At 37.5% G+C, this 57,671-nt stretch carries 60 protein-coding genes, 1 tRNA gene, 1 other RNA gene and 2 pseudogenes (2 of these 64 only partly in view); 50 read left to right on the top strand and 14 right to left on the bottom strand.

Features of this window, described 5'->3' with window-relative positions:
• The 3 genes in view from ACUN28_RS03235 to ACUN28_RS03245 are tightly spaced (at most 51 nt apart) and all read right to left on the bottom strand, a layout consistent with a single transcriptional unit that may run on beyond the window.
• Positions 1-491: the 5' portion of a flavodoxin family protein gene (locus tag ACUN28_RS03235; protein ID WP_088084574.1), read on the bottom strand. Its footprint begins 55 nt before the window's first position; the window shows 491 of its 546 coding nt (coding positions 1-491); it begins with the start codon at positions 489-491; its stop codon lies off the left edge, out of view.
• A 4-nt stretch (positions 492-495) separates the two neighbouring features.
• A complete protein-coding gene (locus tag ACUN28_RS03240) occupies positions 496-864 on the bottom strand; it encodes a MerR family transcriptional regulator (RefSeq protein ID WP_016136017.1) in 369 nt (122 codons plus the stop codon).
• Positions 865-915: 51 nt separating this feature from the next.
• Positions 916-1,809 (bottom strand): LysR family transcriptional regulator, encoded by an 894-nt coding sequence (locus ACUN28_RS03245; RefSeq protein ID WP_098405035.1) that lies wholly within the window; start codon positions 1,807-1,809, stop codon positions 916-918.
• A 152-nt stretch (positions 1,810-1,961) separates the two neighbouring features.
• Between ACUN28_RS03245 and ACUN28_RS03250 the strand changes: the two genes are divergently transcribed.
• The 24 genes from ACUN28_RS03250 (at position 1,962) to ACUN28_RS03365 (ending at position 23,051) form a co-directional block, all read left to right on the top strand.
• A complete protein-coding gene (locus ACUN28_RS03250; RefSeq protein ID WP_016085583.1) occupies positions 1,962-2,984 on the top strand; it encodes a YeiH family protein in 1,023 nt (340 codons plus the stop codon).
• A 234-nt stretch (positions 2,985-3,218) separates the two neighbouring features.
• Positions 3,219-3,416 carry a helix-turn-helix transcriptional regulator gene (locus tag ACUN28_RS03255; RefSeq protein WP_000538359.1) on the top strand — a complete coding sequence of 66 codons (198 nt, stop codon included), beginning with the start codon at positions 3,219-3,221 and terminating at the stop codon, positions 3,414-3,416.
• A gap of 11 nt (positions 3,417-3,427) precedes the next feature.
• A complete protein-coding gene (locus ACUN28_RS03260; RefSeq protein ID WP_098405036.1) occupies positions 3,428-3,817 on the top strand; it encodes a hypothetical protein in 390 nt (129 codons plus the stop codon).
• Between the two features lie 19 nt (positions 3,818-3,836).
• The gene (locus ACUN28_RS03265) at positions 3,837-4,058 is read left to right on the top strand and encodes a hypothetical protein (protein WP_016136014.1); all 222 of its coding nucleotides are present in this window, start codon (positions 3,837-3,839) and stop codon (positions 4,056-4,058) included.
• 46 nt (positions 4,059-4,104) lie between these two features.
• Complete coding sequence (locus ACUN28_RS03270; RefSeq protein ID WP_000524131.1) at positions 4,105-4,332, top strand: hypothetical protein; 228 nt, start codon at positions 4,105-4,107, stop codon at positions 4,330-4,332.
• Between the two features lie 100 nt (positions 4,333-4,432).
• On the top strand, positions 4,433-5,194 hold the full coding sequence (locus tag ACUN28_RS03275; RefSeq protein ID WP_116329443.1) for a MerR family transcriptional regulator: 762 nt from the start codon (positions 4,433-4,435) through the stop codon (positions 5,192-5,194).
• Entirely contained in the window at positions 5,191-5,811 is a 621-nt protein-coding gene (locus tag ACUN28_RS03280; protein WP_098405038.1) for a hypothetical protein, read from the top strand. The genes ACUN28_RS03275 and ACUN28_RS03280 overlap by 4 nt, the downstream gene beginning before the upstream one ends.
• 44 nt (positions 5,812-5,855) lie before the next feature.
• Positions 5,856-6,287, top strand: a complete 432-nt coding sequence (locus ACUN28_RS03285; RefSeq protein ID WP_016136011.1) for a DUF4362 domain-containing protein — start codon at positions 5,856-5,858, stop codon at positions 6,285-6,287.
• Between the two features lie 152 nt (positions 6,288-6,439).
• Positions 6,440-8,416 carry an excinuclease ABC subunit B gene (gene uvrB / locus ACUN28_RS03290; protein ID WP_016085590.1) on the top strand — a complete coding sequence of 659 codons (1,977 nt, stop codon included), beginning with the start codon at positions 6,440-6,442 and terminating at the stop codon, positions 8,414-8,416.
• An 11-nt stretch (positions 8,417-8,427) separates the two neighbouring features.
• On the top strand, positions 8,428-11,298 hold the full coding sequence (gene uvrA / locus ACUN28_RS03295) for an excinuclease ABC subunit UvrA (RefSeq protein WP_016085591.1): 2,871 nt from the start codon (positions 8,428-8,430) through the stop codon (positions 11,296-11,298).
• Between the two features lie 60 nt (positions 11,299-11,358).
• Positions 11,359-11,805 (top strand): DUF4275 family protein, encoded by a 447-nt coding sequence (locus tag ACUN28_RS03300; RefSeq protein ID WP_088084570.1) that lies wholly within the window; start codon positions 11,359-11,361, stop codon positions 11,803-11,805.
• 114 nt (positions 11,806-11,919) lie between these two features.
• Entirely contained in the window at positions 11,920-12,300 is a 381-nt protein-coding gene (locus tag ACUN28_RS03305) for a phage holin family protein (RefSeq protein WP_001267308.1), read from the top strand.
• 156 nt (positions 12,301-12,456) lie between these two features.
• Entirely contained in the window at positions 12,457-13,386 is a 930-nt protein-coding gene (hprK, locus tag ACUN28_RS03310; protein WP_001127251.1) for an HPr(Ser) kinase/phosphatase, read from the top strand.
• A gap of 24 nt (positions 13,387-13,410) precedes the next feature.
• Positions 13,411-14,223, top strand: coding sequence for a prolipoprotein diacylglyceryl transferase (lgt, locus tag ACUN28_RS03315; RefSeq protein ID WP_088084569.1), 813 nt, complete (start codon positions 13,411-13,413; stop codon positions 14,221-14,223).
• 67 nt (positions 14,224-14,290) lie between these two features.
• Positions 14,291-14,941 (top strand): pyrophosphatase PpaX, encoded by a 651-nt coding sequence (gene ppaX, locus ACUN28_RS03320; protein ID WP_016136007.1) that lies wholly within the window; start codon positions 14,291-14,293, stop codon positions 14,939-14,941.
• A 75-nt stretch (positions 14,942-15,016) separates the two neighbouring features.
• Positions 15,017-15,523, top strand: coding sequence for an acyltransferase (locus ACUN28_RS03325; RefSeq protein ID WP_016085595.1), 507 nt, complete (start codon positions 15,017-15,019; stop codon positions 15,521-15,523).
• A 145-nt stretch (positions 15,524-15,668) separates the two neighbouring features.
• Positions 15,669-17,180, top strand: a complete 1,512-nt coding sequence (locus tag ACUN28_RS03330) for a tetratricopeptide repeat protein (RefSeq protein WP_016085596.1) — start codon at positions 15,669-15,671, stop codon at positions 17,178-17,180.
• An 85-nt stretch (positions 17,181-17,265) separates the two neighbouring features.
• Entirely contained in the window at positions 17,266-18,222 is a 957-nt protein-coding gene (gene trxB / locus ACUN28_RS03335; RefSeq protein WP_001288065.1) for a thioredoxin-disulfide reductase, read from the top strand.
• Between the two features lie 166 nt (positions 18,223-18,388).
• The gene (locus tag ACUN28_RS03340; protein ID WP_016085597.1) at positions 18,389-19,195 is read left to right on the top strand and encodes a DUF368 domain-containing protein; all 807 of its coding nucleotides are present in this window, start codon (positions 18,389-18,391) and stop codon (positions 19,193-19,195) included.
• 226 nt (positions 19,196-19,421) lie between these two features.
• Positions 19,422-19,880: an NUDIX hydrolase gene (locus ACUN28_RS03345; RefSeq protein ID WP_001190080.1), complete on the top strand. Its 459-nt coding sequence runs from the start codon at positions 19,422-19,424 to the stop codon at positions 19,878-19,880.
• A gap of 20 nt (positions 19,881-19,900) precedes the next feature.
• A complete protein-coding gene (gene rapZ, locus ACUN28_RS03350) occupies positions 19,901-20,782 on the top strand; it encodes an RNase adapter RapZ (protein ID WP_016085598.1) in 882 nt (293 codons plus the stop codon).
• 3 nt (positions 20,783-20,785) lie between these two features.
• Positions 20,786-21,739, top strand: coding sequence for a gluconeogenesis factor YvcK family protein (locus tag ACUN28_RS03355; RefSeq protein ID WP_016085599.1), 954 nt, complete (start codon positions 20,786-20,788; stop codon positions 21,737-21,739).
• Between the two features lie 89 nt (positions 21,740-21,828).
• Positions 21,829-22,779, top strand: coding sequence for a DNA-binding protein WhiA (gene whiA / locus ACUN28_RS03360; RefSeq protein WP_000006561.1), 951 nt, complete (start codon positions 21,829-21,831; stop codon positions 22,777-22,779).
• Positions 22,780-22,802: 23 nt separating this feature from the next.
• Positions 22,803-23,051: an HPr family phosphocarrier protein gene (locus ACUN28_RS03365; protein ID WP_000250307.1), complete on the top strand. Its 249-nt coding sequence runs from the start codon at positions 22,803-22,805 to the stop codon at positions 23,049-23,051.
• A gap of 334 nt (positions 23,052-23,385) precedes the next feature.
• Here the strand turns inward: ACUN28_RS03365 and clpP are convergent, their stop codons facing one another.
• The 8 genes from clpP to ACUN28_RS03405 all read right to left on the bottom strand — a co-directional run bounded on the left by clpP (position 23,386) and on the right by ACUN28_RS03405 (position 27,973).
• Entirely contained in the window at positions 23,386-23,967 is a 582-nt protein-coding gene (gene clpP / locus ACUN28_RS03370; RefSeq protein ID WP_001049161.1) for an ATP-dependent Clp endopeptidase proteolytic subunit ClpP, read from the bottom strand.
• A gap of 240 nt (positions 23,968-24,207) precedes the next feature.
• A complete protein-coding gene (locus ACUN28_RS03375) occupies positions 24,208-25,077 on the bottom strand; it encodes a DUF421 domain-containing protein (protein WP_016085601.1) in 870 nt (289 codons plus the stop codon).
• 20 nt (positions 25,078-25,097) lie between these two features.
• A complete protein-coding gene (locus tag ACUN28_RS03380) occupies positions 25,098-25,304 on the bottom strand; it encodes a DUF1657 domain-containing protein (RefSeq protein ID WP_016085602.1) in 207 nt (68 codons plus the stop codon).
• A gap of 11 nt (positions 25,305-25,315) precedes the next feature.
• A complete protein-coding gene (gene spoVAE / locus ACUN28_RS03385; protein ID WP_000575919.1) occupies positions 25,316-25,666 on the bottom strand; it encodes a stage V sporulation protein AE in 351 nt (116 codons plus the stop codon).
• A complete protein-coding gene (gene spoVAD, locus ACUN28_RS03390) occupies positions 25,663-26,679 on the bottom strand; it encodes a stage V sporulation protein AD (protein ID WP_000938954.1) in 1,017 nt (338 codons plus the stop codon). Before spoVAD ends, spoVAE begins: the two co-directional genes overlap by 4 nt.
• Positions 26,680-27,156 carry a stage V sporulation protein AC gene (spoVAC, locus tag ACUN28_RS03395; protein WP_000095409.1) on the bottom strand — a complete coding sequence of 159 codons (477 nt, stop codon included), beginning with the start codon at positions 27,154-27,156 and terminating at the stop codon, positions 26,680-26,682.
• 28 nt (positions 27,157-27,184) lie between these two features.
• Positions 27,185-27,673 carry a YhcN/YlaJ family sporulation lipoprotein gene (locus tag ACUN28_RS03400; protein ID WP_001228530.1) on the bottom strand — a complete coding sequence of 163 codons (489 nt, stop codon included), beginning with the start codon at positions 27,671-27,673 and terminating at the stop codon, positions 27,185-27,187.
• Positions 27,674-27,766: 93 nt separating this feature from the next.
• Positions 27,767-27,973 (bottom strand): DUF1657 domain-containing protein, encoded by a 207-nt coding sequence (locus ACUN28_RS03405; protein WP_000216160.1) that lies wholly within the window; start codon positions 27,971-27,973, stop codon positions 27,767-27,769.
• A gap of 205 nt (positions 27,974-28,178) precedes the next feature.
• On the opposite strand from ACUN28_RS03405, the gene ACUN28_RS03410 reads away from it, so the two are divergent.
• The 9 genes from ACUN28_RS03410 (at position 28,179) to eno (ending at position 37,238) form a co-directional block, all read left to right on the top strand.
• Positions 28,179-28,254, top strand: a tRNA-Arg gene (locus tag ACUN28_RS03410).
• 261 nt (positions 28,255-28,515) lie between these two features.
• A complete protein-coding gene (gene rpoN, locus ACUN28_RS03415; protein WP_016135998.1) occupies positions 28,516-29,823 on the top strand; it encodes an RNA polymerase factor sigma-54 in 1,308 nt (435 codons plus the stop codon).
• A gap of 9 nt (positions 29,824-29,832) precedes the next feature.
• Complete coding sequence (locus ACUN28_RS03420) at positions 29,833-30,078, top strand: glutaredoxin family protein (RefSeq protein ID WP_016085604.1); 246 nt, start codon at positions 29,833-29,835, stop codon at positions 30,076-30,078.
• Between the two features lie 136 nt (positions 30,079-30,214).
• Positions 30,215-31,243, top strand: a complete 1,029-nt coding sequence (cggR, locus tag ACUN28_RS03425) for a gapA transcriptional regulator CggR (protein WP_001258183.1) — start codon at positions 30,215-30,217, stop codon at positions 31,241-31,243.
• A 26-nt stretch (positions 31,244-31,269) separates the two neighbouring features.
• Complete coding sequence (gene gap, locus ACUN28_RS03430) at positions 31,270-32,274, top strand: type I glyceraldehyde-3-phosphate dehydrogenase (protein WP_000161237.1); 1,005 nt, start codon at positions 31,270-31,272, stop codon at positions 32,272-32,274.
• Between the two features lie 139 nt (positions 32,275-32,413).
• Positions 32,414-33,598 carry a phosphoglycerate kinase gene (locus ACUN28_RS03435; protein ID WP_001036333.1) on the top strand — a complete coding sequence of 395 codons (1,185 nt, stop codon included), beginning with the start codon at positions 32,414-32,416 and terminating at the stop codon, positions 33,596-33,598.
• 32 nt (positions 33,599-33,630) lie between these two features.
• The gene (gene tpiA / locus ACUN28_RS03440) at positions 33,631-34,386 is read left to right on the top strand and encodes a triose-phosphate isomerase (protein WP_016085605.1); all 756 of its coding nucleotides are present in this window, start codon (positions 33,631-33,633) and stop codon (positions 34,384-34,386) included.
• Positions 34,383-35,912 carry a 2,3-bisphosphoglycerate-independent phosphoglycerate mutase gene (gpmI, locus tag ACUN28_RS03445; RefSeq protein WP_001231145.1) on the top strand — a complete coding sequence of 510 codons (1,530 nt, stop codon included), beginning with the start codon at positions 34,383-34,385 and terminating at the stop codon, positions 35,910-35,912. The genes tpiA and gpmI overlap by 4 nt, the downstream gene beginning before the upstream one ends.
• A 30-nt stretch (positions 35,913-35,942) precedes the next feature.
• On the top strand, positions 35,943-37,238 hold the full coding sequence (eno, locus tag ACUN28_RS03450) for a phosphopyruvate hydratase (RefSeq protein WP_016085606.1): 1,296 nt from the start codon (positions 35,943-35,945) through the stop codon (positions 37,236-37,238).
• Positions 37,239-37,407: 169 nt separating this feature from the next.
• Here eno and ACUN28_RS03455 read toward each other — a convergent pair.
• Positions 37,408-37,722 (bottom strand): annotated as a pseudogene (locus ACUN28_RS03455) (nucleoside hydrolase); the annotation flags it as partial.
• A 276-nt stretch (positions 37,723-37,998) separates the two neighbouring features.
• Here ACUN28_RS03455 and ACUN28_RS03460 point away from each other — a divergent pair.
• The 7 genes from ACUN28_RS03460 to ssrA all read left to right on the top strand — a co-directional run bounded on the left by ACUN28_RS03460 (position 37,999) and on the right by ssrA (position 44,457).
• The gene (locus ACUN28_RS03460) at positions 37,999-38,367 is read left to right on the top strand and encodes a CidA/LrgA family holin-like protein (protein ID WP_000673220.1); all 369 of its coding nucleotides are present in this window, start codon (positions 37,999-38,001) and stop codon (positions 38,365-38,367) included.
• The gene (locus tag ACUN28_RS03465) at positions 38,364-39,056 is read left to right on the top strand and encodes an LrgB family protein (protein WP_016085608.1); all 693 of its coding nucleotides are present in this window, start codon (positions 38,364-38,366) and stop codon (positions 39,054-39,056) included. Before ACUN28_RS03460 ends, ACUN28_RS03465 begins: the two co-directional genes overlap by 4 nt.
• Positions 39,057-39,150: 94 nt before the next feature.
• On the top strand, positions 39,151-39,384 hold the full coding sequence (gene secG / locus ACUN28_RS03470) for a preprotein translocase subunit SecG (protein WP_000557263.1): 234 nt from the start codon (positions 39,151-39,153) through the stop codon (positions 39,382-39,384).
• Positions 39,385-39,546: 162 nt separating this feature from the next.
• Positions 39,547-40,287 (top strand): carboxylesterase, encoded by a 741-nt coding sequence (estA, locus tag ACUN28_RS03475; RefSeq protein ID WP_165615090.1) that lies wholly within the window; start codon positions 39,547-39,549, stop codon positions 40,285-40,287.
• A 290-nt stretch (positions 40,288-40,577) separates the two neighbouring features.
• Entirely contained in the window at positions 40,578-43,016 is a 2,439-nt protein-coding gene (gene rnr, locus ACUN28_RS03480; RefSeq protein ID WP_098405039.1) for a ribonuclease R, read from the top strand.
• A gap of 493 nt (positions 43,017-43,509) precedes the next feature.
• Positions 43,510-43,977 (top strand): SsrA-binding protein, encoded by a 468-nt coding sequence (gene smpB, locus ACUN28_RS03485; RefSeq protein ID WP_001123922.1) that lies wholly within the window; start codon positions 43,510-43,512, stop codon positions 43,975-43,977.
• A gap of 125 nt (positions 43,978-44,102) precedes the next feature.
• Positions 44,103-44,457, top strand: a transfer-messenger RNA (tmRNA) gene (gene ssrA / locus ACUN28_RS03490).
• 348 nt (positions 44,458-44,805) lie between these two features.
• Here ssrA and ACUN28_RS03495 read toward each other — a convergent pair.
• Positions 44,806-45,756 (bottom strand): nucleoside hydrolase, encoded by a 951-nt coding sequence (locus ACUN28_RS03495; protein WP_001125076.1) that lies wholly within the window; start codon positions 45,754-45,756, stop codon positions 44,806-44,808.
• 825 nt (positions 45,757-46,581) lie between these two features.
• Between ACUN28_RS03495 and ACUN28_RS03500 the strand changes: the two genes are divergently transcribed.
• From ACUN28_RS03500 to alo, 6 genes are all read left to right on the top strand, one after another.
• The gene (locus ACUN28_RS03500) at positions 46,582-47,259 is read left to right on the top strand and encodes a response regulator transcription factor (protein ID WP_016135995.1); all 678 of its coding nucleotides are present in this window, start codon (positions 46,582-46,584) and stop codon (positions 47,257-47,259) included.
• 454 nt (positions 47,260-47,713) lie between these two features.
• Complete coding sequence (locus ACUN28_RS03505) at positions 47,714-48,727, top strand: siderophore ABC transporter substrate-binding protein (RefSeq protein WP_098405040.1); 1,014 nt, start codon at positions 47,714-47,716, stop codon at positions 48,725-48,727.
• Between the two features lie 19 nt (positions 48,728-48,746).
• A complete protein-coding gene (locus ACUN28_RS03510) occupies positions 48,747-49,763 on the top strand; it encodes an ABC transporter permease (protein WP_098405041.1) in 1,017 nt (338 codons plus the stop codon).
• Positions 49,760-50,824, top strand: a complete 1,065-nt coding sequence (locus tag ACUN28_RS03515) for an iron chelate uptake ABC transporter family permease subunit (RefSeq protein WP_016085614.1) — start codon at positions 49,760-49,762, stop codon at positions 50,822-50,824. The genes ACUN28_RS03510 and ACUN28_RS03515 overlap by 4 nt, the downstream gene beginning before the upstream one ends.
• Positions 50,821-51,573, top strand: a complete 753-nt coding sequence (locus ACUN28_RS03520) for an iron ABC transporter ATP-binding protein (protein WP_016085615.1) — start codon at positions 50,821-50,823, stop codon at positions 51,571-51,573. Before ACUN28_RS03515 ends, ACUN28_RS03520 begins: the two co-directional genes overlap by 4 nt.
• A gap of 451 nt (positions 51,574-52,024) precedes the next feature.
• Entirely contained in the window at positions 52,025-53,563 is a 1,539-nt protein-coding gene (gene alo / locus ACUN28_RS03525) for an anthrolysin O/cereolysin O family cholesterol-dependent cytolysin Alo (protein ID WP_000576724.1), read from the top strand.
• Positions 53,564-53,866: 303 nt separating this feature from the next.
• Here alo and ACUN28_RS03530 read toward each other — a convergent pair.
• Positions 53,867-54,142: pseudogene (locus ACUN28_RS03530) on the bottom strand (isochorismatase family protein); the annotation flags it as partial.
• Between the two features lie 452 nt (positions 54,143-54,594).
• Between ACUN28_RS03530 and ACUN28_RS03535 the strand changes: the two are divergent.
• From ACUN28_RS03535 to ACUN28_RS03550, 4 genes are all read left to right on the top strand, one after another.
• Positions 54,595-55,551, top strand: coding sequence for a nuclease-related domain-containing protein (locus ACUN28_RS03535; RefSeq protein ID WP_016085618.1), 957 nt, complete (start codon positions 54,595-54,597; stop codon positions 55,549-55,551).
• 49 nt (positions 55,552-55,600) lie between these two features.
• Complete coding sequence (gene psiE, locus ACUN28_RS03540; protein WP_016085619.1) at positions 55,601-56,005, top strand: phosphate-starvation-inducible protein PsiE; 405 nt, start codon at positions 55,601-55,603, stop codon at positions 56,003-56,005.
• Between the two features lie 140 nt (positions 56,006-56,145).
• Complete coding sequence (gene speG, locus ACUN28_RS03545; RefSeq protein ID WP_016085620.1) at positions 56,146-56,661, top strand: spermidine N1-acetyltransferase; 516 nt, start codon at positions 56,146-56,148, stop codon at positions 56,659-56,661.
• Between the two features lie 436 nt (positions 56,662-57,097).
• On the top strand, positions 57,098-57,671 hold the 5' portion of the coding sequence (locus ACUN28_RS03550; protein WP_016085621.1) for an ABC-F family ATP-binding cassette domain-containing protein. 974 nt of this gene lie beyond the right edge of the window; only the first 574 of its 1,548 coding nucleotides appear in the window; it begins with the start codon at positions 57,098-57,100; the stop codon falls past the right edge of the window.

Here is a 57,671-nt window from a genome sequence, read left to right on the forward strand (position 1 = left end):
GCCTCAGCATCATTTTGGATTTCATCTAATCCATTCGCATCTCCAATAACATACCCTTCAAATGATGAACCAACAAAATCAAAGATGTATTGGAACTGGGAGATAAGCGGTAATGCTTTTAGTTTCGGATTATCTCCACCAACGATGACCACGTACATTTTTTTGCCCTTCATTTTTTCTTTGAAATGAAGGGATGTATCACGCAAGCTTTGTGACCAGCGATCAACGAAGTTTTTCATATGTCCACTCATTCCGTACCAATATAATGGTGTAGCAAAGATAATCATGTCGTGCTCTAACATGCGTTTGGTTAACTGCTCGTAGTCATCATTTACAGGTTGGAATCCTTCTGCATCATGACGCTTATCTGTAATAGGATAGACTGTGTGATCACGTAAATAAATTTGTTCTGTTTCCATTCCATCAATCATCATATGTGTTAAAGCTTCCGTATTTCCGTTTTGTCTTGAACTGCCGTGTATAACAAACATGTAATCATTCCTTTTCTTTTGCTTGTTTTAGGAGTGAAACGTGTTGTTGCAAATTCTTTTGAATACTGGAAAGTAATGAAATTTGCTTTGTTACTTCATTGAGTTTATCTTCATAAAGCGTAAGGATACTGCTGCAAGGATTGTCGTACAGGTGTGGTTCAATTTCAAGGCAACGCAGCATCCTTGCCGTCTCTTCTAAATTTAAGCCAATTTGTAAGTACATTTGAATAAGTTCTACTTTTTTGATGGCATTTTCATCAAAATCACGGTAGCCATTTGTGAGGCGTTTAGAAGGGAGTAATCCCTTTTCCTCATAATGTCTTAGTGATCTTTCGCTAACGCCAGTTTCTTTTGATAACTCTCCAATTCGCAACGTGTTTCACTCCTTTTAAACGTATTGTAAACCTTCACACTAATGTGAAGGTCAACTCTGTTTTTTCGCAAAAGAACCTACATGATTTAAAAACACTTGAATAGCTTTAGACTGAATAAAGTATTTGCCACGCACGATGGAGAAGGGACGGATGAGTTGTTCATTTGGAACTTCGACGTGGAATAGCTCTTTTGCCAGTAGCTCTTTCCGTACAGTCCAATCAGAAAGTATAGCGATGCCAAGCCCAGCACTAACTGCTTCCTTCACGCTTTGAATACTACTGAATGTAAAGAATCGTTTCATTTTTAAATGGTGTTGATGAATAAAGCGATCACTATAAGCACGTGTTCCAGAACCACTTTCTCTTAATACCCATACTTGATCTTGGAGTGTGTTTTCATTTATTTCATTTGTGCGGAGCAGTGGATGATTTGGCGGAACGACGAGCTTCATTTCATCTTGCATAAATGTTTCAACGTCAACATCGGCATATACGACTTGCCCTTCAACTAAGCCGATATCAATTTGATTAGAGCGAAGGCTTTGCAAAACGTCTTCTGTATTTGAGATAAAAGTATGAACTTCGACGTGTGGATTTTCATTCGCATAGTTAGCTAGTATTTTTGGAAGTAAGTATTCGCCAATTGTAAAACTAGCACCGATGCGAAGAGTTCCTGTTACAACGTTATGTAATTCGTTAATTTCTTGTCTAGCATCTTCGTAAAGAGAGAGCATTTGCTTTGCGTGTATATATAAAATGTTTCCAGCCTCTGTCACTTGAACGTGCTTAGGAGAGCGCTGAATAAGTGTAGTGCCAAATTCGTTTTCTAAGTTGCGTATGTGCATACTTACGCCAGGTTGCGAGAGGTTTAATAATTCTGCTGCACGGGAGAAGTGTTTCTGTTCAACGACAGTAACAAAAATCTTTAAAATGTCTACGTTCATATAATGGGATCCTTTCGTTTTTCTATCATCTTATCATAAGTATTTCTGATGATAGAGATTCAATATTGATATTAAACTTATTATAGAAACTCTCTTATAATGTAAGTAGAAAGAACATGCATGTTCCAATACGATTATTGGGGTGGTACAAAGTGGAACAAACACTTGTTATACAAAAGAAAAAGGGCTTTGGATTTTCGCAAGGAATTGGGATTACATTATTAATCGCAATTGTCGCGAAATATTTAGCAGAGCTTCCATTTTTAAATATTATGGGACAATTAGTAATTGCTATTCTAATTGGGATGGTTTGGCGAGCAGCTATCGGAGTTCCGCAAGAAGCGATAGCTGGAACGAATTTCGCGAGTAAGAAGTTGCTTCGCTTTGGGATCATCTTACTTGGAATGCGGTTAAATCTTGTTGATATTGCGAAGGCGGGACCGAAAGTATTGGTCATCGCAGCGGTTGTTATTACATTTACGATTTTCGTTGTATATGGACTAACGAAAGTATTCAAAGTAGAAAAGAAACTTGGAATTTTAACAGCATGCGGAACAGCAATTTGCGGGGCGGCTGCGGTCGTGGCAATTGCACCGCAAGTGAAAGCGAAGGATGAAGAAACGGCAGTTGGAGCAGCAATTATTGCAATTTTAGGTACGATATTTACACTTATTTATACGCTATTATACCCAGTGCTCGGCTTTTCTCCGTACGGTTACGGTGTATTCTCAGGGGCGACGCTTCATGAAATCGCTCATGTCATCGCAGCTGCGGCGCCAGGGGGAAGCGCGGCTGTAGACATCGCAGTTATCGTGAAATTAACGCGCGTTGCAATGCTTGTACCAGTAGCGATTTTAATCGGATTATGGTTTGGTAAGAGCGAGGGAAGCGAAGAAAAAAGATCGTGGCGTGACCTTCCAATTCCTTGGTTCATCTTCGGATTTTTAGCGATGAGTGCAGTGCATTCACTTGGAATTATTCCAGAAGTTGTCGCGGGCTATATTGTGGTCATTGCTTATATGTTAATTGCAATGGCGATGGCAGGGCTCGGCTTAAATGTAGAGTTTAAAACGTTCCGTAAATTAGGAAGTAAAGCATTCGTCGCGGGGCTAATCGGCTCGGTTTGCTTATCGGTTCTTGGATACGTTCTTGTCTGGGGATTAGGATTTATGTAGTAGGATGAAAAAGCTGTTCCCAAAGGTATTTGGGGACAGCTTTTTCTTATGATTATAGCGCTACGGATGTCGATATATTAAAAAATCGCTGATATAAATTGAATTACTTTTGTACTTTGTTAGAGTAGATGTTCAGTGAAACGTTTTTCTAAAATTTGTAAAGATATCTTTACTTATAACTGGAAAATATTTATAATTCAAGTAAAGATATCTTTACTTTTGAAGGTGGAGCCTATGGGTGTAAAAAATAAAATTAAAGAATTAAGAAAGCAACATCATATAACACAAGTGGAAATGGCAAAGGCGATGCAGGTGACACGGCAGACAATCGTGGCGATTGAAAACCATCATTACAACCCGAGTCTAGAGTTATCCCTAAAAATCGCCAAATATTTTGGAGTGAAGGTGGAAGAGATATTTACGCTAGAGTAAGGGGAGAGAAGATGGACAATGCTAGAAAGTTATATGTCGGTTTGTTTTTTGGATTGTTGTTGGGAGACATCGTAGTTCGTATTATGAATCCAGCTATGCCAATTTTACCGCTCGTAGTGAGTAACGTTTTAGCAATTGTATTTTTGACAGTGTATGTGTATTACAAAAAGCGTAAGTACAGAAAAGAAGAACTTCCCGATATAGATGAGCGAGTAAATGAAAATATAAAAAAGCATGTAAACGTCTCATTTGTATTCGCATTTCTGTTGCTTATTGTTTATATTGTTGCGAGTAAAGCAATAGGCAGGGCTGTTATACCTGTGCAAGAGATATTGATAATATGTAGTTCCTTATTTGCAGGTAGTCTCATCATAGGAGTTATGGTAGGGAAACGAGCATAGCGATAGGAGGAATGAAAAAATGCAGGATGAGTTTGAGAGATTCCAGTCAGATAAAGCGTTTAAATATGTAGGATTATTTTTTACGATTAGTTTAGCGATATGGGGTTTATATAATTTAATTGTTGATGGAAATGCTGGTATGCCGTTTGTTTTATTTGTACTAGGGCAGTGGGTGTATTTTCTTGTGAACTATTGGCCGAAGTGGAGATATAGAAATAGTAAAGAGGCTGATCGTGTATGAGTTTGGCATCGCCTGAGTAAGGCATAAATAGAAAAGGGGAACTGGGATGGGATTACCGGTGTTATGTGTCGCTACAGCTATATTTGCGCTTCTTTGGGGAATGCAAAATTTTTCTCGTAATCCAGTGCCGAGTATTTGTATTATGATTGGTACTGTAGGTTTATCGTATTATTTATTATTATTAGCCCATTATCATAAAACGGCAACGAGTGTTGTTGTTGGGGCACTTATTTTATTTTGTGGGCGTGCCATACAAAAGGGATTATTTCCATAAAAGCTGTTTATACAAAGAGTATAAACAGCTTTTTGTATTTTTTTTACAAAACACTTGAAAGTTACGTAACGTCATCTTTTATAATGAAGGGGAAGAGGTGATGGTAGTGATTTCAATACAGCAATTGACGAGAGAAACAGGGGTTACGGTACGTACATTACGTTATTATGATCAAATAGATTTATTAAAGCCAAGTGGGAAAACAGAGGGGGGACATCGGTTATATAGTGAAGCTGATGTCATTCGTTTGCAACAAATTTTATTTTTAAAAGAAATGGGATTTTCATTAAAAGAAACTGCGAATATGTTAGTAAAAGGTGAACTGAATTTAAAGGATTCGCTTGAAAAACAACTTCGATTTGTACAGGAAGAACAAAAGAAATTTAATCAAATGGAGCGTGTTTTACAAGCGGTTGTTTATTCGGTAGATGTAGAGGGAGAACTCGATTGGAAAGTTATGTTTGAACTTATTCAGCTTTCAAAACAGTCTCCTCGTATACGTGAAATATTTCAAAATGAAGTATTTTCAAAGGAAGAACAAAAATTGCTTCATAACTTACCAAAGATGAGTGAAGAAGATCCGAATGTTTTAGAATGGGTAGATTTATTAAAGCAATTACGTCATTTTATGAAAGATGGTAAGGAAGCAGGGAGTGATGAGGTACAAGAGGCAACGAAGAAATTAATGCAGAAGTGTTTAGAAATGGCTAATGGTGACGAAGCGTTTTTAGATAAGTTATGGGAAGTTAGAAAATCGAAGGAAGATTCACAGAAAATGAGCATGTATCCAATTGAAGAAGAACTTTTAGTATATATGGATGAGGCTTTTCGTATTTATGATGAAAGGGAGAAGAATAAATGAGTATACTCGCAGAATATCGTTGGTATTTTTTAATTGGGGCGGAAATTGTATTTTGGTTATCAGCTATCGGTTTCTTTTTACTCCGTTACGGATTCCGTTTGAAAAAGGCGAGTTTTATTATGGGGATTGTACTCCTCGTAAATGAAGTGTTTATTTTAACTTTAGGGGCAGTGGACTATTATCAAACAGGAAAGTTCTCTAACTTTCAAATTATTACTGTAATTATTTTATTGTATGCAGTCTTTTACGGGAAAAAGGATTTGAAGAAGCTCGATATATTTGCGCGAAAATTAGTTGCGAAATGGCGGAATGAGCCGGCGCCTATTATAGAAGAACAGGTAGAATTAACAGGTATGGCCTATGCGAAGCAGGAAGTGAAAAATTTGGTAGTACATCTTGTTTTATTCGTTGGTGTGCACATATTCTTTTTCTTCGCGTACGGATTGATTCCATTTGAACAATGGGGCAATTGGTTAGAGTCAGGAATTGTTTTAAATAAAGCTGCAAGTCGCGTGAGCCAAGTGTGGGCAATTATATTTTTAGTTGATACAGCGATTTCATTTTCATATGTGATTTTTCCGAAGAAGGAGAAAGGAAAAGAAAAGCTACTTTCATAGTTGAAAGTAGCTTTTGGGTATACAAATAATTTTTATAGGAGAGGATGACAATAGGAAGAAGAATCAGTTTTATATGTCTATTTCTTTTTAGTTTAGTAGCATGTTCACCATCTAACACTACAATTGATAAGAAGAACGATGTCATTGTAAAGGGAACCAGGATTTCCAATCTAGATAAATTTGAAAAGTTCGTTTGGAATGTCGAGCAAAGGGAAGTTGATAAAATAAGAATTGTACAGTATACCCTTGAAGGGGACCCGATTTTTCAAACGTTAGAGTATAGTGGGAACGATATATTTTATGTGTCAGATAATAGAAAAGACAAATTTGCTGGGAAGGATAAAGGGTTACATAAAGATAGCTGTAAAAGGATTGTTAAAGAGCAACGTGAATCACAAACGGCTTATAGGTTAATAGACTGTGCGAATGAAAATGGGCGCAATGGATATGACTTATTATATGTACCTAAAAAATAGAGTTAGTAGAGGAAGGAAGATTTGACTCCTTCCTTTTTCTATGTATATATTGTCGAAAATTTTACCGAATATCTGTTCGTTTTTTTAGGTTTTTTATGGGCATTCGTGGTAAAATAATAATACAGATTTTTTATGAGGAGGTCGGATTTTACTTGGAACATCAATTTGAAATTATCTCAGCGTATTCCCCGCAAGGTGATCAGCCGGTAGCTATAGAGAAGCTTGTAGAAGGAATTAATAGTGGAAAGAAAAAGCAAGTGTTGCTTGGAGCGACAGGGACGGGTAAGACATTTACGATTTCAAATGTCATTAAAGAAGTGCAGAAGCCAACACTTGTCATGGCTCATAATAAAACGTTAGCGGGACAGTTATATAGTGAGTTGAAAGACTTTTTCCCGAATAATGCAGTTGAGTATTTTGTTAGTTATTACGATTATTATCAGCCGGAAGCGTATGTGCCACAAACAGATACGTTTATTGAAAAAGACGCGCAGATTAATGATGAAATTGATAAATTGCGTCACTCAGCAACGTCTTCATTATTTGAACGGGATGATGTGATTATTGTTGCGAGTGTTTCGTGTATATATGGTTTAGGTTCTCCAGAAGAATACCGCGAGTTAGTTGTTTCACTTCGAGTTGGTATGGAAAAGGACCGTAATCAATTGCTTCGTGAACTTGTTGATGTGCAGTATGGACGTAATGATATTGATTTCAAGCGTGGTACATTCCGTGTGCGCGGAGATGTAGTTGAAATCTTCCCAGCATCACTTGACGAGCATTGTATTCGAATTGAATTTTTCGGCGATGAAATTGATCGTATTCGCGAAGTAAATGCGTTAACAGGTGAAGTATTAGCAGAACGTGATCATGTAGCAATCTTCCCAGCATCTCACTTCGTTACACGTGAAGAAAAGATGAAGGTCGCTATTGAAAATATCGAAAAAGAATTAGAAGAGCGTTTAAAGGAATTAAATGATAATGGCAAGTTGTTAGAAGCGCAGCGTATAGAGCAACGTACACGTTATGATTTAGAAATGATGCGCGAGATGGGCTTTTGTTCAGGGATTGAAAACTATTCCCGCCATTTAACGCTTCGACCAGCAGGTGCAACGCCGTATACGTTATTAGACTATTTCCCGGAAGATTTCTTAATCGTTATGGATGAGTCGCACGTATCAGTACCGCAAGTAAGAGCGATGTATAACGGGGACCAAGCACGTAAGCAAGTGCTTGTGGATCATGGATTCCGTCTGCCATCAGCTTTAGATAATAGACCGCTCATGTTTGATGAATTTGAAGAGAAAACGAATCAAGTTATTTACGTTTCGGCAACGCCAGGACCGTATGAGTTAGAGCAGTCACCAGAAGTAATAGAACAAATTATTCGTCCAACAGGGCTTTTAGATCCACCAATCGATATACGACCAATTGAAGGGCAAATTGACGATTTATTAGGAGAGATTCAAGATCGCATTGCGAAAAATGAACGTGTATTAATTACGACTTTAACGAAGAAGATGTCAGAGGATTTAACGGACTACTTAAAAGATGTAGGAATTAAAGTGAACTATCTTCACTCTGAAATTAAAACGTTAGAACGTATTGAAATTATCCGTGATCTTCGCCTTGGTAAGTTTGATGTACTTGTTGGTATTAACTTATTACGAGAAGGGTTAGATATTCCAGAAGTATCACTTGTAGCTATTTTAGATGCTGATAAAGAAGGTTTCTTGCGTTCAGAGCGTTCGTTAATTCAAACAATCGGTCGTGCGGCACGTAATGAAAATGGCCGCGTTATTATGTACGCAGATCGTATAACGAGATCAATGGGAATTGCGATTGAAGAAACGCAGCGTCGTCGTACTATACAAGAAGCTTACAATAAAGAGCATGGTATTACGCCGAAAACGATTCAAAAAGGCGTGCGTGATGTAATCCGGGCAACGACAGCTGCTGAAGAGCCAGAAACATATGAAGCAGCGCCAGCTAAGAAGATGACGAAAAAAGAGCGTGAAAAGACAATTACGAAGATGGAAGCAGAGATGAAAGAGGCAGCAAAAGCGTTAGATTTCGAGCGTGCAGCTGAATTAAGAGATTTACTATTAGAATTAAAAGCGGAAGGGTGAAAAGAGTGAGCGTGAGTAAGGATTTTATTGTTGTAAAAGGTGCTAGAGCACATAACTTAAAAAATATTGATGTAACCATTCCGAGAAATCAGCTTGTTGTTGTAACGGGATTGTCTGGTTCAGGGAAGTCATCATTAGCGTTTGATACGATTTACGCAGAAGGGCAGCGCAGATACGTAGAATCGTTATCTGCGTATGCGCGCCAGTTTTTAGGACAAATGGATAAGCCAGATGTAGATACGATTGAAGGATTGTCACCAGCGATTTCAATCGATCAAAAAACGACGAGTCGTAATCCTCGTTCAACAGTTGGAACGGTCACAGAGATTTATGATTATTTACGTTTATTATTTGCGCGAATTGGTACGCCGATTTGTCCGAATCATGGCATTGAAATTACATCACAAACAGTAGAGCAAATGGTAGACCGTGTACTTGAATATCCTGAACGTACGAAATTACAAGTGTTAGCTCCTATCGTTTCTGGGCGTAAAGGTGCGCACGTGAAAGTGCTTGAAGATATTAAGAAGCAAGGGTATGTTCGTGTACGTGTTGATGGTGAAATGCTTGATGTATCTGAAGATATTGCGTTAGATAAAAATAAGAAGCATTCTATCGAAGTTGTAATTGACCGTATTGTTGTAAAAGAAGGGATTGCAAGCCGTCTTGCGGATTCTCTTGAAAGTGCATTAAAGCTTGGCGGGGGACGAGTGTTAATCGATGTAATGGGAGAAGAGGAACTTCTGTTTAGTGAACATCATGCTTGTCCGCATTGTGGTTTTTCAATCGGAGAATTAGAGCCGCGTATGTTCTCATTCAACAGTCCGTTTGGGGCATGTCCTTCTTGTGATGGACTTGGTTCAAAGTTAGAGGTAGATTTAGAACTTGTTATCCCGAACTGGGATTTATCATTAAATGAACATGCGATTGCGCCTTGGGAACCGACAAGCTCACAATATTACCCACAGCTTTTACAATCTGTATGTAATCATTACGGCGTTGATATGGATATGCCTGTGAAAGATATACCGAAAGATTTATTTGATAAAGTGTTGTACGGAAGCGGAGAAGAGAAAGTTTATTTCCGCTATGTAAATGAATTTGGTCAAGTAAAGGAAAATGAGATTTTATTTGAAGGTGTTATTCCAAATATCGAACGTCGTTATCGTGAAACGAGTTCTGATTATATTCGTGAGCAAATGGAGAAATATATGGCAGAGCAAGCTTGTCCGAAGTGTAAAGGTGGACGCTTAAAGCCTGAGAGTTTAGCTGTTTTCGTTGGTGATAAAACGATTGCTGACGTAACGAAGTATTCTGTTCAAGAAGTACAGGAATTCTTCTCAAATGTGGAGCTAACGGAGAAACAACAAAAAATTGCTCATTTAATTTTAAGAGAAATTCAGGAGCGCGTTGGATTCTTAGTAAACGTCGGTTTAGACTATTTAACGTTAAGTCGTGCTGCAGGAACTTTATCAGGTGGTGAGGCACAGCGTATTCGTTTAGCGACACAAATCGGTTCTCGTCTGACTGGCGTACTTTACATTCTTGATGAGCCTTCTATCGGTTTGCATCAGCGCGATAACGATCGTCTTATTCGCACATTGCAAGAAATGCGCGATTTAGGAAATACGTTAATTGTCGTTGAACATGATGAAGATACGATGATGGCTGCTGATTATTTACTTGATATCGGACCTGGTGCTGGTATTCACGGTGGTCAAGTTGTATCAGCGGGGACGCCAGCTGAAGTGATGCAAGATGAAAATTCATTAACAGGGAAGTATTTAAGCGGTAAAGAGTTTATTCCGGTTCCACTTGAAAGACGTAAGGGTGACGGACGTAAAGTGGAAATCATCGGTGCAAAAGAGAATAACTTAAAGAACGCCAAGATGTCATTCCCACTTGGTACGTTTGTAGCGGTAACGGGTGTATCTGGTTCTGGTAAAAGTACGATGATTAATGAAGTATTATATAAATCGTTAGCGCAAAAATTATATAAAGCGAAAGCGAAGCCAGGTACTCATAAAGAGATTAAAGGTCTTGAGCATTTAGATAAAGTAATCGATATTGATCAATCGCCAATCGGTCGTACACCACGTTCTAATCCAGCTACGTATACAGGTGTATTCGATGATATTCGTGATGTGTTTGCACAAACGAATGAAGCGAAAGTGCGCGGATATCAAAAAGGACGTTTCAGCTTTAATGTAAAAGGTGGACGTTGTGAAGCGTGCCGTGGTGATGGGATTATTAAAATCGAAATGCACTTCTTACCAGACGTATACGTTCCGTGTGAAGTTTGTCATGGTAAACGATACAATCGTGAAACGTTAGAAGTGAAGTATAAAGATAAGAACATTTCTGAAGTGTTAGGGATGACAATTGAGGACGGGGTAGAATTCTTCGCTAATATCCCGAAAATTAAGCGTAAACTCCAAACGCTTGTAGACGTTGGGCTTGGTTATATGAAATTAGGGCAACCAGCTACGACGTTATCTGGAGGAGAAGCACAGCGCGTGAAACTAGCTTCTGAATTACACCGTCGTTCTACAGGACGTACGCTATACATTTTAGATGAGCCAACGACTGGTTTACATGCGCATGATATCGCACGTCTTCTAGAAGTGTTGCAGCGCCTTGTTGAGAGTGGTGAAACAGTACTTGTGATTGAACATAATTTAGATGTAATTAAAACAGCTGATTATATCGTTGACCTTGGACCAGAGGGCGGGGACAAAGGTGGACAAATCGTTGCTTCCGGAACACCAGAGCAAGTAGTAAAAGAAGAGCGCTCATATACAGGTAAGTATTTAAAAGATATTTTAGTTCGTGATAAAGCGAGAATGAAAGAGAAAATAAAAGAAGTAGAGTTATCACAATAAGTGTATGAATAAAAACCGAGTGGAAATGACACTCGGTTTTTATTTCGTAGGGGGGAGAAGATGGAGTTCTTAGAAGGATTAAAGAAGAACATGAAGGTAAGAGAGTTTCAAAAGTGGGGTGTATATTTTCGCAAGCGCTGGGAGGATCATTTTGCAAATCATTTAAGCGATGAGGAGAAAGAAGACATTTTCCTTTACGGAGATAAGTATGCATGTGGTTATCTATGGCACATATTTAGTTATGAGAAAAAGAAGTGTTTAGAGGGTAAAGAAGCAGAGAACGCGTTTCATAATGAAGTGAAAAAGGATTGTTATGTATTCTATCAACATTGTGACGACGTACTGCTAATAAAGGATTCGAGCTTATTGCATATAGATGATATATTAAGGGAGACGGACGATGCATATAAAGGTGATATTTATATTGTAGATAAAGAGTTCACTTGGACCTTTGTGAAAACGCATGAGCATGGATGGTATGGCCCTTATTTCACAAAGAAATGTTAGTAGGTATACAAGCATGAAGAATAGAATAGGTTGATATAAGTGTTTGCATGATACTTGCGTTTATTAGCTATTAGCGTATGATGAAATATATATGTCAAAAGGATGTGTAAGAAAATGAGATGGATTGTATCACTTCTTGTAAATAGCGTTGTGTTAATCGCTGTATCGGGACTTTTAAAAGGGATTGCACCAGACGCGTTTTACGTAGCAAATATACAAACTGCAATTATTGCGAGTATTATCTTGGCTGTTTTAAATGTATTCGTAAAACCGTTTTTAATTTTAATTACGTTACCAATTACTGTTGTAACTTTCGGGTTCTTCTTAATTGTTATTAATGCGATTACGTTAAAAATAGCAGATTCATTATTAGGAGATGCATTTAATATATCAGGGTTTGGTGTAGCGATCGTTGCAGCAATTTGTATTTCAATTTTTAATATGATTATTGAAAAGGCAATTGTGGAACCGCTATATGAAAAAAAGAGAAAATGACAAAAAGAAAAACATTTCATTGTTTGTATGAAATGTTTTTTTCTATTTATTAGAAACCGTATTTCTTGTTTCCAGAAAAAAATGGTACAATATCCGGTAGAATGGAATTTTACATCAAATGAGACTGAACCCGCAGCGGAGTGGAGGTTTATACATATGCCGAAAGTAAGGACAAAAGATTTAATTGAACAATTTCAATTGGAGTTAATAAGTGGTGAAGAAGGAATTCATCGTCCGATTGATACAAGTGATTTATCACGACCTGGAATTGAAATGGCAGGATTTTTTACTTATTATCCAGCTGATCGTGTACAGCTTCTTGGAAAGACGGAGCTTACGTTCTTTGATACGTTAACAACAGAGCAAAAACAAGAGAGAATGAAAGCGCTTTGTACCGAGGAGACACCATGTATTATTATAACTCGTAATCAAGATGTACCAGATGAGTTATTACAAGCATCACGTGAATCAGGCATGCCTTTATTACGTTCTTCTCAAACGACAACGAGATTATCAAGTCGTTTAACCAATTATTTAGAAGGTAAGTTAGCACCAACAACTGCTGTTCATGGTGTATTAGTAGATATTTACGGTGTTGGTGTTTTAATTACAGGTCAAAGTGGTGTTGGTAAAAGTGAGACAGCTCTTGAACTTGTGAAGCGTGGTCACCGCCTTGTTGCGGATGATAGTGTAGAAATTCGCCAAGAAGATGAAGACACATTAGTAGGAAGCTCACCAGATTTAATTGAGCATTTATTAGAAATTCGTGGTCTAGGTATCATTAACGTGATGACGTTATTCGGTGCAGGGGCAGTGCGAAATTATAAGCGTATTACGCTTGTTATTAATCTTGAAATTTGGGATCAAAAGAAAAATTATGATCGCTTAGGTCTTGATGAAGAGAAGATGAAAATTATTGATACAGAACTTACGAAGATTACACTTCCAGTTCGTCCTGGTCGAAACTTGGCTGTTATTATTGAAGTAGCAGCGATGAACTTCCGTTTAAAACGTATGGGAGTCAATGCAGCACAGCAGTTCTCAGAACGATTAATGAGTGCGATTGAATTAGGGAATCAGGAGTAAACTTTGGAGAGGGAGGTCATACATATGCTGTTAGGTTCTGTACCACAGCTTGACCGCGTAGCCATCCAACTTGGGCCGTTCCCTGTATATTGGTATGGGGTTATTATCGGTACAGGTGTGCTATTAGGTCTTTGGCTAGCAACTCGCGAGGGAGAAAGGCTAGGTATTCCAAAAGATACATTCGTTGACCTTGTATTAATTGCAGTACCGATCGCTATTCTATTTGCGAGAATGTACTATGTTATTTTTGAATGGGAATATTACGCGCAAAACCCGAGTCAAATTATTAATATTCGTCAAGGTGGCTTAGCGATTCATGGTGGTTTAATCGGGGCTGTTATTACAGGGATTCTATTTGCGAAACGTCGCGGGGTTTCATTCTGGAAGTTGGCTGATATTGCTGCGCCGAGTATTTTACTAGGACAAGCAATTGGCCGATGGGGAAACTTTATGAACCAAGAGGCGCATGGTGATGAAGTAACGAGACAGTTTTTAGAAGGTCTTCATTTACCGGATTTCATTATTAATCAAATGTACATTGAGGGTGTGTACTATCATCCGACGTTTTTATATGAATCATTATGGAATTTTGCAGGTGTCATTTTATTACTTGCATTACGAAAAGTGAACTTACGACGCGGGGAATTATTCTTCACGTATTTAATTTGGTATTCAGTAGGGCGCTTCTTCGTAGAAGGTTTACGTACAGATAGTTTAATGTTAGGACCACTTCGTATCGCACAAGTAATGTCAATTGGACTTGTTGTTATTTCTATTATTTTCATTATTGTGAGACGAAAAATGGGGCAAGCTGATAAAAGATATTCGGAAAATTAGAGAAAAGTAGCATCTTATTACAAGATGCTGCTTCTTTCATATTCAGGAAAGAGAAGGGACTAAGGCAATGAGAATAAATACAGTGTTATTTGATTTAGATGGAACTTTAATTAATACAAACGAACTTATTATTTCTTCTTTTTTACATACGTTACATACATATTATCCAAGTCAATATAAGCGTGAAGATGTATTGCCATTTATCGGCCCTTCTTTACATGATACTTTCAGCAAGATTGATGAAAACAAGGTTGAAGAGATGATTACATGTTATCGTCAATTTAACCATGATCATCACGATGAATTAGTGGAAGAATATGAAACTGTATATGAAACAGTTCAAGAGTTGAAGAAGCAAGGCTATAAAGTTGGTATTGTTACAACGAAAGCGAGACAAACCGTTGAGATGGGATTAAAGTTGTCAAAGCTTGATAAATTTTTTGATGTTGTCGTGACAATTGATGATGTAGAGCATGTGAAACCACATCCAGAGCCACTTCAAAAAGCGCTTGAGTTATTGGATGCGAAACCGGAAGAAGCATTGATGGTTGGGGATAATCATCATGATGTTGTCGGCGGACAAAATGCGGGCACAAAAACAGCTGCGGTTTCATGGACGTTGAAAGGTAGAGCGTATTTAGAGGCTTACAAGCCGGACTTTATGTTAGATAAAATGAGTGATTTACTACCGATTTTGTCTAATATGAACCGTTCATAAAGGTCCAAGTAAGTTAGTAGGGGTGTGTTTCTCTACTAACTTACAGTTTCACTTTTTAGTAGAGGGGCGAGCTAAGTGCGACGGACAACGCGCTATCCTGTTTCAGGAGAAAATTCATTATGGAATGTGTATAAAACAGTGTCTTTTTGGAAGGTAATGAAGAACTTTATTATTATCCAAATTGCGCGCTATACGCCATTTTTATCTGTCAAGAATTGGTTGTACCGCACGTTTTTACGGATGAAAGTTGGAAAGAAAACATCATTTGCGCTTATGGTAATGCCGGATATTATGTTCCCAGAAAAGATAACTGTGGGAGAAAATTCGATTATCGGCTATAATACAACGCTTTTAGCACATGAATATTTAATTCGTGAATATCGACTTGGAGAGATCGTCATAGGAAATGAAGTGATGATTGGAGCAAATACAACTATATTACCAGGTGTGGAAATTGGGGATGCTGCGATTGTTTCAGCTGGCACACTTGTTCATAGAGATGTACCAAGCGGCGCTTTCGTGGGTGGAAATCCAATGCGTGTTATTTATACAAAAGAAGAGATGATTGCTAGAGAAGGTTGATGCTAAAAATGTAACATTTCTCTTCTTTTTTAATGAATAAAAAGGAAATAATTGAGTACAATATACTGTTTTGTTTTTTACGGAATCGTTTATACTTATAGATAGAAGAATGTGTGAACGAAGAAAACAAAAAACTGGAGGATATATGGGGAAAAATCAAAGAATGTATAAGGAGAACGGACAAGTTATCTCTTTTAATCAATTAGCGGACTTCTTTTATAAAAAAGGGATGAGGGCTTACAAAGGGCAAAAATTGCAAGATGCAATTAAATATTTTCGAAGAGCGGCACAAAGTGAGAAGGAGCCGTTTATTTTATGCCAATTAGCAACAGTATTGTCTGAGTCTGGTGAATACCAAGAGTCGAATCAAATATTCTTAAGGCTAGTTAGAACTAACCCTGATCTTGAACAATGCTATTATTTTATTGCAAATAACTATGCATATATGGGTCTATTTCAGCAGGCGAAAAAGTATGCGGAGCGCTATTTAGAAGTTGCAGAAGAGAAGGAATTCGTAGAGGATACATTAGAATTACTTGAAATTATGGAAGAAGAAGCGATGGGTGCAGAAGAGATTGAGGATGAAGATGATTTAATTGTTATGCAGGAAGAAGCGAATCGTTATATTCGTAATGGACAATTGGAAGAAGCAATTACTACATTAGAAATTGTTACGAAAGATTATCCGGAATTTTGGTCGGGGCATAATAATTTAGCCATTGCGCATTTTCAATCTGGTAATGTAGATAAGGCACTAAAGTTAACGGAAATGATTTTAGAGAAAAATCCTGGTAACATACATGCGCTTTGTAATACGCTTATTTTTCTATATTCAATTGGAGAGCATAAACAAGTAGAAGCGTTAGCTGCTCAGTTAGTTGCAGTATATCCGATTTCATTTGAACATCGTTTGAAACTTGGAACGACCCTTGCGACAATTGGTCATTTCGAGCATGCATATAAATGGTTCAAAGTATTAAAGCGTCAAGGATACGAAGGAGACGTTAGTTTTTATTATTGGTTTGCATATTCTGCATATATGGTGAAAGAGCAGCAAGTAGCTGAAAAAATGTGGCAACATGTTGTAGAATTACACCCTGATAAAAAGGGAAAAGAACCATGGAATGCGCTGAATTTAGCAGATGAAGAGCAAAACGTTTTATTTGAAGAATTACGAAAGTCATTTCAGCAAAGTGCGACGCTTGAGGAACAAATGCTAGCTTTATATTTAATGAATGAATTATCAACGCCAGAGAAGGTTGGATTCTTCTTTGATGTAACGCAGGCGAAGAATGGTGTTCCAATCGTATCGCAACTTGCAAAGTATTTCTTTTTACTGAATAGCCATAAGAGCATTCCAGCTGATTTACAGCAATTTGAACAGTGCGCGCGAATCGCGGATGCCTTATACAATTATACGAAAAAAGATGATGAATTAATCGAAGAGTGTTTACAATTTTGGTTTTGTACGTTCATACGTTTATATACATCCGGAGCAGTTTTTACAAATGTATACGGCTGGTCAGCTGCGGTTGAATACATTGTGCGCGGCGAACAAGGAAATAAGATGACACAGTCGGAGCTTGGAGATGTATATAATGTATCTGTAGCGACTGTTCGAAAGTATGTGCAGGCTGTTAAGCGTACGCACACATAAGGTAAGCAAATCATTGGGAAAAAAATGATGCTAACAGTATAATGAGGGTAACTTAATTGTGTAGGAATGAATAGGAGTGAATAGTGTGTCAGAAGAAAAAATTTATGATGTCATTATTATTGGTGCAGGACCAGCTGGTATGACAGCTGCAGTATATACATCTCGTGCAAACTTAAGCACATTAATGCTTGAGCGTGGTATTCCGGGTGGCCAAATGGCAAATACAGAAGATGTAGAAAACTACCCAGGTTATGAGTCTATTTTAGGACCAGACTTATCAAATAAAATGTTCGAGCATGCGAAGAAATTTGGTGCTGAATATGCATACGGTGATGTGAAAGCAGTCATTGATGGTAAAGAATACAAAACAATTATTGCTGGCAAAAAAGAATATAAAGCACGTGCAATTATCGTTGCGAGCGGTGCAGAGTATAAAAAAATCGGTGTGCCAGGTGAAACAGAACTTGGCGGACGCGGTGTATCATATTGTGCAGTATGTGATGGGGCATTCTTTAAAGGAAAAGAGCTTGTAGTTATTGGCGGCGGAGATTCTGCTGTTGAAGAGGGTGTGTTCTTAACACGCTTCGCATCAAAAGTAACAATCGTTCACCGTCGTGACACGCTTCGTGCACAGAAAATTTTACAAGATCGTGCTTTCCAAAACGAGAAAGTAGATTTCATTTGGAATCACACGATAAAAGAAATTAACGATGCAAATGGTAAAGTGGGAAGCGTAACACTTGTAGACGTAAACAGTGGAGAAGAGAAAGAAGTCAAAACTGATGGTGTGTTCATATACATCGGTATGTTACCATTATCAAAACCATTTGTTGAATTAGGTATTACAAATGAAAATGGTTACCTTGAAACGAACGAGCGTATGGAAACGAAAGTTCCTGGTATTTTCGCAGCTGGTGATGTTCGCGAAAAAATGCTTCGTCAAATTGTAACTGCAACAGGTGACGGTAGTATTGCAGCGCAAAGCGCACAACATTACGTAGAAGAGTTATTAGAAGAACTAAAAACTGTATCAGAAAAATAAGGGATACTATACCTTTTGAGAAGAAAGCTACATATAGGAGCTTTCTTCTTTTTTTTGTGTGAAAATGTCAAAGTTTTGTCAAAAAATATTGGGATTATAAGCTTTCTTATTGATATACTGGACTTTACGGAAAAAATCACTATAAGAAATGAGGAATTTATTCAGTATGGAATGGCGTAATATATATCGTGGATTTTGTATGGGCGTTAGTGATTTAATTCCTGGTGTGAGCGGCGGTACAATCGCTGTTGTGTTAGGGATTTATGAACAATTGCTTGCGGCAATTAGTGGGTTCTTTAGTCGTGAATGGAAAAAACATTTAGGATTTTTAATTCCCCTTGCAGCTGGTGTGGCAGCAGCGTTTTTAACGTTAAGTCACGTTATTAAATATTTACTTGCAAATCATTATGAACCGACTCAATTTTTCTTCCTCGGTTTAATTATTAGTATATTACCGATGTTAATGAGGGAAGCTGATGCGAAGGCATCGTTTAAAGGTAAGCATATTGTTTTATTAATAGTTGCAGCAATTCTTGTGGCGATCACAGCTTTCTTTAAACCAGATAAGGCAGCAGATCCAATTACGACGTTAACAATTTTAAATGCAATTGGTTTATTTTTCGCAGGATGGATGGCTAGTATGGCTATGTTGCTTCCTGGAATTAGCGGATCATTTATTTTATTAATTATTGGTGTGTATCCGACAGCAATTAATGCTTTAACTACACTGAACTTACCTTTAATCGTAGTTATCGGTGCTGGTGTTATGGTAGGATTTGTTGTAAGTAGTAAAGGAATTAGTTTCTTATTAGATCGTTATAAAAGTATGACATTTGCGGCAATTATTGGACTTGTTATCGGTTCGATTGTAATTGTGTTCCCTGGTATTCCAACTGGAGGATTTTCAATTATAAGTTCAATTATTACCTTTATTTTAGGATTTGCGATTGTTACTTATTTCGGTAAGAAATAAGAGCTTTAATCCCCTTGGCGATAAAAATCGTGAAGGGGATTTTTTATGCTATTCATTGAAAGTCTAGGGATTTACATTGCTTGCTATAGAAAGTTTTTAAAAATTGTTGAGTAGCAGTGCTTAGCGAAAGAGGACTGGCTCCTTCGTTGTAGCAAACTGTTTTTGATAGTATAATGAAATGAGTATGCGGTGAGAAATTTGCCGCAAGTAGCTGAGGTGAAGAAACATGCAAAGAGTGACAAACTGTGTGTTAATTAGAGATAATGAAGTACTCTTACTCCAAAAACCTCGTCGGAATTGGTGGGTTGCACCAGGCGGGAAAATGGAGCGTGGTGAGACAGTAAGAGATTCCGTTGTTCGCGAATATCGTGAAGAAACAGGTATTTATTTAAAGAACCCAGCGTTAAAGGGGGTCTTCACCTTTGTCATCCAAGAAGGTGATAAAGTTGTTTCTGAATGGATGATGTTCTCCTTTTTAGCGACAGATTTTGCAGGAGAAAACAAACTAGAGAGCGAAGAAGGCATCATTGGTTGGCATACATTTGATAAAATTGATGATTTAGCAATGGCACCAGGAGATTATCACATTATTGATTATTTAATTAAAGGAAATGGCATAATCTACGGTACATTTGTATATACCCCAGATTTTGAGTTGCTTTCATATCGATTAGATCCGAGTTAAACCGGCAAGGAGAGGATACGATGACAGAGAATAATGATATAAAAATGGTAATTATTACAGGAATGTCTGGAGCTGGAAAGACAGTAGCTTTACAAAGTTTTGAAGATTTAGGATATTTCTGTGTTGATAATTTACCACCGATGTTATTGCCAAAGTTTATTGAGCTTATGGCGGATTCAAAAGGGAAAATGAATAAAGTGGCACTTGGCGTTGATTTACGTGGCCGAGAGTTTTTCGAACATTTATGGGGAGCACTTGATGATTTATCAGAACGTACATGGATTATTCCTCATATTTTATTCTTAGATGCGAAAGATAGCACGCTTGTAACTCGTTATAAAGAAACGAGACGTTCGCATCCACTTGCGCCAACTGGTTTACCGTTAAAGGGAATCGAAATGGAGCGTGGCTTATTAACTGATATGAAGGCACGAGCAAATATTGTGCTGGATACATCGGATTTAAAACCGAAAGAATTACGTGAAAAGATTGTTCATCTGTTTTCAACTGAAACTGAGCAAGCATTTCGTGTAAATGTTATGTCATTTGGATTTAAGTACGGTATTCCAATTGATGCAGATTTAGTATTTGATGTTCGTTTTTTACCAAATCCATATTACATTCCACATATGAAGCCATTAACAGGACTAGATGAAGAAGTTTCATCGTATGTACTGAAATTTAATGAGACGCATAAGTTTTTAGAGAAATTGACGGACCTTATCACTTTTATGCTGCCTCATTATAAAAGAGAGGGCAAGAGTCAACTTGTAATTGCAATTGGATGTACAGGTGGACAGCATCGTTCTGTTACGCTTACAGAATACCTTGGGAAACATTTGAAACCAGAGTATAGTGTTCATGTATCTCATCGTGATGTGGAGAAGAGAAAGGGCCATTAAGGGATGAAAAAAGAGAGAAAACCTAAAATTGTTATCATGGGAGGCGGTACTGGACTCTCTGTTTTATTACGAGGATTAAAACAATATCCTGTGGATATTACAGCAGTTGTTACAATCGCTGATGATGGCGGCAGTTCAGGTAGATTACGTGATGAGCTAGAAATTCCACCCCCAGGTGACATTCGTAACGTACTTGTTGCGTTATCAGATGTAGAACCGCTGGTGGAAGCTTTATTTCAGCATCGTTTCACAACGGGAGACGGACTGAAAGGTCATGCGTTAGGAAATTTATTATTGGCGGGTATGACCTCGATCACAGGAGACTTCTTCCATGCGATTACGGAAACGAGTAAAGTGTTAAATGTTAGAGGACGTGTATTGCCGGCAGCGAACCAAAGTGCAGTACTGCATGCAGAACTAGAAGATGGAGAAATTGTAACAGGTGAATCAAAGATTCCTTATTTCGGAAAGAAGATTAACCGTGTCTTTTTAACTCCAGAAGATGTAGAGCCGTTACATGAAACGTTGGCTGAGATTAAACGAGCTGATTTACTTGTTTTCGGTCCAGGAAGTTTGTATACGAGTATATTACCGAATTTAGTTGTTAACAAAATCGGGGACGCTGTTCTTGCTGCAAAAGCGAAGAAGGTATATGTATGTAATGTTATGACGCAAGCTGGTGAAACGATGGGATATACTGCGTTTGACCATGTGCAGGCGTTACATGATCATTTAGGTAAACCATTTATCGATACTGCAATTGTAAATAACCGTGATATTCCTTGTGAATTACGTCAGTTATATGAAGAAGAAATGTCGGCGCCAGTTGTAGTAGATGAAGAGCGTTTTACCGAAAACAATATTGATGTCATTCAAGATCAATTAGCGAAGTATGATGATCGTGTTGTAAGACACGATACATTAAAGTTAGCTTCTATTTTATATTCACTGTTGTAGATGTGCGTTGCCTCGTTTGAGGTAACGCTCATCCTTTCATATAGGACAAGATTTTTGTTCCACAATAATCGTATAAGGAGGTGTTGACTGTGTCATTTGCATCAGAAACAAAGAAAGAGTTGACGAATCTTGAGATGAAGGAATGCTGTGAGAAAGCAGAATTATCAGCGTTACTTCGAATGAACGGATCGCTTTCTTTTTCAAACCGTCGTCTATCTATCGATATTCAAACGGAAAATGCGGCAATTGCAAGAAGGATTTATACGCTTTTGAAAAAAGGATATGACGTGACGGTAGAATTACTTGTTCGTAAAAAAATGCGATTGAAGAAAAATAATGTATATATCGTACGGCTTGTTGAGAAGTCTCGCGAAATATTAGCTGATCTTCATATCGTTCGAGACGACTTTTCATTTATTCGAAATATATCACAAGAATTGATTGAGAAGAAATGTTGTAAACGATCGTATTTACGCGGTGCATTTTTAGCAGGTGGTTCAGTAAATAACCCAGAAACATCATCTTATCATTTAGAAATCTTTTCGTTATATAAGGAACATAATGATGCTATATGTGAACTGATGAACGGATTTGATTTAAATAGTAAGACATTGGAAAGAAGAAAAGGGTACATTACGTATTTGAAAGAAGCGGAAAAGATTACAGAGTTTTTAAATATTATAGGTGCTCACAATGCACTTTTAAGATTTGAAGACATTCGAATCGTTCGCGATATGCGTAATTCAGTAAATCGTTTAGTGAATTGCGAAACAGCCAATTTAAATAAAACAATTGGTGCAGCGTTAAGGCAAATTGAAAACATCCGTTATATTGATGAGACGGTTGGTCTTGATATATTGCCAGATAAACTACGAGAAATTGCGCAACTACGAAGAGATTATCAAGATGTAACATTGAAAGAGTTAGGTGAGATGGTATCCGGGGGGAAAATTAGTAAATCGGGTATTAATCACCGCTTGCGTAAAATCGATGATATTGCAGAGAAGTTACGCGCGGGGGAAACGGTAGCAAAAAAATAAGAGGTTAAAGGGGAAATGGAGCTGTGGTTCAAAAACGAGTTCAGGTTTCATTAAAAAACGGTTTACAAGCACGTCCGGCTGCGTTGTTTGTACAAGAGGCCAATCGCTTTCATGCGGATATTTTCATCGAGAAAGATGGAAAGACAGTAAATGCAAAGAGCATAATGGGGATTATGAGCTTAGCAATTGGAACTGGTAGCATGATAACAATTACAACAGAAGGTTCAGATGCAGAAGAGGCTTTAGAGGCATTAGCTGCATATGTACAGTAAAAAGCTATCGCGCATGTGCGATAGCTTTTTTGTTTTGCTATTTGTTGGGTGGGGGGTATGTAGGGCGCTTCTGCTTGTCGAGGATTGTCGGTAGATCGATATGTTGTGTCGAACCGTTGATATAATTTGAGTTGTGTTCGATATAATTGGAAAATCGTTGATATATTCAGGGAGATACTAGATGGGGTATGTTCGCGCGGAGGCCTAGCCATAAAAAAAGCGCCCTGTAATAGGGCGCTTCTGCTTTAAGTTGTATCTAGCGCCAGTGGCTAACTCTTCGTGTCTAAGAACCTTAGCCAGTCAGAGCTGAACGAGCCGCTTCCGCTTTTAGTTATTAACGATTTGTAAAGATCTTATCGATTAAACCGTATTCTAAAGCTTTTTCTGCTGTCATGAAGTTGTCGCGGTCTGTGTCGCGTTGTAGTACTTCAATTGGTTGGCCTGTGCGGTCAGCAAGAATTTGGTTTAGTTTTTCACGTAAGAATAGGATACGTTTAGCAGCGATTTCGATTTCAGTCGCTTGACCTTGTGCTCCGCCAAGTGGTTGGTGAATCATTACTTCACTGTTTGGAAGTGCATAACGTTTTCCTTTTTCACCTGCTGCAAGTAAGAATGCACCCATAGATGCAGCCATACCGATACAGATTGTTGATACTTGTGGCTTAATAAACTGCATTGTATCATAGATTGCCATACCTGCTGTGATAGAACCACCAGGGCTGTTGATGTAGATGTGAATATCTTTTTCTGGATCTTGAGATTCCAAGAATAAAAGCTGGGAAACGATTGAGTTAGCTACGTTGTCATCAATTGCACTACCAAGCATAATGATGCGGTCTTTTAATAGTCGAGAGTAAATATCGTAAGCGCGTTCTCCACGATTTGTTTGTTCAATTACTGTAGGAATTAAATTCATCTGTTATTTCCTCCTTCTAAAGCTTTCTTAGTCTTATAATACAATTATGGTCAATAAAGGTCAAACGAAACCACTTTAAATCAAAAAAATATGTAGTTGTACCATGAAATATTCGCTATGTTTTTGAAATTCCCTGCTTATGTATCTTCAACATCATAACCGAATTACATAAATTTAAACGTTATAAAAACTGGAGAAAAAAGAAAAGAACGCCTTTTTACTGAAGCGTTCTTTCGATATTTATTCTTTTAAAAGATAGGTTACTTTATTTAAAATCTTTTCGATTTGTTTCGCGTTTTTACTATACATTTCGCTTGCTGATTTCGACTTTGTTTCTAGGGAGAATAGTTCAAGATCAGCATGACATTTTTTTAAAGATGCCAATAATAAAGGTTTGTTTTGAGGAGAAGGCATTTGCAGCTTGTCATTATAAATGTCGATAGTAAGTTGTCCATATGAGTCAACTTGGCCGAGAAAGACATTTTCGATGACAACACCGAGTTTTTCTAGTTCAGAATGTAACCAAGCGCGGTTATGTCCACTAGAGGAAAGGGGTTCATCTAGTACATTTCCATCCATAATAACAGTTTGCGGTTCTTTTTCATTTGGTACTTTTAAACCGATGTCTTTTGCTGTAAGTGGCTGAGAATCTTTCTTTAATAATACATTTAATTCTCCGCTCGGTTCTAAGACAGCAAATTCGACTTCAGCTACGCTGAACGCACTTTTTCCTCGCAGTAGTTCAAGTAATTCGTCACTTGTATATTTTTCTTTCTTTAAGTTATCTTCGAGTACCTTTCCATCTTTTATTAATACGGTAGATTTTCCTTCAAAAAAATCTCGAGCTGTTTTGTTCTTTAAAGAGAGGATTCCTGTGAGAAAAGGTACCGCAGCGAAAATGAGTATCGCAAAGACGCCATGGAAAAATTTTGAATCGAGCCCTGTAGATACTTGGGCAGCGATGTCACCGATTGTCATTCCGGCTATGTATTCAAAAAAGGAGAGCTGAGAGATTTGTCTTTTCCCTAACCATTTCGTAATAGCGAATAAAATAATTAATATGAATACAGAGCGAAGAATGACAAGTGTCCATTCCGGCAGGTGAGACATAGTCATTTCCTCCAGTCTACTTAAAACCCTTTATATTGAGGTTCTTCACGTTCTAATACTGAAATTCTATTTTGTAAATCAGCGATGATGCTGTCCATTTCTAACATACATTCATGAAATACACGTTTTGATTCTTCATCCTGTGAATTTAGTGAAAGAGAGCTTAAACTTGCTTGAGAGCCCCTTACACTAGCAAGGCAGGTTTTAACGCTAGCGATAACTGTCATACAAACACCTCTTATCCTTTCGGTTTGAATAGCAATGCTCCAATAAAGCCGAAAATAATAGCTGCGGATACGCCGGCGCTCGTTACTTTAAACATGCCGGTAATGACGCCAACGATTCCGTGCTTTGCAGCTTCTTCCATTGCGCCGTGAACGAGGGCATTACCAAAGCTTGTAATAGGTACGGTTGCCCCGGCTCCAGCAAAGTCGATTAATGGTTCATACAAATTGAATCCATCTAATATAGCTCCGGCAACAACGAGTGTTGCCATTGTATGAGCGGGTGTTAGTTTGCCGACATCAAACATAAGTTGGCCGATTACACATATGAGTCCGCCAATGACGAAAGCCCAGAAAAAAATCATTGCGTTGCACCTCCAAATTCAATCGAAACGGCGTGAGCGATACACGGAATCGTTTCTTCTTGTTGGAATGTAAGTGGAGATAGTAAAGCGCCTGTCGCAACGACAAGTATTTTTTTGAACTCTCCTCTTTTCATTCGGTTTAATAAATGACCGTACACGACTGTTGCGGAACATCCTGGTCCACTAGCGCCAGCTATGACAGGTTGCCCCTCTCTATAGATGAGTAGCCCGCAATCTTGAAACTGTTCGCTTGTCACTTTTGTTCCGTGTTTATGTAGTAAGTCATAAGCAATTTCGCGTCCGACATGTCCTAGGTCGCCTGTTACGATTAAATCGTAGTAAGAGGCATCAATTTGGCGTTCGCGTAAGTGGGCTTCAATTGTATCGACGGCGGCTGGAGCCATCGCACCGCCCATATTAAATGGATCCGTTAATCCCATATCAACCACTCGTCCGATTGTTGCAGATGTTACCCTAGGGCCATGTCCAGTGTCACTTAAAATAGCCGCGCCTGCCCCGGTTACTGTCCACTGTGCAGTAGGTGGTTTTTGACCGCCGTATTCAGTTGGATAGCGGAATTGTTTTTCAACCGCAGTGTTATGGCTGGATGCCCCAGTTAATAAATATTTTGCACCTTTTGCATTTACGATACTTGCCCCAAGTGCTAAACCTTCCATAGAAGTAGAACAAGCACCGAATAATCCGAGGTAAGGAGTGCCAAGTGTACGGCAAGCAAAGCTTGTAGGGGTAATTTGATTAATTAAATCTCCTGCAAGTACGAATTGGATATCATCTTTACGAAGTTCTGCTTTTTCAGTAGCGCGGCTACAAGCTTCTTCGAACAAAATTTTATGTGCTTTTTCATAGGAATCTTGGCCGAGCCATAAATCTTCATGAAGGATATCGAAGTCTTCTGGAATTTTCCCTTTTGCTTCAAACGGCCCGCCAACGACTCCTGTCGAAATAATAACTGGTTTGTTTTCAAATACCCACGTTCGGTGTCCTTGTAACATTTATAGCCCTCCCCATTGAACGAGAATCGTTTTAATAAGTGCGATGACGAAAGCCGAAAATACACCAAACAAAATAACGGATCCAGCTAATTTAAACATGTTACCGCCAACACCAAGGACAAATCCTTCTGTACGGTGTTCGATACATGCGGCAATAACAGAGTTACCAAATCCAGTGACAGGTACAGCTGTGCCTGCCCCGGCAAACTGTCCAAGACGATCGTAGACGCCAAATCCCGTCAGTAGCATGGAGATAAAAATAAGAGTTGCAACGGTAGGGTTCCCGGCAGAGCGTTCAGTGAAATCAAAATAAGTAATATAAAAGGTGGAAATCAGTTGGCCTATTAGACAAATTAATCCTCCGACGAGAAAAGCTTTTATACAATTTTTAAAAACGGGGCGCTTCGGTTCGCGCTGTTGTTCGAATTTTTTATATTCTTGTTGTACAGGTGTTAAGTTTTTATCTTTACTAGACATTTGAATCCTTCCTTCTCTATTAGAAAGCTTAAATATTAGATCCCATTTCTGATTGAATGAGTTTCAATTGTTTTTTGATGCCATCTTTACTTACTTTCTTTTTCTTAATTTTGTTTTCAAGTTCTTCTATGAGCATAAAGATCTTTTTGTCTGTACTTACACGAATATTGAAAGTAGGGTTTTCATCACTTAGTTTCTTTTTTAATTTACTTCGTAAAGGTTTTAAACCAAATCTTTCGTGATGTTCAGGCTTGACGGCTATGTAAAGATCTAAATTTGTATTAACTGCGGTAGCTTCTATAATTCCCTCCATAGCAAGAGCTTTTTTCTTAGCGTCTTGCGATATAGATTGATTAAAGGATTCTGTACTCATTTTTGTTAATTTAGGGCCCTTGTCTTCTTCCGTTCGTTTAGCTTCTTCTTTCTTTACCTTTTTATCTAACGGGCTATTATCACATCCGGTAAGTGAACCGAATAGGAGCATAAATAACGCGGTTATGATTCCGAGTTTTCGCATTATAATCATTCCATTTCTATTGCAATATGTAATGTGATAGAAAAAGGATGACTGCATATCATCCTTTTTCTATTTCACAGCATGACGAATCCGTTATTGCTGCGAGTATTGTGGTTCTTCCTGTTGGACTTCTTCAACGCGTGGGTTTAAAGAATCGATAATCGTTTGTGTTTGCTCTGCAGCTGTTTGGAAAAGTTGCTTTGCTTGTTGGTTATCCGTATCAAGAGCGAATCCCTCTAAGCTAGCTTGTGCACTTTTTAATCCAGAAACAGTTTGCTTTAACTTTGTAATTACAGTCATTGAATGAAGCCTCCTTTGGAATATCAATTCAAAGATTATAATTTGTGAGTTGGGGTGAATTTATGATTGGAAAATTAAGGTGAAGAAATGTGTTTCTATACTTTAGGCTAAGGTGTATAAAGGATGAAAGGGGATATTTTTATTGATTTAGATGGATTTTATTGCTATTATTATGAGAAGAAAATGATGTGTTTTTTATAATCATGCGCCCATAGCTCAGTCGGATAGAGCGGTGGTTTCCGGTACCACGTCTGTCGGGGGTTCGAATCCCTCTGGGCGCGTCAAAAAGTCCTAACTTACGTTTTGTAGGTTAGGACTTTTTTTATTTCCTTCTTGTTATATCTAGTGATAAGATTTACTATTAGTACTTGGTTATAATAATGTTTTGCTTTATTATTTTCTTTCAATATTATTCAAATTTCGGTTGTAAGTTGTAAATCTCATTAATACATATAAATTAATAATATTTTGGAATGGGTGTCTGTGATAGCATTCTCCTTTTACCAAACTTATTGTACAATAGAAACAAGGGGGAGATTAGTTTGAAGGCAAGTCTTTTACAAGAACAAAGCTTACGTTTGGCAATGACACAAGAGTTAAGGCAAGCGATTACAATGCTCCAGTATAATGTACAAGAATTATCGGAGTTTTTGTATGAGCAATCGTTAGAGAATCCCCTTATTGAGTTAGGTGGTTTTGAGAGGGAGAAGAAAAAGAGCTCTAACAACAGTAAAAGTACCAGCAAACAAGTCGAGAATCAGATGGAAATCTACAGTGTGGATTCAACAACGATTCAGCAACATTTATTAAATCAAATACAGTATTATAAAATAGAAGAAGAAGAGCGAAAAGTAGCTTCTTTCATTATTATGAACATGGATGGAAATGGGTATTTACAAGAAACGAACGAAGAGTTAGCGGGTCTCCTTTCCGCACCACTTCATGTAGTCGAACGCTCTGTAGAGCTTGTCCAATCACTCGAGCCAGCAGGGGTAGGAGCGCGTAATATTCAGGAATGTCTAACTTTACAATTGAAGCGCTTACAAAGACGGAATGGATTAGCAGAAGAGGTTATAGAGGATCACTTCGCTTATTTCGTGAAGAAAGATTGGCGAAAGCTCGTTCAAGTGTTGAAGTGTAGTAATGAAGAATTGCAAACAGCGGTGAACTGTATTACATCATTACAGCCGAAACCAGGTCTTGCTTTTTCTTCGGATAAACCACTTTATATTGTGCCTGATATGGCAGTAAAAAAAGATGGCGATCGTCTCGTTTTACAGATGAATGAGAGAAATATGCCGAGAATTGAAATTCATTCTGAATATAGTGCGCTTCTTAATAATAGTGAAAGTGAAGTAGCATCTTACGTATCAGAAAAGTATCAGCATGTGCAGTGGATTATGCGCAGTTTGAAACAGAGAAAACAGACGCTCCTGCAAGTAATGACTATTATTATGGAAAAACAACGTGATTTCTTCTGGGAAGGTCCAGCGTATTTAAAACCGCTTGCTTTAAAAGAGGTGGCGGAAGAGTTAGGTGTGCATGAATCTACAATTAGTCGTGCAACGCGAAATAAATATGTGCAAACACCACACGGTTTATTTGAGATGAAATCGTTCTTTAGCAATGCCGTTTCAACGACTGAAGATGAAGCGATTTCTACAAAGCGTGTAAAACAATTTATTCAAAAGCTTGTTGAAGCGGAGAATAAGAAAAAGCCACTTTCAGATCAAAAGATTTCAAAATTATTAGAAGAAGAGCATGAAATTGTTATTTCTCGAAGAACGGTGGCGAAGTATAGAGAACAAATGCATATTCCAGCTTCGTCATTACGAAAAACGATCGGATAGGTGAAGGAGATGAAAGTTGTACTGTATACAAAAAAGGATTGTGGTCTTTGCGTGCAGGCAAAACAAGTTTTGCAGGAAGTACAATGTGAATATTCTTTTCAAATCGAGGAAATAGATATATATGAAGATAATGACCTTTTAGAAAAATATCACCTAATGATTCCAGTTGTAGAAATAGACGGAAAACAAGTAGAATATGGTAACATTCACAAAGGTGTCATAATAAACTATATAAAGAATGCAGTTAAGAGTTGAATAAGTTTCTATCTCCTGTTACAATAATACACGTAGCAGGGATTATTTTTTTAACCTATGTGGGACACAAAATGTCACTACGGGACGTAAAGTGACCACTAAGGAAAAATGAACCAATGTAGTGAGGAGAAAAGATATGCGCTCATGGATTCAGAATACAAAAAAATTATTACCTGATCTGCTACCTGTTATGCAAACGAGAATGCAAATTCTTCAATACATTAGGCTCATGCAGCCGATTGGAAGAAGGAACTTATCAGCAAGTCTCGGTATGACAGAACGAGTATTGCGAAGTGAAGTTCAAGTTTTGAAAGAACAAAACTTAGTTCACGTCGCTTCTTCTGGAATGACTTTGACAGAAGAAGGAACAGCTTTAGTTCTTGCTTTGGAAGACTTTATGAAAGAAATTTCCGGGTTAAAGGTTTTAGAAAAGCAACTTAAGGAAACATTAGACTTGGATGAAGTTTTCGTTGTCCCTGGTGATAGTGATGAATCACCTTGGGTCAAACTGGAGATGGGCCGTGCTTGTGTGACTTGTATAAAAGACCGTCTGACAGCGAATAATATCGTTGCTGTGGCTGGAGGAACTACGCTAGCTGCTGCTGCGGACATGATGCAGCTTGATTGCAAAGATTTACATATGCTATTTGTCCCAGCGCGTGGTGGAATTGGAGAAGGTGTTGAGTTAGAAGCCAATACCATTTGTGCCAAAATGGCGCAAAATACGATGAGTAATTATCGCTTATTGTATGTTCCAGACCATGTTAGTAGCGAAGCATATGCGTCTATTGTGACAGAGCCTTCCGTGAAAGAAGTACTTGAGTTGATTCGATCTTCCAATATCGTCATTCATGGAATAGGTGATGCGTTAACAATGGCACGTCGCAGAAATACTTCAGAAGCAGATTGGTTAAAGATTCAGGCAAGCGAAGCAGTTGGCGAAGCTTTCGGTTACTACTTTAATGAACAAGGAAATGTTGTTCATAAAGTAAGAACAGTTGGTATGCAACTAGAGGATTTACAACATGTATCTCACGTTGTTGCAGTCGCTGGAGGTTCTTCAAAGGCAAAGGCAATACAGGCTGTAATTAAACAAGGGCACACTTCAATTCTAATTACAGATGAAGGTGCAGCAAAACAGTTAACAAAGGGTATTACCCTTTAATATAATCCCCCAAGGAGGAAATTCAAATGACTAAAATTGGTATTAATGGATTTGGACGTATCGGACGTAACGTATTCCGCGCAGCTCTTAACAACTCTGAGGTAGAAGTAGTAGCAATCAACGACTTAACAGATGCTAAAACATTAGCTCACCTTTTAAAATATGACACAGTTCACGGAACTTTAAATGCAGAAGTATCTGCTAACGAAAACAGCATCGTTGTTAACGGTAAAGAAATTAAAGTTATCGCTGAGCGTGACCCAGCTCAACTACCATGGAGCGACTACGGAGTAGAAGTAGTAGTAGAATCTACTGGTCGTTTCACTAAAAAATCAGACGCTGAAAAACACTTAGGTGGATCAGTTAAGAAAGTTATCATCTCAGCTCCAGCTTCTGACGAAGATATCACTGTAGTTATGGGTGTTAACCACGAACAATACGATGCAGCTAACCACAACGTAGTATCTAACGCTTCTTGTACTACAAACTGTCTAGCTCCATTCGCTAAAGTATTAAACGAAAAATTCGGCGTAAAACGCGGAATGATGACAACAATTCACTCTTACACTAACGACCAACAAATCTTAGACTTACCACACAAAGATTTACGTCGTGCTCGTGCAGCAGCTGAAAACATGATCCCAACATCTACTGGTGCAGCTAAAGCTGTAGCATTAGTATTACCAGAACTTAAAGGTAAATTAAACGGTGGCGCTGTACGTGTTCCAACTGCTAACGTTTCTCTTGTTGACTTAGTTGTTGAACTTGACAAAGAAGTAACAGTTGAAGAAGTAAACGCAGCATTCAAAGCAGCTTCTGAAGGCGAATTAAAAGGTATCCTTGGATACAGCGAAGAGCCATTAGTATCTATCGACTATAACGGATGTACAGCTTCTTCTACAATCGATGCATTATCTACAATGGTAATGGAAGGTAACATGGTTAAAGTACTTTCTTGGTACGATAACGAAACTGGTTACTCTAACCGCGTAGTAGACCTAGCAGCATACATGACTTCTAAAGGTCTTTAATTCTTAATTATATAAGTAATCAATGACAAAACGAGGGAGAGGGTTTGTTCCCTCTCTCTCTTCTTTCGTTTTAGAAGCAAATGTGTTAAGCTTTTGAATGGGTTTTGTCAATCCTAACTAGTAGTCGGAGGGAAATCCAATGAACAAAAAATCAATTCGTGACGTAGATTTAAAAGGTAAGCGTGTATTTTGCCGCGTTGACTTCAACGTACCTATGAAAGAAGGCAAAATTACAGATGAAACTCGTATCCGTGCAGCTCTTCCTACAATTCAATATTTAGTAGAGCAAGGTGCGAAAGTTATTTTAGCAAGCCACTTAGGCCGTCCAAAAGGTCAAGCGGTAGAAGAATTACGTCTTACTCCAGTAGCAGCACGTTTAGGCGAGCTTCTTGGTAAAGATGTTAAAAAAGCAGACGAAGCATTCGGACCAGTTGCACAAGAAATGGTTGCAGCAATGAACGAAGGCGACGTATTAGTTCTTGAAAACGTACGTTTCTATGCGGGCGAAGAAAAGAACGATGCAGAACTTGCGAAAGAATTTGCAGCTCTTGCTGATATCTTCGTAAACGATGCATTCGGTGCAGCTCACCGTGCTCATGCTTCTACAGCAGGAATCGCAGACTACCTACCAGCAGTATCTGGTTTATTAATGGAAAAAGAGTTAGATGTATTAGGTAAAGCACTTTCTAACCCAGAACGTCCATTCACAGCTATCATCGGTGGTGCGAAAGTAAAAGATAAAATCGGTGTAATTCGTCATCTATTAGACAAAGTAGATAACTTAATCATCGGTGGCGGACTTGCTTATACATTCGTTAAAGCTTTAGGTCATGAAATTGGTCTATCTCTATGTGAAGACGACAAGATCGAACTAGCTAAAGAATTTATGCAACTTGCAAAAGAAAAAGGCGTAAACTTCTACATGCCAGTTGATGTTGTAATCACAGAGGAATTCTCTGAAACTGCAACAACTCAAATCGTAGGTATCGACTCTATCCCTTCTACATGGGAAGGCGTGGACATCGGTCCTAAAACACGTGAAATTTATGCAGATGTAATTAAAAACTCTAAGCTTGTTGTATGGAATGGACCAATGGGTGTATTCGAAATGACTCCATTCGCAGAAGGTACAAAAGCAGTAGGACAAGCATTAGCAGATGCAGAAGATACATACTCTGTTATCGGCGGTGGTGACTCTGCAGCAGCTGTTGAAAAATTCGGTATGGCTGATAAAATGAGCCACATTTCTACTGGCGGCGGTGCGTCATTAGAATTCATGGAAGGCAAAGAGCTTCCAGGTGTAGTTTGTCTTAACGACAAATAAGTAGCAGCCAAAGAAAAAGGACGGTGCAAAGCATGCGTAAACCAATTATCGCAGGTAACTGGAAAATGAATAAAACTCTATCAGAAGCAGTTAGCTTCGTAGAGGAAGTTAAAGGTCAAATCCCAGCAGCTTCAGCTGTTGATGCAGTAGTTTGCTCTCCAGCTCTATTCTTAGAGCGCTTAGTAGCAGCAACTGAAGGAACTGACTTACAAGTAGGTGCACAAAACATGCACTTCGAAAAAAATGGTGCATTCACTGGCGAAATTAGCCCAGTAGCACTTAGCGACTTAAAAGTAGGCTATGTAGTACTTGGCCACTCTGAGCGTCGTGAAATGTTTGCTGAAACAGACGAATCAGTAAACAAAAAGACTCTTGCAGCATTTGAACATGGTTTAACACCAATCGTATGTTGTGGTGAGACTTTAGAAGAGCGCGAAAGCGGAAAAACATTTGATCTAGTAGCAGGTCAAGTGACTAAAGCACTTGCAGGTTTAACAGAAGAGCAAGTTAAAGCAACTGTTATCGCTTATGAGCCAATCTGGGCTATCGGTACAGGTAAATCTTCTTCTTCTGCAGATGCAAATGAAGTATGTGCGTACATCCGTAAAGTTGTTGCAGAAGCTGTTTCTCCAGAAGCTGCAGAAGCTGTTCGTATTCAATACGGCGGTAGCGTAAAACCAGAAAACATTAAAGAGTATATGGCACAATCTGACATCGACGGCGCTTTAGTTGGCGGTGCTAGCTTAGAGCCTGCTTCGTTCTTAGGTCTTCTGGGGGCGGTAAAATGAGAAAGCCAACAGCTTTAATCATCCTTGACGGTTTCGGACTACGTGAAGAAACTCACGGGAATGCTGTAGCACAAGCTAAAAAACCTAATTTTGATGGTTACTGGAACAAATTCCCTCATACAACGCTTACAGCTTGTGGTGAGGAAGTGGGTCTTCCAGAAGGTCAAATGGGTAACTCTGAGGTTGGTCACTTAAATATCGGTGCTGGCCGTATCGTATATCAAAGCTTAACACGCGTAAACGTTGCAATTCGTGAAGGTGAGTTCGATCAGAACGAAACGTTCCAAAATGCAATTAAAAGCGTGAAAGAAAAAGGTACTGCTCTTCATTTATTCGGTTTGCTTTCTGATGGTGGTGTGCACAGTCACATGAACCACATGTTTGCTCTTCTTCGCTTAGCAGCAAAAGAAGGCGTGGAGAAAGTTTATATCCATGCATTCTTAGATGGCCGCGATGTTGGACCACAAACAGCAAAAGGTTATATCGATGCAACGAATGAAGTAATTAAAGAAACAGGAGTAGGACAATTCGCGACTATCTCTGGTCGTTATTACTCTATGGACCGTGACAAGCGTTGGGATCGCGTTGAAAAATGTTACAGTGCCATGGTGAATGGTGAAGGCCCTACTTATAAATCAGCAGAAGAGTGTGTAGAAGACTCTTATGCGAACGGTATCTATGATGAATTCGTATTGCCGTCTGTAATTGTTAACGAAGATAACACGCCAGTTGCAACAATCAATGATGATGATGCAGTTATCTTCTATAACTTCCGTCCAGACCGTGCAATTCAAATTGCTCGTGTATTTACAAACGAAGATTTCCGTGAGTTCGATCGTGGTGAAAAAGTACCTCACATTCCTGAATTCGTTTGTATGACACACTTCAGTGAAACTGTAGATGGTTACGTGGCATTCAAGCCAATGAATCTTGATAACACTTTAGGTGAAGTTGTTGCGCAAGCGGGATTAAAGCAACTTCGCATCGCGGAAACTGAAAAGTATCCGCACGTTACATTCTTCTTTAGCGGTGGTCGTGAGGCTGAATTCCCAGGAGAAGAGCGTATCTTAATTAACTCACCGAAGGTTGCAACGTATGACTTGAAACCTGAAATGAGCATTTACGAAGTAACGGACGCTTTAGTAAATGAAATTGAAAATGATAAACATGATGTTATCATTCTTAACTTTGCGAACTGTGATATGGTTGGCCATTCTGGGATGATGGAACCAACAATTAAAGCAGTAGAAGCAACTGACGAATGTTTAGGAAAAGTTGTAGAAGCGATTCTTGCAAAAGATGGTGTAGCACTTATTACTGCTGACCATGGTAATGCTGATCAGGAGTTAACTGCTGATGGTGGACCAATGACAGCTCATACAACTAACCCGGTTCCTTTCATCGTTACAAAAAATGATGTAGAGCTTCGTGAAGGTGGTATTTTAGGAGATATCGCTCCAACAATGCTTACACTTTTAAATGTGGAACAACCGAAAGAAATGACAGGTAAAACAATTATTAAATAATTTGCTTATATAAAAAGGAGAGAATTTATTATGTCAACAATTATTGATGTTTATGCTCGCGAAGTCCTTGACTCTCGTGGTAACCCAACTGTAGAAGTAGAAGTTTACACAGAAAGCGGCGCTTTCGGACGCGCTATCGTACCAAGTGGTGCATCTACTGGTGAGCACGAAGCAGTAGAATTACGTGACGGTGACAAATCTCGTTACCTTGGTAAAGGTGTTATGAACGCAGTAAACAACGTTAACGAAGCAATCGCTCCAGAAATCGTTGGTTTCGACGTAACTGACCAAGCTGGTATCGACCGTGCTATGATCGAATTAGATGGCACTCCAAACAAAGGTAAACTAGGCGCTAACGCTATCCTTGGTGTATCTATGGCAGTAGCTCACGCAGCAGCTGACTTCGTAGGTCTTCCATTATACCGTTACCTTGGTGGATTCAATGCAAAACAATTACCAACTCCAATGATGAACATCATCAACGGTGGTTCTCACGCTGATAACAACGTAGACTTCCAAGAGTTCATGATCTTACCAGTTGGTGCTCCAACATTCAAAGAATCAATCCGTATGGGTGCTGAAGTATTCCATGCACTTAAAGCTGTATTACATGACAAAGGTCTTAACACTGCAGTAGGTGACGAAGGTGGATTCGCTCCAAACCTTGGTTCTAACCGTGAAGCATTAGAAGTAATCATCGAAGCTATCGAAAAAGCTGGTTACAAAGCTGGCGAGAACGTATTCTTAGGAATGGACGTTGCTTCTTCTGAGTTCTACAACAAAGAAACTGGTAAATATGACCTTGCAGGCGAAGGCCGTACTGGCTTAACTTCTGCAGAAATGGTTGATTTCTACGAAGAGCTTTGCAAAGACTTCCCAATCATCTCTATCGAAGATGGTTTAGACGAAAACGACTGGGATGGTCACAAATTATTAACTGATCGTATCGGTGATAAAGTACAATTAGTTGGTGACGACTTATTCGTAACTAACACTCAAAAACTTGCTGAAGGTATCGAAAAAGGTATCTCTAACTCAATCTTAATTAAAGTTAACCAAATCGGTACTTTAACTGAGACTTTCGAAGCTATCGAAATGGCTAAACGTGCTGGTTACACAGCAGTTGTATCTCACCGTTCTGGTGAAACTGAAGATGCTACAATCGCTGACATCGCAGTTGCAACTAACGCTGGCCAAATCAAAACTGGTTCTATGAGCCGTACTGACCGTATTGCTAAGTACAACCAATTATTACGCATCGAAGACGAACTAGGCGAAATCGCTGTTTACGATGGTGTAAAATCTTTCTATAACATCAAACGATAATTGTAGAAAATAACGACAGACCGTGAGAAATCACGGTCTGTTTTTTTTTGCTAAAATTGTTCACCCGTCATAAGTGACATGAAATGTTTAAAGAAACGGTTATAATCACAATCAATGGCGATTTGATGAATCGGCCAATCAATAAATGGTTTAGATTCTTCTAAAGAGCGAAATTCTCCATTTCTCCGTTAGTCACATTCCCCTTTGGAATAATTGGCCCGAGCCCTTGTTTTCCGTTTACATCTGTAAAAAAAGCAGGAGGGGCATCAGTAAGTGGACGTTCTGATCCACCAAATATCTTAATATTTCTATCCTTTGCTTCGTTCTTAAGAAGATGAGCATTTTGTACGGCCATTTCTTTTGGAACATTGCCATAATCAGCAACAATGCAGATGATTTCTATTTCATCGATAAAGAATGCTAAGAGGAGAGCCATCGTATCATCAATCCTAGGATCACAAAAAATAAGAAATTTTTTGGGCATATGTTCACCACCTATCTTGTTTATATATATGTAGGTTTAAGGATAAAGAAGATTATTTTATTGAAATAACAACATGATAAATTCAGAAAATAAAAACTTTTTATATTAGGTCAAGGTTTTTGACTTAATTTTCTTTTGGAAATGCAGTCATATCAAGGTTGTAAGCGTGTAACATAGGCTATTTTTGCTGTCAAGTTGATAAATTGCAGCTTTTTACAATTTATACTATGATAAAGATATTAACAGAAGATCGTATAAACATGAGGGATGATGAACATGAAATTTACAAAGATTCTTGTCCAAATTGCTGCTCTTTACGTTTTTTATATGGTTGGAACTTGGGTACAAGAAATGTTAAATATTCCGATTCCAGGAAGTTTGATTGGAATGTTCCTCTTACTTGTTTTACTTAGCCTAAAAGTTCTTCCAGTGAAATGGTTCGATTTAGGAGCAGAAACACTCGTTGCTATTATGCCGTTTTTATTAATTCCGCCAACGCTTGGCCTAATGAATTACGGTGCTTTTTTTATGAGTAAAGGAATTTCTCTTTTCATTACAATTGTAGCGAGTACATTTTTAATTATTATTGTCGCAGGACATACAGGACAATATCTTGCGAATAGAAAGGAAAGAGAGTCACGATGAGCCAAATATTAATCGGAATTGGTTGGGTTCTTTTTACGGTGCTATTATATCAATTATCTAAAAAAATCTATACATTATTTCCAACACCATTTACTATTCCAATGCTTGTAGCGACAGGATTAATGGCTTTCTTATTTATAGTGCTTGATATACCATATCAAAATTATATGGAAAGCGGTGGTGGCTGGATTGCGAATTTACTTGGACCAGGTGTTGTAGCGTTTGCAATCCCACTTTATAAACAACGTCACGTTCTGCAAAAGTATGTTATACCAATTGCCGGTGGGGTATTAGTAGGTACAACAGTTGCGATCGCAAGTGATTTTGTTATTGCTTCACTTATGGGAACAGATAAAAGCTTAATTTTATCATCTTTACCAAAATCGGTGACAATGCCAGTTGCGATGAGTGTTTCTGAACAAGTTGGTGGTGTACCGTCATTAACAGCAGCTTTCGTTGTTATTGCGGGTATTACTGGAACAATTACTGGCCCGCTTTTATTAAAATGGAGCCGCGTTACAAACTCAGTTGGTAAAGGTATCGGATTTGGATGTGCTTCTCATATTATGGGTGTCATGAGAGCAATGAAAAATAATGAACATGAAGGTGTTATTGGATCGGTAACAATGACATTAACTGCAATTTTGACATGTTTGCTCGGACCATTATTTGCAATGATGTTTATGTAATAGAAGAAAAGCGAGAGCAACCTTATTGCTCTCGCTTTTCTATAGGATTTATGCTACAGTTACAATAACTGAATCTTTGTAGGAGGTACGCCAAGTGCATACGTTATTATCCGTTTTACTTATTATTGTATCGATTTTAATGATTGTTATGGTACTTATGCAGTCTAGTAATAGCTCAGGCCTTTCAGGTGCAATTTCAGGCGGTGCAGAGCAATTATTTGGTAAGCAAAAAGCACGTGGAATTGAAGCGGTATTAAACCGTATTACGATTGTTTTAGCTGTTCTATTCTTCGTATTAACAATTGCTGTTACGTACTTAAATTTATAGAATTGAAAGAAGGAGCGTTAGTAAGTTGTACTAATGGTTCTTCTTTTTTTATTTTGCCATTTGAAAGATGTTTCTAATTAGATTATAGAAATATAAATATGGTACACTAAGATATAGAAAGAATACGACTAGATTACAGAAGAGAAAGAGGAGAAGTACATGATGAAATTAGCATCTCCGAAACCATTTACATTTGAGGGTGGAGACCGCGCTGTTTTATTACTACATGGTTTCACAGGAAACTCAGCTGATGTACGTATGTTAGGGCGTTTCTTAGAAAAGAAAGGCTACACTTGTCATGCACCAATTTATAAAGGGCACGGTGTACCACCAGAAGAGCTTGTTCATACAGGTCCTGAAGATTGGTGGCAAGACGTAACGGAGGCATATCAGCTTTTAAAAGATAAAGGCTTTGAGAAAATTGCTGTTGTTGGATTGTCACTTGGCGGAGTATTTTCTTTAAAATTAGGTTATACAGTACCAGTATTAGGTGTGGTACCAATGTGTGCACCGATGTATATTAAGAGCGAAGAAACGATGTACCAAGGTATATTGGCATATGCCCGCGAATATAAAAACCGTGAGCAAAAATCACCAGAACAAATCGAACAAGAAATGTTGGAATTCCAAAAGACACCGATGAATACATTAAAAGCATTACAACAATTAATTGCTGACGTACGTAACAATGTGGATATGATTTATGCACCAACATTTGTTGTACAAGCACGTCATGATGAAATGATTAATACAGATAGTGCTAACATTATTTATAACGGTGTAGAATCTACGTTAAAAGACATTAAATGGTATGAAGACTCTACGCATGTCATTACACTTGATAAGCAACGTGACGAGCTACATGAGGATGTATATAACTTCTTGGAGCAACTAGATTGGTAAGATCTAGTTGCCTCTTTTTTTCATAAGGGAATTTTTTAACCCGCTTTAACCGGTAGTAAGACCCATACTCGAAATTTTGCTGAAGCCAAGAAAGTGGAGAGGGGACTAACTGCCCGTTAACGCCCGATTGGTGGGGTTACTAATCAGTGGGAATAGAAAAAATACTGATTAAAATTTCACTTTATGAAAACTGTAAAAAATCATTAGGGGCGTATTAAAGTTTCGCTTTATACATCCCCTATCTTTCGGATACACTAAATAATATAAGGGTTCAAAGGAGGTATTTTTACTTGGAAGAAATCACGCAAGAACATATTGATAAGTTGTTATTATTTATGAGAGAAGAAGCGTATAAACCGTTAACGATACAAGAGTTAGAAGAGGCATTTGGGATTGAAGGTTCTGAAGGCTTTAAAGATTTCGTGAAAGCACTTGTAATGATGGAAGAAAAGGGGCTTGTTATTCGTACACGTAGCAACCGTTACGGTCTTCCTGAAAAGATGAATTTAGTACGTGGTAAGTTAATTGGACATGCACGTGGTTTTGCATTCGTTGTACCAGACGAGAAGAAAACGGGAGACGATGATCTTTTCATCCCACCTACAGAGTTAAACGGCGCACTTCATGGCGATACAGTATTAGCGCGTGTTAGCTCACAATCAAGTGGTTCACGACAAGAAGGTTCAATTGTACGTATTTTAGAGCGTGGAACGAAAGAACTCGTTGGTACATATACAGAATCGAAAAACTTTGGGTTTGTTATACCTGACAATAAGCGCTGGACGAGTGATATCTTTATCTTGAAAAGTGCATCAATGGGTGCTGTAGAAGGTCATAAGGTAGTTGTGAAAATTACGAGCTATCCAGAGAATCGTTTAAGTGCAGAAGGTGAAGTTATTCAAATTCTAGGTCATAAAAATGATCCAGGAGTAGATATTTTATCTGTCATCCATAAACATCATTTACCTTTAGCATTCCCTGAAGAAGTGATGGAGCATGCAAACAGTGTACCAGAAACGATTTCAGAAGAAGATTTAAAAGATCGCCGTGATTTGCGTGACCAAATGATCGTAACGATTGACGGTGCAGACGCGAAAGATTTAGATGATGCTGTTACAGTAACGAAGCTTGAGAACGGTAACTACAAGCTTGGCGTTCATATCGCGGATGTAAGTCATTACGTTCAAGAAGGTTCTCCAATTGATGTAGAAGCAGCGGAGAGAGCGACGAGTGTATATCTTGTAGACCGTGTAATTCCGATGATTCCGCATCGTCTATCTAACGGTATTTGTTCGTTAAACCCGAAAGTAGACCGTCTGACGTTATCTTGTGAAATGGAAATCAACAACTTAGGTGATGTTGTAAAGCACGAGATTTTCCAAAGTGTGATTAAAACGACAGAGCGTATGACGTATGCTGACGTAAGAAGCATTTTAGAAGATGAGGATGAAGAGTTAATCAAACGCTATGAGCCGCTCGTACCGATGTTTAAAGAGATGGGTCAATTAGCACAAATTTTACGTGAAAAACGTATGCACCGCGGTGCAATTGACTTTGACTTTAAAGAAGCGAAAGTATTAGTAGATGAAGAAGGAAAACCGACAGATGTTGTTATGCGTGATCGTTCTGTATCAGAGAAGTTAATTGAAGAATTTATGCTTGTTGCGAACGAAACAGTAGCAGAGCACTTCCACTGGATGAACGTACCATTCATGTACCGTGTCCATGAAGATCCGAAAGAAGATAAGCTGGAGCGTTTCTTCGAGTTTGTAACGAACTTCGGATATGCAGTAAAAGGACGTGCGAACGAAATACATCCTCGTGCACTGCAACAAATTCTTGAAATGGTTCAAGGACAGCCTGAAGAAGTAGTTATTTCAACAGTAATGCTTCGTTCTATGAAGCAAGCGCGCTACGATGCAGATAGCTTAGGACATTTCGGTTTATCAACTGAGTTCTACACGCATTTCACATCACCAATTCGTCGTTACCCAGATACGATTGTTCATAGATTAATTCGTGAATACATCATTAACGGTAAAGTCGACAATGAAACGCAAGCAAAATGGCGTGAAAACTTACCTGAGATTGCAGAGCACTCTTCTAATATGGAGCGTCGTGCTGTTGAAGCAGAACGTGAAACAGACGAAATGAAAAAAGCAGAGTACATGGTTGATAAGATCGGTGAAGAGTATGACGGTATGATTAGCTCTGTAACAAACTTTGGTTTATTCGTAGAGCTTCCAAATACAATTGAAGGTCTTGTACACGTTAGCTACTTAACGGATGATTACTACCGTTATGACGAGAAACATTTCGCAATGATCGGAGAACGTACAGGTAACGTATTCCGCATCGGTGACGAAATTACAATTCGCGTTATTAACGTAAACAAAGATGAGCGCGCAATTGACTTTGAAATCGTTGGCATGAAAGGTACGCCTCGCCGTAAGTTCAAAGATCGCCCAGTCGTTATCGAACAGCCAAGAACAGGCAGAAAGAAACGCGGTGGACGTAGCGAGCGCAGTAATGAGCGTGGCGGTGAACGTGGCACAGGGAGAAAATTTGACCGTGGTGGCAAAGGAAAAGGAAGAGGATCAGGATCAGCTTCTACTTCCGCTTCCACGTCGGCTAGTCAGCCAGGGAAAAAAGATGGTAACGGCAAGAAGAAAAAAGCATTCTTCGAAAATGTACCAGGATTCAAGAAGAAAAAGAAAAAGCGTAAGTAAGAAAAGGAGGGCTTCGCTTTGATGAAAAGCGGGGCTTTTTCTTTTTTATTGGTGGCTTGAGAGCGAGCCACTTTCGCTTTTTATAGGAATCCAGCTACAGTGGCTAGAATGTTCGGCGGCTTCGCTTCTTCCCGAGAGGCAAAGAGCGCCTCAAGGTCAGAAGCTCCATCCACCTCACATTCTGAACGAGCCACTTTCGCTTTTTATGGAATCCAGCTACAGTGGCTAGAATGTTCGGCGGCTTCGCTTCTTCCCGAGAGGCAAAGAGCGCCTCAAGGTCAGAAGCTCCATCCACCTCACATTCTGAACGAGCCACTTTCGCTTTTTATGGAATCCAGCTACAGTGGCTAGAATCTATCGGCCATTTCACTCCCTCGAACGAAGCAAAAAGCGCTTCTCTGTCGGGAGTTCCAATGTCCAAAGATTCTAAGCGAGCCACTTTCGCTTTTTATTAACATTTGTTACAATAGTAAAAATAGAGGAGGGACGTTTTATGCCAAAGGGTACAGGTAAGGTTATTGCACAAAATAAAAAAGCATTTCATGATTATTTCATCGAAGAAACATACGAGGCAGGGCTTGTCCTTCAAGGAACGGAAATTAAGTCGATTCGCGCTGGACGCGTGAACTTGAAAGATGCGTTTGCACGTGTACATAATGGTGAAGTATGGGTTCATAATATGCATATTAGTACGTACGAGCAAGGGAATCGTTTCAACCATGATCCGCTTCGCACGAGAAAGTTACTTCTTCATAAAAAAGAAATTGAGAAGTTAACGGGCGCTTCAAAAGAAACAGGCTATGCATTAGTTCCAGTGAGAATCTATTTGAAAAATGGATTTGCGAAAATGGCACTTGGTTTAGCAAAAGGTAAAAAGCAATATGATAAGCGTAACGATTTAAAAGAAAAAGAAGCAAAACGTGAAATTGCACGCGCGTTCCGTGATCGTCAAAAGATGTAATACAGATATTTACATTTGTAAAACGGCGCGCGTATGATATAATAACTTATGTAAGATTGTTGCACATTGAAAAACAGCTCTTAGTAGCTATCACGATTTTTCTTCGTATGCTCCATTTTTATCATGGGGACGTTACGGATTCGACAGGGATAGTTCGAGCTTAGGTTGCGAGTCGAGGGGATCGGCCTCGTTAAAACGTCAAAGCCTATAATTGGCAAACAAAACAATCTTTCTTTAGCTGCTTAATTGCACTAAAGGTTCCTCCCTCCATCGTCCATGTGGTAGGGTAAGGGACTCAAACTAAGTGGACTACGCCGGAGTTCGCCGTCTGAGGACAAAGGAAGAGAACAACCAGACTAGCAACTTGGAAGCCTGTCGATAGGCTGAAGAGTTCGCGAAATGCTAATATATCGACTACACTCGTAGAAGCTTAAGTGCCGATATTTTTGGACGTGGGTTCGACTCCCACCGTCTCCACCAATACATATTTGGTGGTTTTTTTATTTTGTATGATATGAACCATAATTTTGCCGGATTGGCAAGGTTATGGTTCTTTTTGTTTGTGGCAAACTTATGGTTCCGAAAATAAAATGTAACAAGAAGCGTAGAATAGCCATTTTACGCTTCTTGTTACATTTTAAGGACCACATTACAATCAAGATAGGAAAAGCAAATACCCCAAAACTAATAAATAATCTCTTTGGTTCGATGGGCATGTGGGGGATCCCTACTAGGCGAATTTTAACCTAAAAAATTCGAATTTCTGTACATTAAGTAAAGTGAATTTTTATTCGCGTGATTCTTATTATCTGAAATTAATAAAGCATGTTATACTCTCTTCTTTAAGAACGTCTCCATAATATCCTTTTTGAATCTTTCATAATCAAACTGAAAAGCTACATTATGCATTTTATAGCCTGGATTAGCAACAAAGCGAAAATCTGCAATGCTTTGACCGAATCCTTCTCCTTGATCAGGAATTATTTTAATGGGTACTCTTGAAAGGCTAACAGCCTCTTGATTTAGCAAATACCACACTGTTACAAAATCATGCATAGGACTTCCACTTATACCAGGATTAGACTTGGAGTAGAAATTATAATAATAGTCTAGCATGGGCTTGATGATGAGTCCTGCAAGATCTTGTGTATTCCGATGAAATGTATCAATTTGTTGGACCATTTCAGGTGTAACAATCGCATGTTGTGTCACATTTAAAGGAATAATTGTCAAGTTCTTCGCATGCTGCAGAATTAAATTTGCTGCATAAGGGTCTGCGTAAAAGTTAGCTTCAGCCACAGCAGTTACGTTACCTGGATAGAAAAAAGCTCCCCCCATGCAAATGCATTCTCTTACGTTTCGCATTGTTTCTAAATTCAATACAAAAGTCGTGGCTAGCGAAGAAAGTCTTCCTAAATTGATAATTGTAAGATCTTCTAAATTTGATTCTATAATTTGATAAATATCATTTAAGGGGTAAATTGGATATGGAATTTCAGGGGGAATAATAGGACCTAATCCGACTTTTCCGTGTACCTCAGGGAAATACTGAATCAATATACCTGTCAACGGCACAGAAGCACCAAGGAATACAGGTATCTCTTCCCTTCCCGCAATGTACTTCAAATAGTTAATATTTCTTATTACATTTTCTCTTGATACATTTCCATAATCGGCTACAATTCCTACAAGTTGAATGTCTTTACGAAAAAAGGTGTACAGTATAGCAAACGCATCATCAATTCCCAAATCTGTAAACAGGAGAACCTTTTTTGGCATATCTCTCCCTCCAAAATTTATAGAATCCTATGTTCACTAATGAGTAGGCTAAACTTGTGTGTATATATTTTATGTATTCTTAAAGAGTGAATTCTATTCACTTGACGTGGCTTCGCTCATCTAATTTTAATATTATGTTTAAGCGTAAAATACATAAGGTGCATTAGAAATATGAAAAGATCCATTGTTATTGAGGAGTTTACACCGGATTGGGCAATATCATTAGGGCTCATCATATCAAAAAAGAAAATGGTACGTTTAGATACAAAATAATCGATTTCTTGTATGTTAAGGAACTGGTTATTTGTTTTTCTATTTTTTAGGGAGTTTTTCTGGTAATGGTGTATACAAATAATAAAGTTGTTTAATTTACAATAAAGACGTTTAAAACAAAGTGTTTTTAATTGTGTGATTCGTGTTAACCCATATAGATCAAGAGAGAAACTTTATTGTAAATAGATAAAATAAAAGCAAGACTAATACTTAAAATTATACGTATCTCGGCTGTACTCTCATAAATAACTGTAGAAGATAAAAATCTCGTTATGGGGATGGGGCGGTATCCCTGAAACAAAAAATGAAGAAATAGTTATTGATGATAATCAGGTAGATACTATAGCTGCACCTTAATGATTAAATAATATTTATTTAAATCTTCATATCTTTTGTATTCGTCTCCATATCTATTGTAAGATTATATAGAGTTCCCCTAATAAGCTGTTATAATGGCTTTTTTTAGGAGTTTAATATTTATAAATCTTACATTATTTTTTTGAGATAATTTTTTATCTAACTAAGTTATATTGAAGTAGAGGTGAACCATCGGTGAGGCAGGTGTTAGTAATTAAAAATGAACGGTCTTTAGCAAAGAAAATCGTAAGCGGTCTAAAGAAAGAAGGCCATTTCATTTTAAAACTTCACAATGAAAACGAAGGTTTAAATATAATATATGAACAAGATTGGGATATTATCATATTGGATTGGGATTCATTAAGTATATCCGGACCAGAAATTTGCAGACAAATACGACTTGTTAAAACGACACCGATCATTATTGTGACAGACAATATTTCTAGCAAGGATTGTATAGCAGGGTTACAAGCAGGAGCAGATGATTATATAAGAAAACCATTTGTGAAAGAAGAATTAGTAGCAAGGGTTCAAGCCATTTTAAGGAGAAGTGACTATATCCAGCAAAATGAGATAAGCTTTTTTCAGTTTAAAGATCTCTTTGTTGATGCATCTAGCAATATTGTGAAAAAAAGTGGTGAAAATCTCTCGCTTACTAAGCGCGAGTACGATTTACTTGTATTTTTAATCAAGAATAAAAATACAATATTGAGCCGTGAAATGCTTTTGAATCAGGTTTGGGGATATAACGTAGTAGTAAATCCAAATGTAGTAGACTTATATATTGGATATGTAAGAAAAAAGTTAAAGTGTGAGAAGAAAGACAGATATATTCAAACGATACATGGCAGAGGCTATTCAATGATTGAATGATAAAAATAAGATAATAGGTAACGTACAGTTTTTCATAATAATCACTAGCATAATAGAAAAACGAGTAAAACTGTTTCATTCAGTTTTACTCGTTTTTTCTGTTAAATCTAATAATCAAATAGTTTCTGGAAAGTATTAAAATACGTAAAAAGAATATTTCTATCAGGCAATAGATTATGAAAATACTAGTTAGTAATGGGGGTGTTTTGTAGGGGAAATCATGGTTAGTCAACATGCATGACTTTAAATATTACTTCTTGCATCCAATTTATGCTTGGTTTTATTAATTCGCACCATTCACAAGATTTTCACAGAATTAATGACTATACTAATTAACAGGATGTTCAAATGAAAATGATTATCAATATTGATTTAGGTGAATAGAATTTACTATCTAATTCAATCTATGGACTTTATCATTTTCGAACTAAATTACATTATAAGGAGTATACGTATGAAAAAAACTATGCTTTTAAAATTAGTAAGTATTCTAGCAATTTTCACTTTAATGTTAGTAGCTTGCTCAGATTCAGGTAAAGAAACTTCGAAGGCTACTAAAGATAATGGTAGTGATAAGCCAAAAACGGTTGAAATCACTGATGCACATGGAAAGGTTACTGTACCTGTAAATCCAAAGAATGTAGTTGCTTTAGATAATAGAACTTTTGAAACTTTAGCTGATTGGGGAATTAAATTAGCGGCTGCTCCAAAGGATATCATGCCTGCTGATTCAGCATATAAAAAGGATGAAAAAGTTCAAAATATTGGGAATCACCGTGAGCCAAATCTTGAAATTATTGCAGCTGCAAACCCTGAACTTGTAATCGTTGGTCAAAGATTTGCTGATCATTACGAAGAAATCAAAAAATTAGTGCCAAAAGCAGCTGTTATTGATCTTAATTTTGATGTTTCTGAGAAATCTACTACGCCTGGAAAAAATTTAGTAGATGGACTTAAAAATTCTACAACTACTCTAGGAAAAATCTTTGATAAAGATAAAGAAGCTAAACAATTAGTAGCTGATTTTGATAAATCTATTGAAAAAGCAAAATCTGCTTATAACGGAAAAGATAAAGTTATGAGTGTTATCGTTACTGGTGGGAATATTGGTTTTGCTGCTCCACATTCTGGTCGTGTTTGGGGACCAATGTATGAAATTTTCGGTTGGACTCCAGCATTAGAAGTGTCTAATTCTACTGCAGGTCATAAAGGTGATGACGTTTCTGTTGAAGCTATCGCACAAACAAATCCTGATTGGCTTTTCGTATTAGATCGTGATGCTGCAACATCTGATGCAGCTAAGTCAACACCTGCTAAGGATGTTATTTCTAAATCACCAGCTCTTCAAAACACAACTGCTGTTTCTAAAAAACAAGTTGTTTATGCACCAGAAGATACTTACACAAATGAATCAATTCAGACTTATGTAGAGTTATTTGGAAATCTTGCAAAAACTTTAGCTAAGTAGTGTAAAGGGGTACGAAACAGTGTCAAAAAATATGATTTCTAGGGTTGAGAATATTTCTCAACCCCAGTTTTATAATCACAATAAAATATGGACAAAACCTTTTATAATAGCGGTTATAGTTGTTATAATTTTAGGGATTACATCACTGTTTACTGGAGTTTATGATATACGTGGACAAGAGGACGGAATGGAGATGTTTTTCATCACTCGTGTTCCGAGAACTGTTGCATTAATGCTTACTGGAGCTGCAATGGCGATGGCAGGGCTCGTAATGCAATTAATTACACAGAATCGTTTTGTTGAACCTACTACAACGGGGACTATTGAATGGTCAGGCTTAGGCCTGCTTTTTGTCTATTTATTATTTCCTGCCCCGACTTTAGTTCAAAGAATGACTGGTGCAATCATTTTTTCTTTTATAGGAACTATGATTTTCTTTCTATTTTTAAGAAGAGTTAAACTTCGTTCGTCTTTAATTGTCCCGATTATCGGATTGATGCTTGGAGCAGTTATTTCTGCAGTGTCTACTTTTTTGGGACTCCTGTTTCAAATGACGCAAAGTATTGAAACTTGGTTTGTAGGTTCATTTGCTAACATTCAGGTGGGAAGATATGAATATTTATGGCTGATTGTTATCATTACTGTGCTTATTTTTATGTATGCTAATAGATTGACTTTAGCTGGACTAGGAGAAGATGTCGCAACAAGCCTTGGAGTTAATTACAATAGAATTGTTCTTTTTGGGACTGGCCTTATCTCTGTTGCTGTTGGAATTGTTGCAGCTGTTATTGGAAACTTACCTTTCTTGGGATTAATTGTTCCAAACATTGTTTCCATGTTTAGAGGGGATGATCTTAGGAGTAATTTACCTTGGGTATGTGTGATCGGAATGGGGACAATCACTGTCTGTGACATCATTTCTCGAACAATTATAAAGCCATTTGAAGTACCTGTTTCTTTAATACTTGCAACAGTGGGGGCAGTCGTGTTTATTACTATTCTATTGAGACGAAGAAAACCAAGGAGGCTGCGATGATCACATTAGATTATAGAAATAAAGAAAATGTCGAAATCGATTCTAGCCTTCATAATGAAAGTAGATCAGCTAGTGCTTTTCGTTCTAAGAAGGAAGCAAGACGTTATTGGATTGTACTGGTAACATTGATTGCTTTAGGTCTCCTTTCTTCATATGGACTTTTAGTTTATAACAACCCAGTTCCGATAGATTCACCTTCTTTTATTCCAGTTGTTAAGAGAAGAATAGTAGCTATTGTTGCAATGATTATTGCTGCAGTTTGCCATAGCTTATCGACAGTTGCTTTCCAATCTATTACGAATAATAAGATTATTACTCCTTCACTTTTAGGTTTCGAATCACTTTATTCAGCAATTCAAACGAGTACAATATTCTTCTTTGGTGCTAGTGCATTGCTCAATTTTAATGGAATTGGATCATTTTTATTTCAAGTCGTTGTTATGGTCTTCATGAGTTTGATACTTTATGGCTGGTTACTTTCCGGTAAATACGGGAATTTACAACTTATGCTTTTAGTTGGAATTATTATTGGTACCGGGCTAAATTCTGTGTCAACTTTCATGAGAAAACTACTTGCGCCTTCAGAATTTGATATTTTACAAGCGAGATTATTTGGTTCTGTTAATCATGCAGATCCTGCTTATTTTCCTGTTGTAATTCCTATGATTATAATTGTAGCGGTATTAATTTTTGCTCATTCTAAGAATTTGAATGTTTTGTCACTAGGAAAGGATGTTGCTACTTCTTTTGGAGTTAAATATCAACCTAGTGTAATTTATACGCTTGTATTAGTAGCTATTTTAATGTCCATTTCAACAGCTTTAATCGGGCCACTTACTTTCTACGGCTTTTTAGTAGCAACTTTGAGTTATCAGGCGGCGTCAACGTATGATCATAGATACATTTTTCCAATGGCTTTTGCAATAGGATTTTTAATAATGACGAGTGCATATTTTTTAATGTATCATGTATTCCATGCTCAAGGCGTGGTTTCAGTTATTATTGAATTATTTGGTGGAATTATATTCTTAACTATAGTTTTAAGGAAGAGGGCTTTATGATAAAAATTGATAATGTTAAAAAGTTCTATACTGATAAGGTAAAAATAGGACCTTTGGATATTGAAATACCAAAAGCAGGCTTTACTTCTTTAATTGGACCAAATGGTGCTGGAAAGTCCACGACACTTTTGATGATTGGAAGACTTTTAGATATGGATGAAGGTCAAATTCAAGTAGCAAATATGGATGTTTCTGAATCCAAATCAAAAGACTTAGCAAAAGTTTTGACTATATTGCGACAAGAAAATCATTTTGTAACTAGGCTTACTGTTAGACAATTAGTTGGATTTGGGCGCTTTCCTTATTCAAAGGGAAGATTAACGAAAGAAGATGAGGTTATCATTTCTAAATATATCGATTTCTTAGATTTAACTAATTTAGAGAATAGATATTTAGATGAGCTTTCTGGTGGTCAAAGACAAAGGGCATATGTAGCGATGGTATTGTGCCAAGAGACTGAATATGTACTGTTGGACGAGCCTCTGAACAACCTTGATGTTGCTCGTTCTGTTCAAATGATGGAGCATTTGAGACGTGCGGCTAATGAATTTGGAAGAACAATTTTGACGGTTATGCATGACATAAATTTTGCAGCTAAATACTCTGACAAAATTTGTGCTATGAAAGATGGACAAATTGCTGCTTTTGGAACAGTAGAAGAGGTTATGGACCCAACAATTTTGACAGATATTTTTGAAACAAAAATAGAAATTATCAATGGTCCTTATGGTCCAATCGCTGTTTATTAGTTATAAAATGTAAAAAAATACTGTAGCTTGTGTAGATTATGCAAGTTACTCTAGTTGAAGTTGCTGTCTGTAGTTTATAGGCAGCAGCTTTTTTTACGTGATTACTCATAAAATGCAAAAGAATGCTTCACCTTTTCAAGTATCTACCAAGCGAAAAAAATATCTCTGTATAACTTTTTAAAAGAATTCATCCTGTTTCTTTTATATGTAATATTGCATATCAGAGTGTATTGATAAAAGTGTAAGGGGTCACTATAATGAGGGCATAAAGATAAATCACATTTTCGTAGCAATAAAAAGGAGGAAATAATATGGAAATCGCAATGGCAGTTTTGAAATTTGTAGGTGGCGTAATCCCGTTAATTCAAGAACTTTTAAAAGCATTTATGTAAGTGTATTAGTTAGCTATCATTTATCAATCATTATCATATCTTACTAAAAAAAGAACGGGGTGATTTTTCTGAATATTAAGAAAAACACTAAAAGAAGAAAGTTCCTTGCATGTTTATTAGTTAGTCTATGCACTATTAATTATTCATCTATTTCCTTCGCAGAAACACAAGCCAGTAATGCAACTGATGTAACCAAAAATGCTAGTGGCATTGATACTGGTATAGCAAATCTTAAATATAATAATCAAGAGGTTTTAGCTGTAAATGGTGATAAAGTAGAGAGTTTTGTTCCGAAAGAAAGTATCAATTCAAATGGTAAATTTGTAGTAGTGGAACGCGAGAAAAAATCACTTACAACGTCACCAGTCGATATTTCAATTATTGATTCTGTAGTGAATCGCACGTATCCAGGAGCGGTACAACTTGCAAATAAAGCTTTTGCAGACAATCAACCTAGTTTATTAGTGGCGAAGAGAAAGCCTTTGAATATTAGTATAGACTTACCTGGCATGAGAAAAGAAAATACAATTACTGTCCAAAATCCGACATATGGTAATGTAGCTGGAGCAGTAGACGATTTAGTATCTACTTGGAATGAAAAGTATTCTAAAACACATACGTTACCTGCAAGAATGCAGTATACGGAATCTATGGTTTATAGTAAATCACAAATCGCAAGTGCCCTTAACGTTAACGCTAAATATCTTGATAACAGTCTAAACATTGATTTTAATGCGGTTGCAAATGGAGAGAAAAAAGTGATGGTAGCGGCATATAAGCAAATATTTTATACCGTAAGTGCTGAACTACCTAACAATCCATCCGATCTTTTTGATAATAGTGTTACTTTTGGTGAGTTAACTCGTAAAGGTGTAAGTAATTCGGCTCCACCTGTTATGGTCTCAAATGTAGCTTATGGTAGAACTGTTTATGTAAAATTAGAAACAACATCTAAGAGCAAAGATGTACAAGCTGCATTTAAAGCCCTACTTAAGAATAACAGCGTCGAAACGAGTGGACAGTACAAAGATATTTTTGAAGAAAGTACCTTTACTGCTGTAGTATTAGGCGGAGATGCGAAAGAGCATAACAAGGTTGTTACTAAAGATTTCAATGAAATCCGAAATATCATTAAAGATAATGCTGAATTAAGTCTTAAAAATCCAGCATACCCAATTTCATATACAAGTACTTTCTTAAAAGATAATGCAACTGCTGCTGTTCATAACAATACAGATTATATTGAAACGACAACTACAGAATATTCAAGTGCTAAAATGACACTTGATCATTACGGTGCTTACGTTGCTCAATTTGATGTATCTTGGGATGAATTCACATTTGACCAAAAGGGTAATGAAGTACTAACACATAAAACATGGGATGGTAGCGGAAAAGACAAAACGGCTCATTACTCTACAGTTATCCCTCTCCCACCAAATTCAAAAAATATAAAGGTCGTAGCAAGAGAATGTACAGGTCTTGCATGGGAATGGTGGAGAACAATTATTAATGAACAAAATGTTCCATTAACAAATGAAATAAAAGTTTCAATTGGAGGAACAACATTATACCCAACAGCTAGTATTAATCATTAAGTATAAAAAAGCGCCCTATAAGTAGGGCGCTTTTTTACTTAGTCACAAATTTTATCCCGCATTAACGGGCAGTAAGACCCCCACCTCAAAATTCAGCGAAAGCAAAGAAGTTAGGTGGGGGATGAACAAAACCCCCACTGATTAATAATGTAATTCCTCATATAGTTAATCGGCGTCGATTTACTTCTTCACGTAAAATGGATTGAAATGAAATTCCTATTACTTGGACAAGTGTTGCTAAAAGTGCGGCAATTGAAGGAATAAAACTTTAAAAAGTTTATGCTCTTTTGTTTACGGCCAACTTAAAAAACTGTTAGGGTGATGTTTTTGTATGACTCTTTCGTTAGCAATCGGTTGTACATCATCATGAATTTGAACACCTACTGTTTCAGGTAAGAAGAAAGTAGCTCCTTCATTGTTCGCAATATGTTGTACATGAATGACTGTTTTATGTTTTTCACGAAATACTTTCAATACTTCCTTGGCTTTTTGTACGGCTTTTTCAGGTTGATATAATTCCATATTGCCGCCTTCAAAGTAATCATTTTGTATGTCTACTAATAGTAACGCTTCGTTCATCTTTATTCCCCCATACTTATTGATTCAGTACGTTATTTGTACTGTACCGTTATTATATAAATTGCAACTATGTGGAAGTAATAACGTCGTGAAACGATTTTCGCGTATATAGTTTCATTGTGTAAAAATTGGTATAAGTACAGATGAATTTTGTGGAATTCACGGCAAACGTATAGGTAGAGTGACATTGTAGGATAAAAACCATAACTTTGCTGGAGGTGCGGGGTTATGGTTTTTTGTTATGAGGAAATGCGATTTTAAGTTTTTGCTGATGGTGTTTTTTTAGGATATGCTGTGGGTGATTGGAGTGAGGTAGTGTAGAATATTGTCGACTAATCGATATATTGAAAAAATCGTTGATATATTGTGAGTTGTGATAGATATATTGGAAAAATCGTTGATATATTGCGAGTTATGATTGATATATTTGTAAAGGGGTGTTTGAGGTGATTGTGAAAGAACGAAAAATGCCGATTTATATAAGACAGTTAGAAGCACTTCTTAGAAGGTTACCTGTACATCATCCGAAACGAAATTTAATTGGAGAAAACTTGGCAAAACACATGGCGGGGTATAAAGGGGAGCAAGCGATTGATTATCCACTTAGTTTTATTTCTGAGAAAGAGTATAGTATTTTACATGATGTTCGCTTATCTAATCATGATCAATACTTTCAAATTGATACTATTATCCTTTCCACAAAATTTCTTCTTTTTCTTGAGATAAAAAATATAGCAGGTACATTACTGTTTGATGCAAAGTTCAATCAACTTATCCGAATAACAGAAGGAAATTCAGAGGGATTCCCAGATCCGGTTTTACAAATAAAAAGGCAAGAAATACAACTTAAGAAATGGTTAAGCTTACATGGATTTTCTTCTAGTTGTCCAATTGAGTCCCTCGTTGTTATTAGCTCGCCTCGTACCATTATAAAATCTTCAGATGACAATCTTCTTCATACAATTATTCACAGTGCAAATTTACCTCATAAAATAAAGTGGTTTGAAAGTAAATATAAGAGAAAAGTTATAGATAATGTAGATAGGCTCATTCATCAAATAATAATGGAGCATTCTCCACTTCAACAAAATATACTTGAGCAATATAAAATAGAAAAAGAGGAGTTGCTAAATGGAGTACAATGTGAGAAATGCTTAGTTATTCCAATGGTTAAAGTGAAGAAAGGCTGGCGTTGTACAAGTTGTAAAGATTTTTCAAAAGTGGCACATGAGGATGCTATACGAGATTATGCATTGCTCATTAGTACGACATGTACGAACGGTAATTTGAAAGAGTTTCTACATGTTTCATCGGGTATGATTGTAAACAGAATTCTCCACACACTAAATCTTCCCTACACCGGCAACAACAAAGGACGAACCTATGATTTAACACACCTCCAATCATAATTTTGCTATAATAAATACGTACTTATACGAAGGGGAGTTTAATGTGAAAATGAAATCATTTAATATCGATCATTTTATCGCGAGTGTTTTACAGTGGATATTAAATATAGCTCTAATTATATTGTCCATTGTCTTATCGATCTTTTTAATTAACGAGACAATCACATTTATTCAATACATATTTTCAGCGAAGAAGTATACGTCCTATAAATTAGTTGAAAGCATCATTGTCTACTTCTTATACTTTGAGTTTATCGCATTAATTATTAAGTATTTCAAATCGAATTATCATTTCCCGTTACGTTATTTTATTTATATTGGAATTACGGCATTAATTCGATTAATTATCGTATCTCATGAGAAACCGATGGAGACGTTATTATATGCGGGATCCATTCTTGTTTTAGTTATTGCTTTATACATATCGAATATGAGAGATTTGAGAAAAGAGTAGTAGTGCAGGCGTAGCTTGCACTACTTTTTATGTCTTGACCTTCAAGTTACTTGAAAGTTTACAATGAAAATAGGGCGTTTGAAATTGAAAAAAATTGAGAAATTAAGTGAAGAGGTTTCTTTTACTTGGAGGTTATAGCAATGAGTCAGGAATTGAAGTTACGTCCTTTAGAACGGGAAGATTTAAAGTTTGTACATGAACTTAATAATAATGCACATATTATGTCGTATTGGTTTGAAGAGCCGTATGAAGCTTTTGTAGAACTGCAGGATTTATATGATAAACATATCCATGATCAAAGTGAACGCCGTTTTATCCTGGAGAAAGATAATGAGATGGTTGGATTAGTCGAGTTAGTGGAAATCGATTATATTCATCGAAGAACTGAATTCCAAATTATTATTGATCCGAATTATCAAGGACATGGTTATGCAGCGGAAGCGACGCGTTTAGCGATGGATTACGCTTTTTCTGTATTAAATATGCATAAACTTTATTTAGTGGTGGATAAGGAAAATGAAAAAGCAGTACATGTTTATAAAAAAGTTGGATTTATGGTAGAAGGTGAACTTCTCGACGAGTTTTTCGTGGATGGTAACTATCATAATGCGATAAGAATGTGCATGTTTCAGAAGGAATATTTTGAAAGCAAGTAGTTGAATGATTTGGAAGTAATGTTGACGCTTCGTAAAACTGTATGCTAAAATCCCTTTTAAGTATTAAGGAAGGTGCAGAACATGCTTTATATAAAATTTGTAAAACTCATTAGAAAACTTTGCTCCGCACAAATGTATACGGTGAAGCGTTGTACGGAGCTTAATCAAGGGGCATAAATCCCCTATATTCATCGGCTGAATAACTTTTCGAAAAAAGTATAGTTTACCTATGCTTGTTTCGTTATGGTTTTTCAGCTGATGTATAAAATAGATTAAGGGCCATAGACAATGCTTTGTCTATGGCCCTTTGTGTATATTATTCCAATGAGCTTTTACTGTAAATTGGAGTAGTATGGGAAAAACCACGAAGCAGAGGGCTAGTGTCGAATGACGCTATCTCTCTGCTTTTTTTAATTTCAGGAAAAGAGGAATAAAAATGAGTTTACTTAAAGTTGAAAATTTATCACATAGTTTTATAGATAAAGCATTATACGAAAATGCTTCTTTTGATTTGCATAAAGGAGAACATATGGGGATTGTTGGGCAGAATGGTGCAGGAAAAAGCACATTAATGAAAATATTGGTGGGGGAAATTATTTCTGACAAGGGGAGCATTAAGTGGCAACCTAATATTCAAATTGGACATCTTGATCAATATGCAGAAATTGATGGGAGCTATACCATTGCACAATATGTAAAGCGAGCCTTTTATGATTTGTTTGAAATGGAAAAGAGGATGAATACGTTATATGAAGAAAGTGCGATGACTGGAGATGAGAATCAACTATTGAAAGCAGCTGAAATACAAGAGCAGCTTGAGGCTCGCGATTTTTATTCGGTAGACAGCGTAATAAATAAGGTGGCAGCCGGTTTAGGTATTGACGCTATTGGGATGGATTGTGTTATTGGTGAATTAAGCGGAGGACAACGGGCAAAGGTGATTTTAGCAAAGCTTTTATTAGAAGAGCCTAATATTTTATTACTAGATGAACCGACAAACTTTCTTGATA

The sequence above is a fragment of the Bacillus sp. WC2507 genome (genome assembly GCF_052656125.1).

What these genes read in the sequence shown, in the direction of transcription:
- ACUN28_RS03300 (WP_088084570.1), top strand. Translation starts at nt 11,359, where the DNA reads ATGGAGTTCTTAGAAGGATTAAAGAAGAACATGAAGGTAAGAGAGTTT.
- spoVAE (WP_000575919.1), bottom strand. Translation starts at nt 25,666, where the DNA reads ATGATTTTTTTCTGGGCTTTCGTCATTGGCGGACTCATATGTGTAATC.
- ACUN28_RS03275 (WP_116329443.1), top strand. Translation starts at nt 4,433, where the DNA reads ATGGTAGTGATTTCAATACAGCAATTGACGAGAGAAACAGGGGTTACG.
- smpB (WP_001123922.1), top strand. Translation starts at nt 43,510, where the DNA reads ATGCCAAAGGGTACAGGTAAGGTTATTGCACAAAATAAAAAAGCATTT.
- psiE (WP_016085619.1), top strand. Translation starts at nt 55,601, where the DNA reads ATGAAATCATTTAATATCGATCATTTTATCGCGAGTGTTTTACAGTGG.
- ACUN28_RS03380 (WP_016085602.1), bottom strand. Translation starts at nt 25,304, where the DNA reads ATGACAGTTATCGCTAGCGTTAAAACCTGCCTTGCTAGTGTAAGGGGC.
- lgt (WP_088084569.1), top strand. Translation starts at nt 13,411, where the DNA reads ATGCTGTTAGGTTCTGTACCACAGCTTGACCGCGTAGCCATCCAACTT.
- eno (WP_016085606.1), top strand. Translation starts at nt 35,943, where the DNA reads ATGTCAACAATTATTGATGTTTATGCTCGCGAAGTCCTTGACTCTCGT.
- ACUN28_RS03345 (WP_001190080.1), top strand. Translation starts at nt 19,422, where the DNA reads ATGCAAAGAGTGACAAACTGTGTGTTAATTAGAGATAATGAAGTACTC.
- ACUN28_RS03245 (WP_098405035.1), bottom strand. Translation starts at nt 1,809, where the DNA reads ATGAACGTAGACATTTTAAAGATTTTTGTTACTGTCGTTGAACAGAAA.
- ACUN28_RS03330 (WP_016085596.1), top strand. Translation starts at nt 15,669, where the DNA reads ATGGGGAAAAATCAAAGAATGTATAAGGAGAACGGACAAGTTATCTCT.
- ACUN28_RS03255 (WP_000538359.1), top strand. Translation starts at nt 3,219, where the DNA reads ATGGGTGTAAAAAATAAAATTAAAGAATTAAGAAAGCAACATCATATA.
- ACUN28_RS03520 (WP_016085615.1), top strand. Translation starts at nt 50,821, where the DNA reads ATGATAAAAATTGATAATGTTAAAAAGTTCTATACTGATAAGGTAAAA.
- ACUN28_RS03505 (WP_098405040.1), top strand. Translation starts at nt 47,714, where the DNA reads ATGAAAAAAACTATGCTTTTAAAATTAGTAAGTATTCTAGCAATTTTC.
- ACUN28_RS03270 (WP_000524131.1), top strand. Translation starts at nt 4,105, where the DNA reads ATGGGATTACCGGTGTTATGTGTCGCTACAGCTATATTTGCGCTTCTT.
- ACUN28_RS03285 (WP_016136011.1), top strand. Translation starts at nt 5,856, where the DNA reads ATGACAATAGGAAGAAGAATCAGTTTTATATGTCTATTTCTTTTTAGT.
- ACUN28_RS03515 (WP_016085614.1), top strand. Translation starts at nt 49,760, where the DNA reads ATGATCACATTAGATTATAGAAATAAAGAAAATGTCGAAATCGATTCT.
- estA (WP_165615090.1), top strand. Translation starts at nt 39,547, where the DNA reads ATGAAATTAGCATCTCCGAAACCATTTACATTTGAGGGTGGAGACCGC.
- rapZ (WP_016085598.1), top strand. Translation starts at nt 19,901, where the DNA reads ATGACAGAGAATAATGATATAAAAATGGTAATTATTACAGGAATGTCT.
- speG (WP_016085620.1), top strand. Translation starts at nt 56,146, where the DNA reads ATGAGTCAGGAATTGAAGTTACGTCCTTTAGAACGGGAAGATTTAAAG.
- cggR (WP_001258183.1), top strand. Translation starts at nt 30,215, where the DNA reads ATGCGCTCATGGATTCAGAATACAAAAAAATTATTACCTGATCTGCTA.
- gap (WP_000161237.1), top strand. Translation starts at nt 31,270, where the DNA reads ATGACTAAAATTGGTATTAATGGATTTGGACGTATCGGACGTAACGTA.
- ACUN28_RS03405 (WP_000216160.1), bottom strand. Translation starts at nt 27,973, where the DNA reads ATGACTGTAATTACAAAGTTAAAGCAAACTGTTTCTGGATTAAAAAGT.
- ACUN28_RS03460 (WP_000673220.1), top strand. Translation starts at nt 37,999, where the DNA reads ATGAAATTTACAAAGATTCTTGTCCAAATTGCTGCTCTTTACGTTTTT.
- ACUN28_RS03495 (WP_001125076.1), bottom strand. Translation starts at nt 45,756, where the DNA reads ATGCCAAAAAAGGTTCTCCTGTTTACAGATTTGGGAATTGATGATGCG.
- ACUN28_RS03340 (WP_016085597.1), top strand. Translation starts at nt 18,389, where the DNA reads ATGGAATGGCGTAATATATATCGTGGATTTTGTATGGGCGTTAGTGAT.
- spoVAD (WP_000938954.1), bottom strand. Translation starts at nt 26,679, where the DNA reads ATGTTACAAGGACACCGAACGTGGGTATTTGAAAACAAACCAGTTATT.
- ACUN28_RS03375 (WP_016085601.1), bottom strand. Translation starts at nt 25,077, where the DNA reads ATGTCTCACCTGCCGGAATGGACACTTGTCATTCTTCGCTCTGTATTC.
- ACUN28_RS03260 (WP_098405036.1), top strand. Translation starts at nt 3,428, where the DNA reads ATGGACAATGCTAGAAAGTTATATGTCGGTTTGTTTTTTGGATTGTTG.
- tpiA (WP_016085605.1), top strand. Translation starts at nt 33,631, where the DNA reads ATGCGTAAACCAATTATCGCAGGTAACTGGAAAATGAATAAAACTCTA.
- clpP (WP_001049161.1), bottom strand. Translation starts at nt 23,967, where the DNA reads ATGAATTTAATTCCTACAGTAATTGAACAAACAAATCGTGGAGAACGC.
- ACUN28_RS03265 (WP_016136014.1), top strand. Translation starts at nt 3,837, where the DNA reads ATGCAGGATGAGTTTGAGAGATTCCAGTCAGATAAAGCGTTTAAATAT.
- ACUN28_RS03465 (WP_016085608.1), top strand. Translation starts at nt 38,364, where the DNA reads ATGAGCCAAATATTAATCGGAATTGGTTGGGTTCTTTTTACGGTGCTA.
- ACUN28_RS03355 (WP_016085599.1), top strand. Translation starts at nt 20,786, where the DNA reads ATGAAAAAAGAGAGAAAACCTAAAATTGTTATCATGGGAGGCGGTACT.
- ACUN28_RS03305 (WP_001267308.1), top strand. Translation starts at nt 11,920, where the DNA reads ATGAGATGGATTGTATCACTTCTTGTAAATAGCGTTGTGTTAATCGCT.
- ACUN28_RS03400 (WP_001228530.1), bottom strand. Translation starts at nt 27,673, where the DNA reads ATGCGAAAACTCGGAATCATAACCGCGTTATTTATGCTCCTATTCGGT.
- ppaX (WP_016136007.1), top strand. Translation starts at nt 14,291, where the DNA reads ATGAGAATAAATACAGTGTTATTTGATTTAGATGGAACTTTAATTAAT.
- gpmI (WP_001231145.1), top strand. Translation starts at nt 34,383, where the DNA reads ATGAGAAAGCCAACAGCTTTAATCATCCTTGACGGTTTCGGACTACGT.
- spoVAC (WP_000095409.1), bottom strand. Translation starts at nt 27,156, where the DNA reads ATGTCTAGTAAAGATAAAAACTTAACACCTGTACAACAAGAATATAAA.
- ACUN28_RS03435 (WP_001036333.1), top strand. Translation starts at nt 32,414, where the DNA reads ATGAACAAAAAATCAATTCGTGACGTAGATTTAAAAGGTAAGCGTGTA.
- ACUN28_RS03420 (WP_016085604.1), top strand. Translation starts at nt 29,833, where the DNA reads ATGAAAGTTGTACTGTATACAAAAAAGGATTGTGGTCTTTGCGTGCAG.
- ACUN28_RS03280 (WP_098405038.1), top strand. Translation starts at nt 5,191, where the DNA reads ATGAGTATACTCGCAGAATATCGTTGGTATTTTTTAATTGGGGCGGAA.
- hprK (WP_001127251.1), top strand. Translation starts at nt 12,457, where the DNA reads ATGCCGAAAGTAAGGACAAAAGATTTAATTGAACAATTTCAATTGGAG.